Here is a 57,671-nt window from a genome sequence, read left to right on the forward strand (position 1 = left end):
CTGTGCCTGCAAACCCTGACCTTGCTCGGACCCAGCAGCCTGCCCGACTGGCTGCCGACCGAACTGGCCCGCGACTACCAACTGGCGCCTTTGGCCGATGCCATCCGCTACCTTCACAACCCGCCGGCCGATGCCGATGTCGACGAACTCGCCCTTGGTCATCACTGGGCCCAGCATCGCCTGGCCTTCGAGGAGCTGCTGACCCATCAGCTGTCCCAACAACGCCTGCGCGAGAGCATGCGCTCACTGCGCGCGCCCGCCATGCCCAAGGCCACGCAGTTGCCGGCCAAATACCTGGCCAATCTCGGCTTCAGCCCTACCGGCGCCCAGCAACGGGTCGGCAACGAAATCGCCTACGACCTGAGCCAGCGCGAGCCGATGCTGCGGCTGATCCAGGGTGACGTGGGTGCGGGCAAAACCGTGGTCGCAGCCCTCGCGGCGTTGCAGGCACTGGAGGCTGGGTATCAAGTGGCGCTGATGGCGCCCACCGAGATTCTCGCCGAACAGCACTTCATCACCTTCAAACGCTGGCTCGAACCGCTGGGCATCGATGTGGCGTGGCTGGCCGGCAAGCTCAAGGGTAAAAACCGCGTGGCCGCGCTGGAGCAGATCGCCAGCGGCACGCCGATGGTGGTGGGCACCCATGCGCTGTTCCAGGACGAGGTGCAGTTCAAGAACCTGGCGCTGGTGATCATCGACGAGCAGCACCGCTTCGGCGTGCAACAGCGGCTGGCGTTGCGACAGAAAGGCGTCGGCGGACGGATGTGCCCGCACCAGCTGATCATGACCGCCACGCCGATCCCGCGCACCCTGGCCATGAGCGCCTACGCCGACCTCGACACCTCGATCCTCGACGAACTGCCGCCGGGCCGGACCCCGGTCAACACCGTGCTGATCACCGACAGCCGCCGTGTCGAAGTGATTGAGCGGGTGCGCAGCGCCTGTGCCGAAGGGCGTCAGGCCTATTGGGTGTGCACATTGATTGAAGAGTCCGAAGAGCTGACGTGCCAGGCCGCCGAAACCACCTATGAAGACCTGACCGCCGCGCTGGGCGAATTGAAGGTCGGGCTGATCCACGGCCGCATGAAGCCCGCCGAGAAGGCTGCGGTCATGGCCGAGTTCAAGGCCGGCAACTTGCAGCTGCTGGTCGCCACCACCGTCATTGAAGTCGGGGTGGACGTGCCCAACGCCAGCCTGATGATCATTGAAAACCCCGAGCGCCTCGGGCTGGCGCAACTGCATCAGCTACGCGGTCGCGTCGGCCGGGGCAGCGCGGTCAGCCATTGCGTATTGCTCTACCATCCGCCGCTGTCGCAAATTGGCCGTCAACGGCTCGGCATCATGCGCGAAACCAACGACGGGTTCGTCATCGCCGAGAAAGACCTCGAACTGCGTGGCCCCGGCGAAATGCTCGGCACGCGCCAGACCGGCCTGCTGCAATTCAAGGTCGCCGACCTGATGCGCGACGCCGACCTGCTGCCCGCCGTACGCGACGCCGCGCAAGCTTTGCTGGAACGCTGGCCGGATCATGTCAGCCCGTTACTCGACCGCTGGCTACGCCACGGGCAGCAATATGGCCAAGTGTGAGCACCGTCGCAGTTTCTGGAGGATGGGTTTGAGCAAGCTGGTTATACTCCTGCAATTGTTTTAGTCCGGATACAGACCATGACCGAAGTTGCCCTTGCACCCGCCACCCCGCACGCTCCGTCGGTTATTCGGCTGCTGCTGGGCAAATTGGGCATTGCCTATGAAGAAGTCCTCGATCATCACGGCTTGAATCCGGCCCGCAAAGTCCAGGCCGTGCTGCTTGATGACGCCGTCGGCGCGCTGATGGTGCTGTTCCCGCAGAGCCAGTTGCTGGACCTCAACCGCCTCACCGAATTGACTGGCCGCCGCCTGACCGCGGTGCCGACCGATCGCCTGGAAAAGATGCTCGGCAAGCACAGCCTGAGCTTGCTGCCGGGCCTGCCCGCCCTCACCAGTTCGCCCTGCCTGTACGACGAAAGCTTGCTGCGCGAACCCTCGGTGCTGGTTAACTCGGGTGAGCCGGAGCTGCTGCTGGAGATCAGCAGCGAAGCCTTCAAGACCATGCTCAACAAGGCCAGCGCCGCCAGTTTCGGCGAGCCCCTGAGCAGCATCCGCCCGAACCTGGACCGCCCCGATGACGACCGCGAGGAAATCACCCAGGCTGTTCAGGCGTTCACTGCGCGGCGCATCCAGCAACGCCTGGAAGCGACCATTGAAATTCCGCCACTGGCTGAAACGGCGCAAAAGATCATCAAGCTGCGCGTCGACCCCAATGCCACCATCGATGACATCACCGGCGTGGTCGAAACCGATCCGGCGCTGGCCGCGCAAGTGGTGAGCTGGGCGGCATCGCCGTACTACGCCTCACCGGGCAAGATTCGCTCCGTGGAAGACGCCATCGTGCGGGTGCTGGGTTTCGACCTGGTGATCAACCTGGCGCTGGGCCTGGCCCTGGGCAAGACCCTGAGCCTGCCCAAGGACCATCCGCAACACAGCACGCCGTACTGGCAGCAATCGATCTACACCGCCGCCGTCATTGAAGGCCTGACCCGCGCCATGCCGCGCACCCAGCGCCCGGAAGCCGGCCTGACCTACCTGGCGGGCCTGCTGCACAACTTCGGCTACCTGCTGCTGGCCCACGTATTCCCGCCGCATTTCTCGCTGATCTGCCGCCACCTGGAGGTCAACCCGCACCTGTGCCACAGCTATATCGAGCAACACCTGCTGGGTATCAGTCGTGAACAGATCGGTGCGTGGCTGATGCGCTACTGGGACATGCCCGATGAACTGGCCACCGCGCTGCGCTTCCAGCACGATCCGGGTTATGACGGCGCCTACGCCGAGTATCCGAACCTGGTGTGCCTGTCCGTGCGCCTGCTGCGCAGCCGTGGCATCGGCTCAGGCCCCGACGAAGACATTCCCGACGCCCTGCTCGACCGCCTCGGCCTGACCCGCGCCAAGGCCGAAGACGTGGTCAGCAAAGTGCTTGAAGCCGAAGTGCTGCTGCGCGAACTGGCCTCGCAATTCAGCCAGGCCTGAAGGCTTTCGCGAGCGGGCTCGCGCCCACGGAGATCAGTGCTCCTTGTGGGAGCAAGCCTGCTCGCGAAGAATCCAACTCGGTCTGACGAGAAGACTCAGGCCTTGGGCTTGGCCTTCTTCGGCTTCAAATACTTGGTCAAGCCCTGGAACCAGATCACCAGCGCCGGGTTGCCCTTGATCTGAATCGACTTGTCCTGAATCCCCGTCATGAACGCCAACTGCTTGTTCTTCGCCTGCATCGTGGCGAAGCCATAGGCGGCATCTTTGAAGGCAATCGCAAACGCAGGCTCAGCGTGCACACCCGACTGGCTGGTAATGCGCTGATCCTTCACCCGGAAATGCCGCGCCACTTTCCCGTCCAGGGTCTGCAGCTGAAACACCAGTTCCTTGCCCCCCAATTGCTGCTGGAACGCAGGATTGGTCCGACTCGCCTTGCCCATCAACAGCCCAAGCATCCACAGCAGAAAACGAAACTTCATGCGCAAGCCTCAAAAGAAAATGAACGGCGGGCGCAGTGTAGCGACTTAAGGAAAGAACGCCACTATCGAGTTGCGTTAGCAGGAGATGTCGCTATTTTTGACGCTGATGACTACCAAGTCATTGACGAAATGTCCGTCATCTACACAGGCTGCGGCGAGCCCACGTTGTCCAGCACCCGGCTCACCGCCAACTCGCTCAACATGATGACTTGTTGCAGCGCCAGCATCGTGTTGCGATGCGGCCCTTCCAATAACGCGGACAATTCACCCGCCATCGCGCTCGCCGATGCCAGTGACTCACAGGCATGGACCAGCAGGGTTTCGTTATCGATGTCAGGGGCCACCACAAAAATACCCCTTGGCGCGCGCGCAGCGGCCGTCAATGAGGCCGCCGGCTTCAGGTAAAAGTCCAGCGCGCGATGGACTGCGGGGTGCAGCTTTTTCGAAGCACTGGAGACGTACGCCGTGGTGTTTTCGACTTCGGGTCCAACAGGTGAGTCGGTGACATCGAGCATGGTGAATCTCCATGGAATGTTTCGGAACTGTCACGCTAACCGTCGGGCTTCCGACGGCCAACCCTAAAAACACGTCGGAGGGTTCCTCATTTTCGGGCTGGCTTTCATCACGAGCAGGCGTCAACTTTCACATCCAAACACCAGTACGCAGCGCTTGTTTAAGAAAAGCGCGCCTGCGACCTGATCCTGGCGATGGCGAGCCGACTCAAATAACCGGCGCATAAAAAATGGGCACCCAACCTCGGTTGGCGTGCCCATTTTTCATTCCGCTTACCCGCCAGGCGGGCTGTCGGTGTATTACGGATTGACGCTGTCTTTCAACGACTTGCCTGGCTTGAACGCAACCGTGTTGCTGGCCTTGATTTTGACGGGCTCACCGGTTTGCGGGTTCTTGCCGGTGCGGGCGCCGCGGTGGCGTTGCAGGAAGGTGCCGAAACCGACCAGCGTCACGCTGTCTTTGCGGTGCAGGGCGCCGGTGATTTCTTCGAGAACGGCGTTCAGGACGCGGTTGGCCTGCTCTTTGGTGAGGTCTGCTTTTTCAGCAATTGCTGCGGCGAGTTCTGGTTTACGCATGTTAGTGAAGCCCCTTTGACGGTTTTTTGTTGTTATGTCCGTGCTGCTCTCTGTGGAGCAGCGCCCAAAGCGCCGCAGGTGCTCTACTCTGCGGCAGACGGGAGTGAGGATGGCACGCACCGAAGAGCCGCGCCAGTATCGATGCGGCCTTTATAAGGGCAAAACGGGGGTGATTCCGACAGAACGACCGGTATTTACGCCAGCAGTGCCGGAAGCTCTTTGTTCAGGGCCAGTTTCTCCATCACGGCCGTGCCTGTCAGGGCATAACCGAGCAATTTGCCGCTGGCATCACGGCATAACGCCTTGATATCGGCGCCCTGCCCTTCGACCGTCCAGACGCCCTCCAGACCCCGTGGCGGCGGGGACACCACCAATGGGCACACCGGCGTTTTCACAGTGATTGGCATCGGGCCATAAGTGACTGCCGCGGGGTTGCCGGCCAGCGTCTGGGCCAACGCTCTGGCACAGCTCATCAAAGGCATCACATACAACAGGTTTAACCCATCGACCTCGGCGCAGTCGCCCAGGGCGTAGATGTTGGCGTGGGAGGTTTTCAGGTGACGATCGACCATCACCCCGCGATTGACCTGCAAACCGGCGGCGGCGGCCAGATCGATACGCGGGCGCAGGCCCACGGCTGACACCACCACATCGCACGCAATGACCTGGCCGTCGGACAGGTGCGCTTCCAGGCCATCGGCTACATGCTGCAGGCGGTTGAGCACCGGCCCGAGGTGCAAGCGTGCGCCCAGGCTTTCCAGCCCGGCCTGGACCGCAGCGGCGGCTGCCGGGTGCAGCAGGGTCGGCATGACCTGTTCGCAGGGTGCCACCAGTTGCACTTCATAGCCGCCCACGCTCAGGTCGTTGGCGAATTCGCAGCCAATCAGCCCGGCGCCGAGCAGCAGGACCCGACGCTTGCCAGCCATGGCCGCGCGAAAGCGTGCGTAGTCTTCCAGGTCGTTGATGGGGAATACGCAGTCCGCCGCGTCCCCCTCGATGGGTACCCGCACGGTTTCTGCGCCCCAGGCCAGGATCAGGTCGCGGTAGTACACCGCCTCTTCGCCGATCCACAGGCGCTTGTGGCCCGGATCGATACCGCTGATGCGCGTGTGGGTGCGCACTTCGGCCTTCAACTGCTCGGCCATGGCGCCCGGCTCGGCCATGCTCAAGCCGTCGGCGTCTTTGTTTTTGCCGAAGCCGGTGGAAAGCATCGGCTTGGAGTAGGAGCGCCCGTCATCGGCGGTGATCAGCAACAGCGGGGTTTCGCCATCGAGTTTGCGAAACTCCCGGGCCAGGTTGTAGCCCGCCAGGCCGGTGCCGATGATCACGACAGGTGCGTTCATTCCTTACTCCTCTAAAAAATGTCTTAGTTGATTTCGATCATTTCGAAATCCATTTTGCCGACGCCGCAATCCGGGCACAGCCAGTCTTCCGGCACGTCTTGCCACAGGGTGCCCGGCGCAATGCCGTCATCCGGCCAGCCGTCGGCTTCGTTGTAAATCAGGCCGCAGACCACACATTGCCACTTTTTCATTCACGTACTTCCTCAGGGTTCAGGCTTTTGCCGGCGCGAACGGTCGATGATTGCAGCGCTGCCGTCCGGCTCAGGGCGTTTTGTACTGATGGGGCCGGGCAGATGCAAGCCTGTTCGGCGCATCGGGCGGCCAGATCACTCAAATGTATGAGCTGACATGTTAAGCTCGCCGCCTCCTTTGCTGCCAATAATGACTCACTGTGCCGCACTCAAAATCCCTCCGTCCGGCCCCGCCCTGGCTCCCTCGAAGCCTGCTCAAGCCCCTCCCCGACCCGCTTATCCTCGACTGGCTGTTCGACGAAGGATCGCTGACCCGACGCCTGACCCGCCTGTCGAATGACGGCTTCAGCGTCACGCCGTTGTTCGAAGGCTGGCAGACCTTGCGCGCCGACGAGTGCGCCGCGCTGGACCTGGCCGAAGACAGTGAAGGCTGGGTGCGCGAGGTGTATTTGCGCGGGCATGGCCAGGCGTGGGTATTTGCCCGCAGCGTGGCGGCGCGCAGCGCCTTGCAGGGCGATGGGCTGCACATGGACGAGCTGGGCACCCGCTCGCTGGGCGAACTGCTGTTTTGCGACCACGCGTTCCAGCGCCGCGCCATCGAGGTTTGCCACTATCCGCAAGCGTGGCTGCCAACCCAGGTGCAAGCCCCGCAACTGTGGGGCCGCCGCTCGCGCTTCGACCGCGGTGCGTTGAGCGTGCTGGTCGCCGAAATTTTCCTGCCGACCCTGTGGAGCGCCGCCCGCGCCCACCCGGAGAACTGCTGATGTACCAGAGCCTGCTCAAGTCCTTGAACCGCTTGAACCCACGGGCCTGGGATTTCATTCAGCTGACGCGCATGGACAAGCCGATCGGTATTTACCTGCTGCTCTGGCCGACGCTGTGGGCGCTGTGGATCGCCGGCAAGGGCTCGCCATCGCTGGCCAATATCGTGATTTTCGTCCTGGGCGTGGTGCTGACCCGCGCGGGCGGCTGCGTGATCAACGATTGGGCGGACCGCAAGGTTGACGGCCATGTGAAGCGCACCGAACAGCGCCCACTGCCGAGCGGCAAGATCAGTTCCAAAGAGGCGCTGGTGTTTTTTGCGCTGCTGATGGGCGTGAGTTTCCTGCTGGTGCTGTGCACCAATGCGGCAACGATCTGGCTGTCGTTCGGGGGCTTGGCACTGGCGTGTACCTATCCGTTCATGAAGCGCTACACCTATTACCCGCAAGTGGTGCTGGGCGCGGCGTTCTCATGGGGGATGCCGATGGCCTTCACCGCCGAGACCGGCGAACTGCCGGCGGCGGCGTGGTTGCTGTGGATCGCCAACCTGATGTGGACGGTAGGCTACGACACTTACTACGCGATGACCGACCGTGATGACGACTTGAAGATCGGCGTGAAATCCACGGCGATTCTGTTCGGCGAGGCCGACCGGGTGATCATCCTGACCCTGCAAGGCCTGGCGCTGGGTTGCCTGCTGCTGGCGGGGTCAAAGTTCGACCTGGGTGGCTGGTTCCACCTCGGCCTGCTGGTGGCGGCAGGGTGTTTTGCCTGGGAGTTCTGGTACACCCGCGGCAAGGACCGGATGCGCTGCTTCAAGGCGTTCTTGCACAACCACTGGGCCGGGTTGGCGATTTTTGTCGGGATCGTGCTGGATTACGGGTTGCGCTGACTCGATTTCCTGTAGGAGCGAGCTTGCTCGCGAATAAATCACAGGCGCCGCCGGGCATCTGGATTAACGCGTTATCGTTCACGCCCATCGCGAGCAAGCTCGCTCCTACAGAGAAATTACTTCTGCGATTCGTGAACGACGTGCCAGACGTCTTTCATCTTGTCGCCCGTCATGTCGCCAGGCGCTTTGTCTTTGATGAAGGTGTACACAGGCTTGCCGTCGTAAGCGTATTGCATCGTGCCGTCATCGCGCTTGATCGTGCTCCACTTGCCGGAGGCCGCCGCGCCCGCCGGCGCCATCATCGGTGGCCAGTTTTTAGCGCACTCGTCATTACACATCGACTTGCCGCCCGAGTCCTTGTCGAACGTGTAAAGGGTCATACCTTTATGGTCGACCATCATCCCGTCTTTCATCATCGCCGGCTCGGCGGCGAAGGCCAGTGTCGGCAGCGTTAGCGCCGCAGTGACCAGCAGAGCCTTCCAGGATTGAGCAATGTGCTTCATGGAAACCTTCCTTTTGTGGTTGTCAGGATTCGGACTTAGAGCTTAGTCCAGGTTCGTGACAACCGCAGGCGACTAAAATACTGTCACACGACTGCAATAATTCCGTTATCTAATGCGGCGCAAGACAGTTAAATGACAAGAGGATTAAGGCATGGTTGGCAGGAGCATTCTGATCGTCGACGACGAAGCGCCCATTCGCGAAATGATCGCCGTTGCGTTGGAAATGGCCGGCTATGACTGCCTGGAGGCTGAGAACTCCCAGCAGGCCCACGCCATCATCGTCGACCGTAAGCCGGACCTGATCCTGCTCGACTGGATGCTGCCCGGCACATCCGGCATCGAGTTGGCCCGCCGCCTCAAGCGCGATGAGCTGACCGGGGATATCCCGATCATCATGCTCACGGCCAAGGGCGAAGAGGACAACAAGATCCAGGGCCTGGAAGTCGGCGCCGACGATTACATCACCAAACCCTTTTCCCCCCGTGAACTGGTTGCGCGCCTCAAAGCCGTACTGCGCCGTGCCGGGCCAAGCGATGGCGAGGCGCCGATCGAAGTCGGCGGCCTGTTGCTGGACCCGATCGGCCACCGCGTGACCATCGATGGCAAGCCGGCGGAAATGGGGCCGACCGAATACCGCCTGCTGCAATTCTTCATGACCCACCAGGAACGCGCCTACACCCGGGGCCAGTTGCTGGACCAGGTCTGGGGCGGCAACGTGTATGTCGAGGAGCGCACTGTCGACGTGCACATCCGTCGCCTGCGCAAAGCCCTCGGCGATGCCTACGAGAATCTGGTACAAACCGTGCGCGGCACCGGTTACCGCTTTTCCACGAAAGCCTGACCCGGACTTTTCCCGCTTTAGAAGTAGACAAGGACGCGCGCTCAAGTGAACCAAAACTGGCATGGCACCCTGATTCGCCACATGCTGCTGCTGGTCACCGCCTGCCTGGTGATCGGCCTGATCACCGGCTTTTACGGCTGGAGCCTCGCCGCGGGCCTGGGCCTTTACCTGGCCTGGACCCTCAAGCAACTGCTGCGCCTGCACGAATGGCTGCGCCTGCACAAACCCGATGAAGCGCCGCCCGATGGCTACGGCTTGTGGGGCGAAGTGTTCGACAGCATCTATCACTTGCAACGTCGTGACCAACGGGTGCGCGGGCGCCTGCAAGCGGTGATCGACCGGGTCCAGGAATCCACGGCGGCCCTCAAGGACGCGGTGGTCATGCTCGACACCGACGGCAACCTGGAATGGTGGAACCGCGCCGCCGAAACCCTGCTGGGCCTCAAAACCCCACAGGACAGCGGCCAACCGGTGACCAACCTGGTGCGTCATCCGCGCTTCAAGGAATATTTCGAGCAGGACAGCTACGCCGAACCGCTGGAAATCCCCTCGCCGACCAACGACCGGATGCGCATCCAGCTGTACATCACCCGCTACGGCAATAACGAGCACCTGATGCTGGTGCGCGACGTCACGCGCATCCATCAGCTGGAACAGATGCGCAAGGACTTCATCGCCAACGTGTCCCATGAACTGCGCACGCCACTGACCGTGATTTGCGGCTACCTGGAAACCCTGCTCGACAACGTCGAGGAGGTGAACCCGCGCTGGACCCGCGCCCTGCAGCAAATGCAGCAACAGGGCGGGCGCATGCAAACCCTGCTCAATGACCTGCTGCTGCTGGCCAAACTGGAAGCCACCGATTACCCGTCGGACAACCAGCCGGTGGCCATCGACGGCTTGCTGCAATCGATCAAGAGCGATGCCCAACAACTGTCCGGGCAGAAAAACCAGAAAATCAGCCTCGAAGCCGACCCGACGATTCTGCTCAAGGGCAGCGAAGCGGAATTGCGCAGTGCGTTTTCCAATCTGGTGTTCAACGCCGTGAAGTACACCCAGGCCGATGGCAATATCCGCATTCGCTGGTGGGGCGATGAGCAAGGCGCGCACCTGAGCGTGCAAGATTCCGGGATCGGCATCGACAGCAAGCACCTGCCGCGCCTGACCGAACGCTTCTATCGCGTCGACTCCAGCCGCAATTCCAACACCGGTGGCACCGGGTTGGGCCTGGCGATCGTCAAGCACGTATTGCTGCGCCATCGCGCACGCATGGAAATCAGCAGCGTACCGGGCCACGGCAGTACCTTTACCTGCCATTTCGCCCCGGCCCAGGTCAGCAAATCCCGGGTTATCAGCACCACTGACTGATACCGGCCAGCACGCGCCACTAGGCAATCGCCAAGTCAGCCGCTACATTGGCTGACTTGCGCCTGCACTTCAGGCGCACTTTTTTCTATCCCTTCGAATTCACGGAAACCGCAAAACTCCATCATGGACCCTTCCCCTGGCTTGTCCCTCGCAACAATATTCGCCGACTTCGGCATGATTCTTTTTGCTCTGATCCTGGTGTTGCTCAACGGCTTTTTCGTTGCGGCGGAATTTGCCATGGTCAAATTGCGCTCGACCCGGGTCGAAGCCATCGCTGAACAACACGGCTGGCGCGGGCACATCCTGCGCACCGTGCACAGTCAGCTCGATGCGTACCTCTCGGCGTGCCAATTGGGCATCACCCTGGCCTCCCTGGGCCTGGGCTGGGTGGGTGAACCGGCGTTCGCGCACCTGCTGGAACCGCTGCTGGAAACCATCGGCGTGCAGTCGGCCGAAGTGGTCAAGGCCGTGTCGTTCTTTACCGCGTTCTTCATCATTTCCTACCTGCACATCGTGGTCGGCGAACTGGCCCCGAAATCCTGGGCCATCCGCAAGCCGGAACTGCTGTCGCTGTGGACCGCCGTGCCGCTGTACCTGTTCTATTGGGCCATGTACCCGGCCATTTACCTGCTCAACGCCAGCGCCAACCAGATCCTGCGCATCGCAGGACAAGGTGAACCCGGCCCGCACCACGAGCACCATTACAGCCGTGAAGAACTGAAACTGATCCTGCACTCCAGCCGTGGCCAGGACCCGAGCGACCAGGGCATGCGCGTATTGGCCTCGGCGGTGGAAATGGGCGAACTGGAAGTGGTCGACTGGGCCAACTCCCGTGAAGACCTGGTGACCCTGGAGTTCAACGCACCGCTCAAGGAAATCCTGGCGATGTTCCGTCGCCACAAGTTCAGCCGTTATCCGGTGTACGACAGCGAACGCCAGGAGTTCGTCGGCCTGCTGCACATCAAGGACCTGTTGCTGGAACTGGCGGCCCTGGACCACATTCCCGAGTCGTTCAACCTCGCCGAACTGACCCGCCCGCTAGAGCGCGTGTCCCGGCACATGCCGCTGTCGCAACTGCTGGAGCAGTTCCGCAAGGGCGGCTCGCACTTCGCGGTGGTTGAAGAGGCCGACGGCAACATCATCGGCTACCTGACCATGGAAGACGTGCTGGAAGTGCTGGTGGGCGACATTCAGGACGAACACCGCAAGGCCGAGCGCGGCATCCTCGCGTACCAGCCGGGCAAGTTGCTGGTGCGTGGTGATACGCCGCTGTTCAAGGTCGAGCGGCTGCTGGGGATCGATCTGGACCACGTGGAGGCCGAAACCCTCGCCGGGCTGGTCTACGACAGCCTCAAACGGGTGCCGGAAGAGGAAGAAGTGCTGGAAGTCGAGGGCCTGCGGATCATCATCAAGAAGATGAAAGGGCCGAAGATTGTGCTGGCCAAGGTGTTGATGCTCGACTGATCCAATGATCTGAATCGGCGTCGCACCCTTCGCGAGCAAGCCCGCTCCCACATTGGAATGCATTTCAAATGTGGGAGCGGGCTTGCTCGCGAAGGCGTCAGCTCGAACAACACCTCACGGCTTGCCCAACGCAAAGTTGGGCAACGCCCCCACCGGCTGTTTGAACCGGTACGGAATCGACACCAGCCCCATCCCGGTGTTGCGCTGCACCACGAAGTGCAAGTGCGGCCCACTGCTGTTGCCGGTGTTGCCCGACAATGCCAGCGCACTGCCCACCGCCACCCGCTGCCCCTCACGAACGCTGACCGAGCCTTTTTTCAGGTGCAGGTACACGCCCATGGTCCCGTCATCGTGCAGCACCCGCACGAAGTTGCCCGAGGGGTCGGTGCCGCGTCCCGTCTGGCTGTTTTCGGTTTTGACCACGACCCCGCCACGGGCGGCGATGATCGGCGTGCCTTCGGGCATGGCGATGTCCATGGCGTAACGGTTCTTCGGCCCATAGTGGCTGTATTGGCCATTGGCGCCCTGGCTCAGGCGAAACGGTCCACCTCGCCAGGGAAACGGGTATTGATAGGCCATGGCGGACCCTGACGGGTCGCCCAGGGAGTATTTGAGCCTGGGCATGTAGGCCAGCGGCCTCCCAGCCTGCTTCGCCGTCAGCTGCACCAGGCGGATGCTGCTGCGCAGCGGCATGACCCGTCTTATCGGCCGGCTCGGCACGCCGTCGGCATTCTTCACCCCGGCGAAGCTCAGTTCGATCTCCACCGGCGCATACAGGTCATTGCGCACATACACGCTGTCCACGCCGTCCTTCTTCATGATGACGAAGTAAACCTGACGTTCAAGGTGCTCGACCATGCGGTCCTGGAAGGTGAACACTTTGGCGCCTTTGCTCGGGCGGTCGCTGTAGGAGACCACGCCATTGGCGTCGGTGGACTTGTAGATGGTCATGGCCACGGCCGAGGTGGAGGCCATCAGAAGACCACAGAGAAAAAGCAGGCGCGCGAGCATGGGCGGGTGTCTGTCGAGTGAGGCCTGGGATTGAGCCTAGCAGCTGCAATGGACCCGGAGAGTCGGCAGATGTTTCAAGACGGGAGCGTCAAGGGGATGTGTGGTGAAGGTGATGGCCCCTTCGCGAGCAAGCCCGCTCCCACAGGGTTTACGCCAAACCTGTGGGAGCGGGCTTGCTCGCGAAGACGGACTGACAGGCGAAACGGTATCAAGCGCCTGGAATGAAGTGCTTCTGCGCTGTACCCCGGGCAATCAATCGCGAAATGTAATCAAGCTTCTGCGCGTCCTGGTCGACGAAGCGGAAGGTCAGTTGCAGCCATTCGCTGTCAGGCTTTTGCTCATGCGCGACGATGGCGTGCAGGTAACCGTTGAGACGCGCGGTCTCGGCGCTTTCGCCCTGTTCCAGGTCAAGCACGGCGCTGTCGAGTACCTGCGGCAAGGTCTCGGCCCGTTTGACCACCAGCAGCGCTTCCTTGAGGCTCAACGCCTTGATCACGCATTGCTGGATGCCGTTCGGCAAGCGCAACTGGCCCTGGCCACGCCCTCCCCCGGCGGCCGCAGCGGCGACCGGTGCCTTGACGGGCGGGCTGTTGAGCAAACCACCGCGGGCTTGGGCGGCGGCCGCAGCAGGCGCCGGCGCAGTGGGGGCGACCACGGCCGCCTTGCCACCGGTCAACGCATTCAGGGAGTCGTTGCCGAACGCCGAGCTGGTCTTGGTGTTGGCCGTGTTCATCAGGGAGTCGAGCTTGCCGACCTTGTGCAGCGCCTGCTTGACCTTGGTGATCAGTTGCTCGTTGGTGAACGGCTTGCTGACGTAGCCCGATACCCCGGCCTGGATGGCCTGGACGACGTTCTCCTTGTCGCCGCGACTGGTGACCATGACAAAGGGCATGCCCTTGAGGTTGTCCTGCTCACGACACCAGGTCAGCAGTTCCAGGCCGGACATTTCCGGCATTTCCCAATCGCACAGGACCAGGTCGAACGCTTCCCGTGCCAGCATGGCCTGCGCCTTTCTGCCGTTGACCGCGTCTTCGATCCGCATGCCCGGGAAGTAGTTACGCAGGCATTTTTTCACCAGGTCACGAATGAACGAGGCATCGTCCACGACCAACACACTGACCTTACTCATCCCTAACCCCTTTAAAAAATCCCGGCAAGCATACCGCTTTGCTGATGGCACATTGCCAAAAACCTTCAGTCACGCCGGGACTTTTCGTTCGCGGGTGCTGCCTTTCGAATTCGTGTGCCACAAACAAAAACGCCCGGCCAAAGGGCCGGGCGCGTCCTGGGGCAACCTTACTTATCGTCAGCTTTGCCCGGAACATTAGCGGTTTCGCCGCTTGTTCCTTCAACTTCTTCCTTCATGCGCTTGAGGCCCAGGTGACGCACGTCGGTGCCGCGTACCAGATAGATCACCAGCTCCGAAATATTGCGCGCGTGGTCGCCGATGCGCTCCAGCGAACGCAGTACCCAGATGATGCTCAAGACCCGCGAGATAGAGCGTGGGTCTTCCATCATGTAGGTCGCCAGCTCGCGCAGGGCGGTCTTGTATTCACGGTCGATGATCTTGTCGTACTGCGCCACCGACAATGCCAGGTCGGCGTCGAAACGGGCGAAGGCGTCCAGGGCATCGCGCACCATGTTGCGCACCTGGTCGCCGATGTGGCGAACCTCGACGTAACCGCGCGGCGCTTCGCCTTCTTCGCACAACTGGATGGCGCGACGGGCGATCTTGGTCGCTTCGTCACCGATGCGTTCCAGGTCGATCACCGATTTGGAAATGCTGATGATCAGGCGCAAGTCGGATGCCGCTGGCTGACGACGGGCCAGAATGCGCAGGCATTCTTCGTCGATGTTGCGTTCCATCTGGTTGATCTGGTCGTCGATCTCGCGCACCTGCTGGGCCAGGCCCGAGTCGGCCTCGATCAGCGCGGTCACCGCGTCGTTAACCTGTTTCTCGACCAGCCCGCCCATGGCCAGGAGGTGGCTGCGCACCTCCTCAAGCTCGGCGTTGAACTGCTGGGAGATGTGGTGGGTAAGGCCTTCTTTACTAATCATGTTGGCGTCCTTGGAGCGTCCGGTAAGGTGCGGTGGACCGCAGCGTCAGTTCAGTGAGCAACAACAGCTTCCTAGCCGTAGCGACCGGTAATGTAGTCTTCGGTCTGCTTCTTCGCCGGATTGGTGAACAAGGTGTCGGTGTCGCCAAACTCCACCAGTTTGCCCATGTACATGAACGCCGTGTAGTCGGATACCCGCGCGGCCTGTTGCATGTTGTGCGTCACGATGACGATGGTGAACTTGGATTTCAGTTCGTAGATCAGCTCTTCGACTTTCAGCGTCGAGATCGGGTCGAGTGCCGAGCACGGCTCATCGAGCAGCAGCACTTCCGGCTCCACGGCGATGGTGCGCGCAATGACCAGACGTTGCTGCTGGCCACCGGACAGGCCCAGTGCCGACTCGTGCAGACGGTCCTTGACCTCGTCCCACAGCGCCGCGCCTTTCAACGCCCACTCGACGGCTTCGTCGAGCACGCGCTTTTTGTTGATGCCCTGGATACGCAGGCCGTAGACCACGTTCTCGTAGATGGTTTTCGGGAACGGGTTCGGCTTCTGGAACACCATGCCGACGCGACGGCGCAGCTCGGCAACGTCCTCGCCCTTGCGGTAGATGTTGTTGCCGTACAGGTTGATCGCGCCTTCGACGCGGCAGCCATCCACCAAGTCGTTCATGCGGTTGAAGGTACGCAGCAGCGTGGACTTGCCGCAGCCGGACGGGCCGATGAAGGCGGTCACGCGCTGTTTCGGAATGTTCAGGCTGACGTCGTACAGCGCTTGTTTCTCGCCGTAGAACAGGCTCAGGCCAGGCACTTCGATGGCCACGGTTTCCTGCTCAAGGTTCAGGCTCTGTTTGTCGCGACCCAGGGCCGACATGTTGATGCCGTGGGTATGTGCTTCGTGCTGCATGGGAGGCTCCCTGTGCTGACAAATTCGGTTCAGTTTTTGTGGGAGCCAGCCTGCTGGCGATGCTAGCGACGCGGTTTAACTCTGAAACCGCGGTGATGGCATCGCCAGCAGGCTGGCTCCCACATAGAAATCATTGCTGTTGGAAATCAGCTATCCAGCGCTTTGTACTTCTCGCGCAGGTGGTTACGGATATAAACGGCCGACAGGTTCAAGGTCGCGATCACCAGCACCAGCAGCAGCGCCGTGGCGTACACCAGCGGCCGCGCGGCTTCGACGTTCGGGCTCTGGAAGCCGACGTCATAAATGTGGAAGCCCAGGTGCATGATCTTCTGGTCCAGGTGCAGGTACGGGTAGTTGCCGTCCACCGGCAGCGACGGCGCCAGTTTCACCACACCCACCAGCATCAGCGGCGCCACTTCACCGGCGGCGCGGGCCACGGCGAGGATCATGCCGGTCATCATGGCCGGGCTGGCCATTGGCAACACGATCTTCCACAAGGTTTCTGCCTTGGTGGCACCCAGGGCCAGCGAGCCTTCACGCACGGTGCGAGGGATCCGCGCCAGGCCTTCTTCGGTCGCCACGATCACCACCGGCACCGCCAGCAGCGCCAGGGTCAACGACGCCCACAGCAGACCCGGCGTACCGAAGGTCGGTGCCGGCAAGGCTTCCGGGAAGAACAGGCGGTCGAGAGAACCACCCAGTACATACACGAAGAAGCCCAGGCCGAACACGCCGTAAACGATGGCCGGAACACCCGCCAGGTTGTTCACCGCAATGCGGATAATCCGGGTCAACGCGTTCTGCTTGGCGTACTCACGCAGGTAAACCGCCGCCAGCACGCCGAACGGCGTCACGATCATCGCCATGATCAGCGTCATCATCACGGTGCCGAAGATCGCCGGGAAGATCCCGCCTTCGGTGTTCGCTTCACGCGGATCGTCGCTCAGGAATTCCCAGACCTTGCTGAAGTAGAAGCCGATCTTGGTGAAGGTGCCCATGGCGTTCGGCTGGTAGGCGTGAACCACCTTGCCGAGGCTGATTTCGATCTCTTTGCCATTGGCATCACGGGCGGTCAGGCTGTCACGGTTGAACTGCGCGTGCAGGTCGCCCAGACGCGCTTCAATGTCCTGGTAGCGGGCATTGAGTTCGGCGCGCTCGGATTCCATGTCCGCCTGCGCGGCCGGGTTGAGCTTGCCTTCCAGTTCCAGTTTGCGGCCGTGCAGGCGGATGCGTTCGAGACCGGCGTTGATCGCGCCGATGTCGGATTTCTCCAGGCTCTTGAGTTGCGCGGCCAGCTGGTTCACACGGTTGATCCGCGCTTGCAGCTCGGGCCAGGCCGCTTCGCCTTCGGCGATGACTTTGCCGTCCTGTTTGACGTTGACCAGGTAGCCGTAGAAGTTGCCCCACTCACGACGCTCCAGCGCCATCAGTTCAACCGGGGTCGTCTGGTTAGTTAGCCACTCGCCAACGATCCACGTGAAATCGTTGCCGTTCAGGTCACGGTTGCCGACCTTGATCAGCTCGCGGGTCATGAACTCCGGACCTTCGTCCGGCACCGGCAGGCCAGCGCTTTTCAGACGCGCGCGCGGTACTTCTTCCTTCTGTACCACTTCGCCGATGACCAGGTGATTGGCCTGGCCCGGCACGTCGTAGCTGGCATGCACCAGGTCCGCCGGCCAGAAGTGACCCAGACCGCGCACGGCAATCACCGCCAGCAGGCCAATGGTCATGATGACCGCGATGGACACCGCGCCACCGCTGATCCAGACGCCGGGGGCGCCGCTCTTGAACCATCCTTTCAGGGAGTTCTGTTTCACAGACTTCTACCTTTCTTAAAGCGACGAGTATTTCTTGCGCAGACGCTGACGAATCAGCTCCGCGAGGGTGTTCATGACGAAGGTGAACAGCAGCAGCACCAGCGCCGAGAGGAACAGCACGCGGTAGTGGCTGCCGCCGACTTCCGACTCCGGCATTTCCACCGCGACGTTGGCGGCCAGGGTGCGCAGGCCTTCGAACAGGTTCATTTCCATGACCGGGGTGTTACCGGTGGCCATCAGCACGATCATGGTTTCACCGACCGCACGGCCCATGCCGATCATCAGTGCCGAGAAGATGCCCGGGCTGGCGGTGAGGATCACCACGCGGGTCATGGTCTGCCACGGCGTGGCGCCGAGGGCCAGGGAACCGAGGGTCAGGCCACGGGGCACGCTGAACACGGCGTCTTCGGCGATGGAGTAGATGTTCGGGATGACCGCGAAACCCATGGCCAGACCGACCACCAGTGCGTTGCGCTGGTCGTAGGTGATGCCCAGGTCGTGGGAGATCCACATGCGCATGTCGCCGCCGAAGAACCAGTTCTCCATGAACGGGCTCATGTACAGCGACAGCCAGCCCACGAACAGGATCACCGGAATCAACAGCGCACTTTCCCAACCGTCCGGGACTTTCAGGCGAATGGATTCGGGCAGGCGGCTGAAGGTGAAACCGGCGACCAGGATGCCGATCGGCAGCAGCATCAGCAGGCTGAAGATGCCCGGCAGATGCCCTTCCACATACGGTGCGAGGAACAGGCCGGCGAAGAAGCCGAGGATCACCGTTGGCATCGCTTCCATCAGCTCGATCACCGGCTTGACCTTGCGGCGCATGCCCGGGGCCATGAAGTACGCGGTGTAGATCGCGGCGGCGACGGCCAGGGGCGCGGCCAGCAGCATGGCGTAGAACGCGGCTTTCAGGGTGCCGAAAGTCAGCGGCGACAAGCTCAGTTTCGGTTCGAAGTCGGTGTTGGCGGCGGTCGATTGCCAGACGTATTTAGGCTCGTCGTAGTTCTCGTACCAGACCTTGCTCCACAACGCGCTCCAGGACACTTCCGGGTGCGGGTTGTCCAGCAGCAACGGTTGCAGCTTGCCGCTCGCTTCCACGATCACGCGGTTGGCCCGTGGCGACAGGCCGAACACGCCCTGGCCTTCGACCACTTGATCCACCAGCAGGGTGCGGTGGGCGGTGCTGTGGAATACGCCGAGCTTGCCGGAGGCGTCCAGGGCCACGAAGCCCTTGCGACGTTCTTCGGCGGTGATTTCAACGATCGGCGTGGTGCCCATCTGGAAGGTGCGGATCTGTTTCAGGCGTTGCTCGCCATCGTGATCACGCGCCATGAACCACTGGGCCAGGCCACCTTTGGAATCGCCAAGGATCAGCGAGATGCCGCCCACCAGCTGGGTGCTGGCGGTGATTTGGGTTTCGCCGTCTTCAAGCAGTTTGTAGCGACCGTTGAGGCTCTTGTCGCGCAGGCTGAACACGTCGGCCTGGGCACGACCATTGATCACGTACAGCCACTGCTGACGCGGGTCGACGAAGATGTTCTTCACCGGCTCGGTCATTTGCGGCAGATCGATGCGCTTCTGCTCGTTGGTGACTTCACCGGTCATCATGTTTTCTTCGCTGGTCAGCGAGAGCACATTGAGTTGCGAACCGGTGGAGCCAACCAGCATCAGGGTCGAATCGGTGGCATTGAGGCTGACATGCTCCAGCGCGCCACCGGCTTCATTCAGCGTGATCGGGGTTTCGCCGTAAGGGTATTCGATGGCGGGCGAGATGGTTTTCTTGCCGTCCGGATAGCTGACTTTATAGGTGTGACGGAACACCAGGGCCTGGCCGTTGGACAGACCCACCGCCACCAGCGGTTGACCTGGCTGGTCTTCGCCGATGGCCGTTACGGCAGTGCCCGCCGGAATCGGCAGATCGACGCGCTTGAGTTCAGCGCCACTGTCGATGTCGAAGAACAGTGCCTGGCCCTTGTCGGACACCCGCATGGCAACCTGGTTCTGTTCTTCCAGGGAGATCATCAGCGGCTTGCCGGCGTCTTGCATCCAGGCAGGTGTGATGGCGTCCTTGGCCGTCAGGTCCGCGCCTTGAAAAAGAGGCGCGACGACGTAGGCGAGGAAGAAGAAAATCAGGGTGATCGCTGCGAGAACGGCGAGGCCGCCCACGAGAACGTACCAGCGAGTCAGGCGATCCTTGAGCGCGCGGATACGGCGCTTGCGTTGCAGCTCAGGCGTATTGAAATCAATTCGCTTGGGGGGATTAGTAGTCATGTTGGAATTGGCCAGATCATTCATTCGCACACCCTAGCGATCCTGTATGACAGAAAGATGACAGTGCAGTGACGCAACAAATCCGCCGCTGACGTAGCCAGCAGTGGATAGAGAATTTGAGGTGGTTGGGGGCAGCTCCTGCCGCCCCCAGGCGAGTCCGATGGGGTTCACCCCGGACTCAATTTGTTACTTTTTTGCGACTTCAGCGCCGCCTTCCTGCAGACCCAGGTCAGCCAGTGCTTTGGCAGCAACCTTGGCTGGCAGTGGGATGTAGCCGTCTTTCACCACAACTTCCTGGCCCTGTTTGGACAGAACCAGTTTCACGAACTCGGCTTCCAGCGGGGCCAGGGGCTTGTTCGGGGCTTTGTTGACGTAGACGTACAGGAAGCGGGACAGCGGGTACTTGCCGTTCAGGGCGTTTTCTTCGGTGTCTTCGATGAACTCGGTGCCGCCTTTCTTGGCCAGGGCCACGGTCTTCACGCTAGCGGTTTTGTAGCCGATGCCCGAGTAACCGATGCCGTTCAGCGAGGAGCTGATCGACTGCACGACCGAAGCCGAGCCTGGTTGTTCGTTGACGTTTGGCTTGTAGTCGCCTTTGCACAAGGCTTCTTCCTTGAAGTAGCCGTAGGTGCCGGATACCGAGTTACGACCGAACAGCTGAACCGGCTTGTTGGCCAGGTCGCCGGTCACGCCCAGGTCACCCCAGGTTTTCACGTCGGTTTTAGCGCCGCACAGACGAGTGGACGAGAAGATCGCATCGACCTGTTCCATGGTCAGGTGCTGGATCGGGTTGTCCTTGTGTACAAATACCGCCAGGGCGTCCACGGCAACCGGGATAGCGGTTGGCTTGTAGCCGTATTTCTGTTCGAAGGCCGCCAGTTCGGTGTCCTTCATCTTGCGGCTCATCGGGCCCAGGTTGGAGGTGCCTTCAGTCAGCGCAGGTGGCGCGGTGGCGGAGCCAGCGGCCTGAATCTGGATGTTTACGTTCGGGTATTCTTTTTTGTAGTTCTCAGCCCAGAGGGTCATGAGGTTGGCAAGGGTATCGGAGCCGACGCTGGACAGATTGCCCGACACACCAGTGGTCTTGGTGTAGCTCGGGATCGACGGGTCAACAGCGGCAACCGCGTTGGCAGTCGCAACGCCAGCAGCGACAAAAGTCATTGCCGCCATCAAACGCTTCAGTTTCATGCCTTACTCCTAGCAGATAGGGTGTGTTAAGTCGGGGCCAAGTATCAGCAGGCCGTGTGAACACTCTATGGCTGAAATATGACAATTGGATGAAAGGCCAGCATTCGATGTTTGCAGGTAACACCAAGCTATCGTTCTTCGCGAGCAAGCCCGCTCCCACACTCGACCGCATCCCTCTGAGAGAGCGCGGTCAAATGTGGGAGCGGGCTTGCTCGCGAAGGCGTCAACGCAAACGATGCAAGGACCCGCTTAACGCCCCTTCTTCCAGAGATACGCCCCCACCAGAATCCCGACCCCGCACAGCACCGCCACGTAGTACGCCGGCCCCATCGGGCTTTCCTTGAGCAGCAGGCTGACGATCATCGGCGTCAGGCCACCGAAGATGGCGTAGGCGACGTTGTAGGAAAACGACAGCCCACTGAAGCGCACCACCGGCGGGAACGCCTTGACCATCACGTACGGCACCGCACCGATGGTGCCTACCAGCAGGCCGGTCAGGGCATACATCGGGAACAGCCATTCAGGATGGTCGGCCAGGCTGTGGTAGAAGGTCCAGGAGCTGGCCAGTAACGCGGCGCAGCCGAACACGAACACTCGTCCGGCACCGAAACGATCCGCCAGCGCGCCGGAAATGATGCAGCCAAAGCTCAGCATCACGATGGCCACACTGTTGGACTGCAGGGCCGTGGTGGGCGAGAAGTGGTAGACCGTCTGCAACACGGTCGGGGTCATCAGGATCAACACCACGATGCCCGCCGACAGCAACCAGGTCAGCAACATGGAAATGGCAATCGCACCGCGATGGTCACGCAACACCGCACGCAGTGGCACTTCTTCGGCCAACGCCTTGCGCTGTTGCAGTTCGGCAAACACCGGCGTCTCGTGCAACCAGCGACGCAGGTACACCGAGAACAGGCCGAACACACCGCCCAGCAGGAACGGAATCCGCCAGGCGTAATCCGCGACTTCCACCGGGGTGTAGAGGCTATTGATGGCCGTGGCGACCAGGGAACCGAGCAAAATACCCGCCGTCAGCCCGCTGGTCAGGGTGCCACAGGCATAGCCGACATGGCGTTGCGGCACGTGTTCGGAAACGAAGACCCAGGCGCCCGGCACTTCACCGCCAATGGCTGCCCCCTGGATCACCCGCATCAGCAGCAGCAGGATCGGCGCCCACATGCCGATCTGTGCATAGGTCGGCAACAGGCCCATGATCAGGGTCGGCACCGCCATCATGAAAATGCTCAGGGTGAACATCTTCTTGCGCCCCAGCAGGTCGCCGAAGTGCGCCATCACGATGCCGCCCAGCGGCCGCGCCAGGTAGCCGGCGGCGAAAATCCCGAAGGTCTGCATCAACCGCAGCCATTCGGGCATGTCCGCCGGGAAAAACAGTTTGCCCACCACCGTGGCGAAGAACACGAAGATGATGAAGTCGTAGAATTCCAGCGCGCCGCCCAAGGCCGACAGCGACAGTGTCTTGTAGTCGCTACGGGTCAACGGACGTGCGGATTGGGAAGGCTGCGCGATACTCGAGGGCGCTGTGGTCATGGCAAAGGCTTCTCTTATAGTCAGGTCTGCCGCCCCGACAACGCAGGCAAGGGCTCGGGCAGGACCGGCACGATAGCAAATTGTTCGAAAAAGCACATAGAGGCGCGTATTTGACAGTCAAAATGAGAACCGGATGGTCGTATCGGAGTCTATCGACCGATATACTCGCCATTGTGTAATAGCTTGTAAGGGTTGCTGTGCGAAAACGCCTGTCAGGTTCATAGGCGGTTTCGCAGAGTTTCCCTTTAGGCGCCTTACGAAAAACGTGACGAACGTAGTATGTTCGGGGCTGAATCGTTTTTCCGAGACGGCTATTCACCCGCTACACCTATGAAGAGTCACGGGTCAGAGGCACCCCCGGCATGATAGAGCTCGAACAAGAAGATCCAATCCCGCAAGGCGACCTGGCCCTGCAAATCACCGCGCTTCCACGCGAAACCAACGGCTTTGGCGATATTTTCGGCGGCTGGCTGGTGGCGCAGATGGATTTGGCCGGCACCGCGATGGCCAGCAAGGTCGCCGGTGGGCGCGTGGCTACCGTGGCCATCGACCGCATGGCGTTTCTGGTTCCGGTGGCGGTGGGCGCCCAGCTTTCCTTCTATACCCAGGCACTGGAAATCGGCCGCAGCTCGATCCAGATGATGGTCGAGGTCTGGAGCGACGATCCGCTGTCCAGCGAATGGCGCAAAGTCACCGAAGCGGTCTTCGTGTTCGTCGCCATCGATGGCAGCGGCCGCACCCGCTCGGTTCCGCCTCGCGCCCGTTAAAGAGCCTCGTTAAACCCGGCGACCGTTTTACGGTCCACTGCAGTCCTGTTATTGATCGAGAGCTGTCCCATGAGCACGCCCAACGTTGAAGCCGTGAAACTGGATGAACTGAACTGCTGGCGCATCCGCCACGGTCAGGCCGAATTGCTGGTAGCCCAGCAGGGCGCGCACATCCTCAGTTATCAGTTGGCCGGCGAACCCCCGGTGATCTGGCTCAACGAAGAGGCGGCGTTCAAGACCGGCAAGAGCATCCGCGCCGGTGTGCCGGTGTGCTGGCCGTGGTTCGGCAACCTGGCGCGCAACCCGCAGAGCGTGCAGGCGATGCGCGTCAGTACCGAGCCGGCAAGCGCTCATGGGCTGGTGCGGGCCATGGACTGGGAACTGGGCGGCATCGAGGCCGAGGGCGAAAGCGTCAAGGTCGAATTCCTTCTGCCCTACCCCGAGGGTGGCCTGCCAGGCTGGCCGCACCAGGTGGACCTGAAACTGAGCATTCGCCTGGACGAGCGCCTGCAGATCAGCCTGACCAGCCACAACCAGGGCAACGACACCGTCACCCTCAGCCAGGCACTGCACAGCTATTTCGCCGTCAGCGATGTGCGCAACGTGCAGGTCGAAGGCCTGGATGGCTTGAGTTACATCGAGACCCTGGACGACTGGAAAACCGTCACCCAGTCCGGCGACCTGCGCTTTACCGGCGAGACCGACCGCATCTACCTCGATACTCCGGCGAAGCTGAGCATCGTCGATCCCGCGTGGGAGCGGCGTATCGAGCTGACCAGCAGCGGTTCGCGCTCGGCGGTGATCTGGAACCCGTGGATCGACCGCGCCGCGGCCTTCAGTGACATGGCCGACGATGGCTGGCAGCGCATGCTGTGCATCGAAACGGCGAATGTGCTGGGGGATGTGGTGACCTTGGCGCCGGGTGCGAGCCATACCCTGGGCGTGAGCATCGCCAGCAAGTCTCTGTAACACTACAAAACCAATGTGGGAGCGGGCTTGCTCGCGAAGGGGCCGTAACATTCAACATCATCGTTGACTGATACACCGCCTTCGCGAGCAAGCCCGCTCCCACATTTGGTTTGTGCCTGTTCTTTAGAACGCGTTACAAATCCGACTCTTTCACCACCCTTACCTTCGCCGCATCCAGCGCATACGCCGCATCCGCCAGGTCGTTGCTGACCTTCTCGATCTTCAGCGTGCCGGTGACCCACAGCGGCGTGTAGATATCATTGAGCTTCAAACCCTTGGGATAACGCACCAGCACCAATTGATTGGGCGGCGGTGGCGGCACGTGGATACAGGCGCCTGGATACGGCACGAGGAAGAACAGCGTGCTGTGGCCCTTTGCGTCGGTTTCCAGTGGCACCGGATAACCGCCCAGGCGGATGTTCCTGTCGTTCATCGACGGCACGGTTTTGGTCGAGTACATCACCGCCGGCAGGCCTTTGCTCTGCTTCATGCCACCCTTTTCGGTAAAGGTGCCTGTGGCTTCGGGGGAGTCGTGATCGATCTCGGGCATGGCCTCGAGGGCTTTCTGGTCTGACTTGGGCATCAGTTCGAGCCAGTCGGTTTCCGGCAGGTCACCGGCGTGGGCAAGGCCCGCACCCAGGAAAAGAAGCGTTAACAGAAGACGGCGCATTGAGTGGCTCGGTAGAGGAAGGACGATAAGTCGCCGAGCATTCTAGTCCTCCCGGACTGCGCCGCCGAGAGGACTTTGTCGCATGAATCAGTTCTTTTTGATCAGGCCGTAGATCACCAGCAACACCACGGCACCCACCAGCGCACCGATGAAGCCCGCGCCTTGGCCTGCCTGGTAAATGCCCAGGGCCTGGCCGCCATAGGTGGCCGCCAACGAACCGCCGATACCGAGCAGGATGGTCATGATCCAGCCCATGCTGTCATCGCCCGGTTTCAGGAACCGTGCCAGCAGGCCGACGATCAAGCCGATAAAGATGGTTCCGATAATTCCCATGGCATTTCCCTCTGAATGGACAGTTATACGAAGCCTAGACAGACTTTCGCATCCTGCCATGAGAGAACGGCGATCCCTGAATGGTTCCGCCGCCGCCACAGGAAACCGGTTTATTCAGCGATGAGCGCTTCGACCTTGAGGATCTGCGCGGCCAGCGTCTCGCGGTCTGCACAACGCAGGTTGGCGTGACCGACCTTGCGGCCGACCTTGAACGCCTTGCCGTAGTGATGCAGGTGGCAATCGGCGATGGCCAGGACTTTTTCCGTCTCAGGCACTTTGCCGATGAAATTCAGCATTGCGCTTTCGCCGACCTTGGCGGTCGAACCCAGCGGCAGGCCGGCCACTGCCCGCAGGTGGTTTTCGAACTGGCTGCACTCGGCGCCTTCGGTGGTCCAGTGCCCGGAGTTGTGCACGCGCGGGGCAATTTCGTTGGCCTTGAGGCCACCGTCGACTTCAAAGAACTCGAACGCCATCACACCCACGTAGTCCAGCTGCTTGAGCACACGGCTGGAGTAGTCTTCGGCCAGCGCTTGCAGCGGGTGGTCGGTGCTGGCCACGGACAGCTTGAGAATGCCGCTGTCGTGGGTGTTGTGCACCAGCGGATAGAACTTGGTTTCACCATCACGGGCACGTACGGCGATCAGCGAGACTTCGCCGGTGAATGGCACGAAGCCTTCCAGCAGGCAGGCCACGCTGCCCAGTTCGGCGAACGTGCCGACCACGTCGTCAGCGGTGCGCAGCACTTTCTGGCCCTTGCCGTCGTAACCCAGGGTACGGGTCTTGAGCACGGCCGGCAGGCCGATGGACGCCACGGCGGCGTCCAGGTCGGCCTGGGATTGAATGTCGGCGAACGCCGGGGTCGGAATCCCCAGGTCCTTGAACATGCTCTTCTCGAACCAGCGATCGCGGGCGATACGCAAGGCTTCGGCACTCGGATAGACCGGCACGAACTGCGAGAGGAACGCCACGGTTTCCGCCGGAACGCTCTCGAACTCGAAGGTCACCAGATCGACTTCATCAGCCAGCTGACGCAGGTGATCCTGATCGCCGTAATCGGCACGCAGGTGTTCGCCCAATGCCGCCGCGCAAGCGTCCGGCGCCGGGTCCAGGAAAGCGAAATTCATGCCCAGCGGAGTGCCCGCCAGCGCCAACATGCGACCCAACTGGCCGCCACCGATTACACCGATCTTCATCGTCAACAACCTCAGGCGATGCGTGGGTCTGGATTGTCCAGGACGCTGTCTGTCTGCTCAGCACGGAAGGTTTTCAGCACTTCATGGAACTGCGGGTGCTTGGCGCCCAGGATACTCGCCGACAGCAGCGCTGCGTTGATCGCGCCAGCCTTGCCGATGGCCAGGGTGGCGACCGGAATGCCAGCAGGCATCTGCACGATGGAGAGCAGCGAATCGACGCCCGAGAGCATCGCCGACTGCACCGGCACGCCCAGCACCGGCAGGTGGGTCTTGGCCGCACACATGCCAGGCAAGTGGGCTGCGCCGCCGGCACCGGCGATGATCACCTCGATGCCACGCGCTTCCGCTTCTTCAGCGTACTGGAACAGCAGGTCCGGGGTGCGGTGGGCAGAGACCACTTTCACCTCGTAAGGGATGCCGAGCTTTTCCAGCATATCGGCGGTGTGGCTAAGGGTGGACCAATCGGACTTGGAGCCCATGATCACGCCAACCAGTGCACTCATCGTCGTGCCTCTTCTCTCTGGGCGCCCGCAGGCGCGTCAAAAAACAACAAGCCACGCATTGTGCGTGGCTTGATTGTACGAAAAATGGCCGGGCGAACCGGCCGAAGGCCGCGCAGTATACCTCAATACGACAGATAAACAGCCCCCGTTTCGACCATCTGTCATACGGCGCAAAGCCCCGGTTTTATTGACCTGAAGGTCAATCCGATTCCCCACAAAACCCTGTGGGAGCGGGCTTGCTCGCGAAAGCGGTGTATCAGGCAGCATTGATGTCGACTGGCACTCCCTCTTCGCGAGCAAGCCCGCTCCCACATTTGATCTTCTTGGCCTCAGGAGCCGGTTGTGCCTTGGGCTGCACCGCCTTCCAACTTGCGCCACAACAATCGAACGTTGGCTTTGCGCACCAACGCACAGCGATAAAGGCGAATCTCCAACGGCACATGCCATTGCGGACCGCCGCACACCACCAACTCACCGCGTGCCAACTCGGCACGAACGCTGAGCTGAGGCACCCATGCGATACCCAACCCTTCCAGCGCCATGCTTTTAAGGCTGTCGGCCATTGCCGTTTCGTAGATGGTGGTAAAACGCAGCGCCCGCTGGCGCAGCAGCATGTTCACGGAGCGACCCAGAAACGCACCGGCGCTATAAGCCAGCAACGGCACGCTGCCCTCGCCCTCCAGATCGAACAGCGGCTTGCCGTCGGCATCGGCCGCACACACCGGCAGCATTTCGGTATGACCCAGGTGCAACGACGGAAAGATTTCCGGGTCCATCTGCATCGCCGCATCCGGGTCGTAGAAGGCCAGCATCAGGTCGCAGCCACCTTCACGCAGTGCATGTACCGCGTCGCCTACGTTGGTCGCGACCAGTCGCGTGGCGATGTTCAAACCTTCATTGCGCAGTTGCGCGATCCAGCGCGGGAAGAAACCCAGTGCCAGCGAGTGAGCGGCGGCGACTTGCATCACTTCGCCCTGCCCGCCTTCCAGATGATGAAGATGACGCAGCACTTCGCCGAGCTGTTCGACCACGGTGCGCGCGGTGACCAGGAACAACTGCCCCGCCGCCGTCAGCTCGATCGGCGTGCGCGAGCGGTTGACCAGCGTCAGCCCCAGCGCCGCTTCCAGGCTGCGGATCCGCCGGCTGAACGCCGGCTGGGTCACGAAGCGCCGTTCCGCCGCCTGGGAGAAGCTGCGGGTGGCGGCCAGGGCACTGAAGTCCTCCAGCCATTTACTTTCCAGATTCATCACGTCCTCCCGGACACGCACCAATTTAGGTCACACGCTCGCCGCGAACGCGGCGTCACATGGGCATTATGCCGAATATGCATAGCCCAGTGTTTAACAGCATTGGCCCAAAATTCTCCACAAGCCTAGCATTTGCAGTGTTCCGGCACAGACCGGGTCCATATCGAGATGATTTCTATCATGTCCTCCGCTGCATCATTCCGCACAGAAAAAGACCTGCTTGGCGTACTTGAAGTACCGGCTCAAGCGTATTACGGCATCCAGACCCTGCGAGCGGTGAATAACTTCCGTCTCTCCGGCGTTCCGATTTCGCATTACCCGAAGCTGGTAGTCGGCTTGGCGATGGTCAAACAAGCCGCCGCTGACGCCAACCGCGAACTGGGTCACCTGAGCGAAGCCAAGCACGCGGCCATCAGCGAAGCCTGTGCACGACTGATCCGCGGCGATTTCCACGATGAGTTCGTGGTGGACATGATTCAAGGCGGTGCTGGCACTTCGACCAACATGAATGCCAACGAAGTCATCGCCAACATCGCGCTGGAGGCCATGGGTCACCAGAAGGGCGAGTACCAATACCTGCACCCGAACAACGACGTGAACATGGCGCAGTCGACCAACGACGCCTACCCGACGGCCATCCGCCTGGGTCTGCTGTTGGGTCACGACGCGCTGCTGGCCAGCCTCGACAGCCTGATCCAGTCGTTCGCCGCCAAAGGTGAAGAATTCAGCCACGTCCTGAAGATGGGTCGTACCCAACTGCAAGACGCCGTGCCGATGACCCTGGGCCAGGAATTCCGTGCTTTCGCCACTACTCTGGGCGAAGACCTGGCGCGTCTGAAGACGCTGGCGCCAGAACTGCTGACCGAAGTGAACCTGGGCGGCACCGCGATCGGCACCGGCATCAACGCCGACCCGCGCTACCAGCACCTGGCCGTACAGCGCCTGGCCACCATCAGCGGCCATCCGCTGGTCCCGGCGGCCGACCTGATCGAAGCCACCTCCGACATGGGCGCCTTCGTGCTGTTCTCCGGCATGCTCAAGCGCACTGCGGTCAAGCTGTCGAAGATCTGCAACGACCTGCGCCTGCTGTCCAGCGGCCCGCGCACCGGCATCAACGAAATCAACCTGCCGGCGCGTCAGCCAGGCAGTTCGATCATGCCAGGCAAGGTCAACCCGGTGATCCCGGAAGCCGTGAACCAGGTGGCATTCCAGATCATCGGCAACGACCTGGCCCTGACCATCGCGGCCGAAGGCGGCCAGCTGCAACTGAACGTGATGGAGCCGCTGATCGCCTTCAAGATCTTCGACTCGATCCGCCTGCTGCAGCGCGCCATGGACATGCTGCGCGAGCACTGCATCACCGGCATCACCGCCAACGAAGAACGTTGCCGTGAACTGGTCGAGCACTCGATCGGCCTGGTGACCGCGCTGAACCCGTACATCGGCTATGAAAACGCCACCCGCATCGCCCGTATCGCCCTTGAAAGCGGTCGTGGCGTGCTGGAACTGGTGCGCGAAGAAGGCTTGCTCGACGACGCCATGCTCGCCGACATCCTGCGCCCGGAAAACATGATTGCCCCGCGTCTGGTGCCTCTGAAGGCCTGACCAACGCTGTAGCACCGCTCACCAGGTCGAGGGACTAGACACCTCTCACCTTTTGAGGGCTTGGAGATCACTCTCCAGGCCCTTTTTTTTATTCCACGCAAAAGCACCCTGTAGGAGCGAGCCTGCTCGCGATAGCATTAGGTCAGACACTAGTATGTTGACTGCCAGTGCGCCTTCGCGAGCAGGCTCGCTCCCACAGGCCATCTCTTGCGGAGACCTCCAATTGAATTCCAGCAACTACCCTGCCGCGCAAAATGTCATGGTGCTCTACACCGGTGGCACCATCGGCATGCAGGCCAGTGCCAACGGCCTGGCCCCGGCGTCCGGCTTCGAAGCGCGGATGCGCGAATACCTGCACAGCCAGCCTGATCTGGTGGTGCCGCAGTGGCGTTTCCGTGAAATGACACCGCTGATCGACAGCGCCAACATGACGCCCACCTACTGGCAACAGCTGCGTGAAGCGGTGGTCGACGCCGTCGATGTGCAAGGCTGCGACAGCGTGCTGATCCTGCACGGCACCGATACCCTGGCCTACAGCGCCGCCGCCATGAGTTTCCAGTTGCTCGGCCTGCACGCCCGCGTGTGTTTCACCGGCTCGATGCTGCCGGCCGGTGTCACCGACAGCGATGCCTGGGAAAACCTCAGTGGAGCGCTGGTTGCCCTGGGCCAGGGTGTGGCGCCGGGCGTGCATTTGTACTTCCATGGTGAATTGCTGGACCCGACCCGTTGCGCGAAGGTGCGCAGTTTCGGCCGTCATCCGTTCAAGCGCCTGGAGCGCCAGGGCGGCGGCGTGAAAGCGTCCTCGATCCCTGCACAGCTGAATTACCACCAGAGCAAACAACTGGCGAACGTTGCAGTGCTGCCTTTATTCCCCGGCATCCGCGCCGGGATCCTGGATGGCCTGCTCGATAGCGGCATTCAGGGCCTGGTGCTGGAATGCTACGGCAGCGGCACCGGCCCCAGCGACAATCCCGAGTTTCTCGCCAGCCTGGAGCGGGCGCGGGACAAGGGCGTGGTGGTGGTTGCGGTGACCCAATGCCATGAAGGTGGCGTGGAGCTGGACGTGTATGAGGCCGGGAGCCGGTTGCGGGGCGTTGGCGTGTTGTCGGGTGGCGGCATGACGCGTGAGGCCGCGTTCGGGAAGTTGCATGCGCTGATCGGTGTCGGGCTCGATACCGCTGAAGTTCGCCGTCTTGTTGAACTCGACCTCTGCGGCGAACTGAGCTGACACCTCGCCCGTCCCTGTGGGAGCGGGCTTGCTCGCGAATGCAATCAGTCAATTGACCGCTATATCGACTGACCTGCCGCATTCGCGAGCAAGCCCGCTCCCACAGGTCCATCGCTCGGCATGTAACTTGCTGTGTTCCAGCCATCCCAAGGCTGGAAGTCCCCATGCTCCACTCCCACCTCACTACCCTCAACGCCGTCTCCCTGATCCTCAACGCCTTCAAGGCCGATGGCCTGTCCAGCGATGCCTTGTTGGCCGGCAGTGGCATCTGCGCGGCCGACCTGAACCGTGCCGACACACGCATCACCACCAACCAGGAGATGCAGGTGTGCGCCAATGCCGTTGCGCTCAAGCGCGATATCGGCCTGGAACTGGGCCGGCGCATGCACGTTTCCTGCTACGGCATGCTCGGTTACGCATTGCTCACCTGTGCCACCTTCGGTGACGCGTTACGCCTGGCGATGCGTTATCCGGCGCTGCTGGGAACACTTTTTGAACTGAGCCTTGAAGAGGACGGCGAGCGTGTGTGGTTCGTTGCCGCCGATTACCGGGAGAGTCCCGCGATGGCCGTGTTCAATGCCGAGTTCTGCCTGGTCTCGCTAAAAGTCATCTGCGACGACCTGTTCGGACACCCGCTGCCACTCATCGCCGCGCGTTTCGAGCATGCCGCGCCCGACTATGAAGCCACCTATGCCGAGCACTTTGATTGCCCGCTGCACTTCGGTGCACGGGATAACGCCTTCGCCTTCGACAAACAGTGGCTCGACCAACCCTTGCCACTGGCGGACGTCATTACCCATCAAGCCATGGCCGAACGCTGCCGCAAGCAGAACACTGAATTCACCGGTCGCCAGGCGTGGCTGGGGCGGATTCGCCAACTGCTCAGTGCGCAATTGAACGCGGCGCCGGGGCTCGAAGGCCTGGCCGAGCAGATGAACTGTTCGGCGCGAACCTTGCGTCGTCACCTCAAGGACCTGGGGTGCAGCTATCAGGAACTGCTCGACGAACTGCGCTTCGAACAAGCCAAGCAAATGCTCTGCGAGGATCAATTGCCGATCTACCGGATTGCCGAAGCCCTGGGTTTCAGTGAAACCGCGAGTTTTCGCCATGCGTTCGTGCGCTGGAGTGGTGTTGCGCCCAGCCAGTTCCGCCCATAAAAAATCAAAAGATCGCAGCCTTCGGCAGCTCCTGCATTGCAATGCGCCCACCTGTAGGAGCTGCCGAAGGCTGCGATCTTTTAATTGCAAGGGGCGAATTTCGGTCAAATGTTTTGGCCGTATCGATCCCCTTTTGGCCTTTCCTGCCGTTCTCCAAAACCCTCCGCGCCGCAAGACTGTGTGCAACCGAATCAGCCTGCGGAGAACAAGAAATGCTGACGATCTACTCGGATGATCACCACCTGCACCACGGCCGCTGCGAATTGATCGACGGGCAACTCAAGCCCTGCTTCGAAATGCCGTCCCGTGCCGACCACGTACTGGCACGGGTACAACACCAGAACCTCGGTCCGGTAGAGGGTCCGAAGGACTTCGGCCTCGACCCGATCGCACGCATCCATAGCCGCGACTACCTCGACTTCTTCAAAGGTGCCTGGGCGCGCTGGACCGAATTCAACACCGACGGTGACTTGCTGCCCTACACCTGGCCAGCCCGCACCCTGCGTCGCATCAAGCCGACCAGCCTGCATGGCGAGCTTGGTTACTACAGCTTCGACGGCGGCGCTCCGATCACCGCCGGCACCTGGCAAGCGGCCTACAGCGCGGCGCAAGTGGCGTTGACCGCGCAGGCGCAAATCCAGCGTGGCGCACACAGCGCCTTCGCCCTGTGCCGCCCACCGGGACACCACGCCGCCAGCGACTTGATGGGCGGTTACTGCTACCTCAACAACGCGGCCATTGCTGCTCAGGCGTTCCTTGATCAGGGCCACAAGAAGGTGGCGATACTCGACGTCGACTACCACCACGGCAACGGCACCCAATCGATTTTCTACGAGCGCAGTGACGTGCTGTTCACGTCGATCCACGGCCACCCGGAAGCCGAATTCCCGTTCTTCCTCGGCTATGAAGACGAGCTGGGCGAAGGCGCCGGCGAAGGCTTCAACTTCAACTACCCGCTGGCCGCAGGTTCCGGCTGGGACACCTGGAGCGCGGCGCTGGAACAGGCTTGCAAAGAGATCGAACAATACGGTGCCGACATCATCGTCGTGTCCCTGGGCGTCGATACCTTCAAGGACGACCCGATCTCGCAATTCAAGCTCGACAGCCCGGACTACCTGGCCATGGGCAAACGCATCGCCGCTCTCGGCAAGCCCACGCTGTTCGTGATGGAAGGCGGCTACGCAGTCGAAGAAATCGGCATCAACGCCGTGAACGTTCTCGAAGGCTTTGAAAGCGCCCAGGAGCAATAACAACAATGAACAGACTCAAGCGTTTTATCGCGCCAGCGCTTTGCGCGACCGTGCTCAGTGGCGCCGTCCATGCCGAAGAACGAACGTTGCGCGTCTACAACTGGTTCGACTACATCACCCCCAAGGCCCTGGAAGATTTCAAGGCGCAGAACACCCAGACCAAACTGGTCTACGACATTTTCGACACCAACGAAGCCCTCGAAGCCAAGCTGCTGACCGGCAACTCCGGCTATGACGTCGTGGTGCCGTCCAATGTGTTTCTCGCCAAGCAAATTGAAGCGGGCGTGTTCCAGCCAATGGACCGCAGCAAGTTGCCGAACTGGAACCACCTCGATCCCAAACTGATGAAGCTGATCGAGGCCAACGACCCCGGCAACAAGTTCGCCGTGCCGTACATGTACGGCACCATCCTGATCGGCTTCAACCCGGACAAGGTCAAAGCCGCACTGGGCGACAACGCGCCGGTGGACAGCTGGGACCTGATCTTCAAGGAAGAGAACATCAGCAAGCTCAAGCAGTGTGGCGTTGCCCTGCTGGATTCGCCGTCGGAGATCCTGCCGCTGGCCCTGCAACACCTTGGCCTGGACCCCAACAGCAAGAAGCCGGCGGACTACGAGAAGGCTGAAGCGCTTCTGATGAAGATCCGCCCGTACGTCACCTACTTCCACTCCTCCAAGTACATGGCCGACATCGCCAACGGCGATATCTGCGTCGCGATCGGTTACTCCGGCAGCTTCTCCCAGGCCGCCAACCGCGCCAGGGAAGCCAAGAATGGTGTGACCGTCGACATGCGCCTGCCCAAGGAAGGCGCGCCGATCTGGTTCGACATGCTGTCGATTCCAAAGGGCGCGAAGAACCCGGAGGACGCGTACACCTTCATCAACTACTTGCTGCAACCGCAGGTGATCGCGCCAGTCAGCGATTTCGTCGGCTACCCGAACCCGAACAAGGACGCCACGGCATTGGTCGACCCGGCAATCCGCAACAACCCGAACCTGTACCCGACTGAAGCGGCGATGGCCACGCTGTACACCCTGCAACCTCTGCCGCGCGATGCAGAACGCGCGCGCACCCGGGCCTGGACCAAGATCAAGTCCGGGACCTGACGCAACGGCTGTGACCCAAGGCCCGCAATCGCGGGTCTTTTTTGCCCACCATATCTATGTACCACCGGCCTCACAGACCAGCCCTCTACCTTGCCCAACCCGGCGCCCCCCCTGCGCCTCAACGGTTAGACAAGGAAATGGTCCATGCCCGAAAACTCCACGCTCAGCGCTGTTGATGTACTGACCCAACTGGTAACCGGTCCCTCGCTCACCGATGTTGCCTCGAAAGCATTACGCACCGCGCTCAAGAAACTGTATCCCGACCTGGAGATCGATCCACAACTGGCGATGGTCGTCACGCCTCACTGGTTGATCGAAGGTAATGACGTCATCCCCGGCCGCCATCGGATCGAATCACTCACCGACATCCTGATGCGTCTCGGTTTGTCTGGCACCACCGTGACCTTTATCGACGGCGAACACTTTCTCACCTTGCAACCGGCTGTCGAACCGGCGACCCAGCTGCCCGTGAAGATCGACGCCATCGGACTGCTGATCAATGAACTCGCCCGCCTGTTGTTCGTGGCCTATCAGGAACAACAGGTCGATTACTGGAGCGAGCCCACCCGCCCCGGGGAACCACGCTGGTATCAGCTGTCGGACTCATTGCGCGGCCTGTGGAATGTCAGCGCGACCCTCGGCTGGGACGCGGATCAGCAGGCGATGGCCAAGGCGGTCTACGCCACGCCCGACAAACAACAGCGCCTCCCTACGGACAAGTACAAGACCCGGGCCTGCCTGATTGATATCGATCAGGACGATGGAGCCGCACGCACCCACCTCAACGTACTCGACACCGCCGTGCTGGTCGGCTCCCTTGCCGACCGAACGCTGATACTGACGCATTCGGTCACGCAAGGATTTCAGCAGTTCGATTCGTTCGATGCATTGGGCCAGGCATTGGCGCAGATGTATCTGACAAGCGCCTCCAACGGCAGCCTGAACTGGCGACTGTTCGAGCCCGATGGAAACTTTTTCGACCACCAGGCCTGCACATTGATTGCCTTGGAAGCGGATGCCATCGGGGCAATCAATTTTTTCCAGGCGTCGGACAAACCCGGCCGGTATCCGCACCTCGGCACCATCGGTCAAAGTGATGAGCCGCCGACGCGACTCAAGCCCCACTTCGATCAGATGCAACCTCTGCTGCCGCCATGGCTGGACAAAGCGTCCCCTACGGATCAGGCGAGTTACAGCCGACACCTGATGGATCTGACGGTCCTGCAACACCGCAACGTCGGCAAGACCTTCCAGGGCGAAGTCCCCGACATCCATGCCTTCACGCTGGACGCGCTGGTCAGACAGATGCGCAAGGACCACCCGCAAGCGAGCACCGCGAAGCTCGACAATGTCGAGATCAGCATCACCAGCCTGGTGGTCTGGGGCACTTTCGTTCTACCGGGTCAAACCGACACCCTGACGTTATCGCTCACCGAACTGGCGCTGCAAAATCTCGCCGGATTACCCTGGGGCAGCACCACCGTGAGCATCACCGACGGAACGCCGGTGCCGGGCTGGATGACCGCGGACTACCTGAAAAAACTGGTGACCACGGTCGACATTGGCGCGACCTACCCCGCGATGCTCAAAAGCCGGCTGATCGAAAACCTGACCCAGGCAAGCGCACTCAAGCGGCTCTACACCGAGCAGTTGCCAGTGGAACTTCCGTTGCTGGCGTTGCAGCAAAAAATTCGCGGCAACGCGGGGCTGGACGAACAGGGGTATCGATACGTGATTGCCGCGTTCGCCTCCACCACCATGGATAGAATGGTGGACGAGCAAGAAATCGTGGTACGCCCGCTGGCATTCATCCCACCGCATCGAGCGGATACCACGCCTGACACGGTGACCAACATGTTCGTCATCGGCCCGCGCCAGATGGACAAGGGGCCTTGCGTGCTCTTTCGCCCCCTGCTCAACCCGCCGCTGCTTCAGTACCCGTCGCGAAGCAATCTGCTGTACGCGATCCAGCACTCCAGATCACTCAGGGAATCGGTGCTGGCCTGGTTGCCAGACAACGCTCGTTTCAACTACAGCCAGTATGTGTTTCCCGCAAAGTTTCCCTCGATCTGGATCGTGCCGCAGTTGTTGGTCGATCCCACGGTCGCGCTCGACTTGCGAGGGCCCGTCTCGCTGTCCGCAAGCGTTATCGAAAAGGATCTGCTGGACACGCTGTTCAACGCGACCGTTCAAGCCATGATCACCCAGGCAGACCGGCAGTCGGTATCTAACGCCGAAGCGCGCTGGGCGACGCTCAAGCAAGGCGGCTGGCTGGTGCTCAACGCGGCGCTGCCGTTCCTGGGGCGCACTGTCGGGGCTGCCGCATGGATCTGGCAGATCGTGGATGATTTGCAGGCCATCAGCGATGCGGGGAACGAGGAACAGGCCACACTCGACTGGTCAGCCCTGACCGATATTTTGATGGCGTTGGGCATGGTGCTCGCCCATCGTGCGGCCACCCGTAAACAGGCTCGACGCACGTTGGTCGAGCCGCTGGAGACAACCGTTTCACTGCCGGAAAAGATCGCTCCAGGCATACCCAAAAGCGTGCGTTTGCCGGACATTGCCGGCACTGATCTTCCCGCCACCCATGCAACATCGCTCAATGCGATCAACGCGCTGAATCGATCGCGGCCGGGCATGGCATCTGTACTGGATAACCTGAAAATCCCCCAGCCCGAAGGGCTGGCCAAACCGGCGAGTGACGGTGCCCATCAACATCTCTATGCGCATGAGCAAACGTGGTACGCGCCGGTGGGTGAGCGATGGTTCGAGGTGCAACTCAACGACGACGAGCAGGTGCAAATCATCGATTCACGTCAGCAGCCTGCGCGCATTGGCCCCTTGTTGACCTACACCGCCGGCGGCCAGTGGGTCATCGATCTTCGCTTACGCTTGCGCGGTGGCGGATTGCCCAGTCGCCTCAAGAAAATGCAGCTGGAGAACCGGGCAAAGCTATTGGAAAAGCGAACCGTGCTCACGGCGTTCGATGAGAAGCAGGAAACCATGCGACTACAGCGCACAGAAGCTCGCAAGCTCATGCTCGAGGCCAAGCCAGAGGTCGCCGCCACTGCACGACAACAGTACCTCGACGAGCTGGATACGCAGTACAAGGCCTATGACGATCACATTCAGGCCCTCAAGGCACAGAACACCCTGGAGACTATTCCCAATTACCGCACGGCGATGATCGATCGCCTTTCGCTGCAGTTGTTTCTGACGCAGTCGTGGCTGGATGAATCCTCTGCCGGGTTTCGCGAAAGCTTGCGGGCCACTCTGGTGTTGCTCGACGACACAACCGCGCCACCCTCGGCAGAGCGCCTGGCAGCCTTCGAAAAAATGACCGATCTGACCCAAGGTTTCATCGAGAAGATCGAGGCCGCGCACTCACGCTTTCAGGAACTGAGCCTTTTAGGCAGGGAGGCCGCCGAGGTAAGCAAGGCCTACCGCAGTAAGCTCCCGCGCTACTCGATCAATGACCTCAAGCTGCTGCAGGTATCGCTGGGGCGGGAGCTGTGCCTCAAGGCTGGCCCACCGGAAACACTGGCGGACGCGACGCACACCCTGGAAAACCTGATCAATGACGCGGCCATGAATATCCAGAGCGCCCTGGACCTGAGCACTGATGAAAGCCTGAACAACCTGGCTGAGCGGATTGAGACGATGAGCACGCTGGCGGAACAGTTTTCGGTGATCGACCAGCGTTGTCTCGACATCGTCGAGGAGTACCCGGAGCACATCGTGACAGAGCGACTTGAACGGGTCCGCGCGCGTATCGCCGGGTTCAACAAGGACACGGTGGACCGGTTGGCGAATCTGTTGCGTGAGCAACGGCTCGTCGAACCGGTAGCCGGCCCTTCCAGATCGCCGTCGACTCCGTCCAGAAGGATCATCAAGACCCGATATAAAGGCACGCTAATCGGGGAACCACGAAGAGACGCGGCAGGACAGGAAACCGATCTGGTCGATGTGAAAGCGCCGCTGACGGGTAAAGTCATCGCAACATTCCACGAAAAAACCCCGGGAGTGTGGCTTGTCAGGGAGACGCATGAAGCGTCACCGGTCAACGCGAAACCCGACCTGGCCAAAAGCACCGGGACGGGAAAGGCATTGCTCGATCAATTACCAGCGTTCCACCGGCGCATCGACGCCCACGTCAGCAGTGCTCAACGCATTCCGGTAGAGATCGAGGACATGTACCACCAGCATGGCGCACGCCTGCGCGAGGCCGGGGAAGCGATCGTCAGCGCGTTGACGGCGCTCAATCTCACCGATGATCCCACGACGTCGGCCGCCACTCTGAGCAAGAGCCTGGACGCCGCAGCTACCGCCCTTTACGAAAAAGGCCACATCACGCGCGTACAGATGATCAAGCAACAACCTCCGACGGCAGCGAGGATCGGATGGCTCAAGGAAAAAAAAGAGGTGGAAATATCGAAAAACGCCACACGTCGCCGGCTTAAAGGGCCGCGCAAGGATTATCTGGATGAGTACGAGGTGCTCGATCTCAAGACACACAAGGTGCTGTGGTACGCGCATTTTCACTATGCCGATCCAACCGCCCCTGTCGGATCATTCACCGCGGCACACGTGAAAACCGCGGGGCAACGCCTGTTAGGTGGGGCCTTCGATGTGCGCGGCTACAGCGACCAGGATCTCATTGCCATCTATCGCAGCGAGATCAGTCGAACCCTGGCCACCAGCGTGTTTTTTTCCTGAATCAGCGATTCATTCAAACCCGCCACACCTGCCGCAAGCGTGCCAGGGCCGATTCGATCGCCGGCTCTGGCACTGCGGCAAAATCCTCCCCTGTCGATCAAGGGCCGCCAAGAGTGCCCGTGGGGCTCCGCTGCACCGCTATCCTCCCATGCAGTCATCCTCGACGATCCAGCCCTGGGTGCGCTCGGCCCAGTCCAATAATTTCAGACGTTGCACCAGACGTATAACCTCACCGGTCAGATACCAAGTGCAAATTTGGTGACGATTCGAAGAACTCCGCCTCCGGTGCAAAGAGGCCGCCATAATCAGCCTTTATTATAAATAGCTTTTGTTACGTAATTCTTTTCCCGCCTGCCTGAAAGTTATTCAAACGCGAAATTACGGTGTTTGTGTTGAGTCGAAGCGATAGTTACTGTCTTCCCGTTGCATTCAGAAATGATGTTCGTCATTCGTCGCAATTTTTTTTTGGTAGCCTCAGTGTGATCTCGAAAGAGGCAGCTTACAACTTATTCGAATGAGGCTTTATCGCCGTGAATTTCCACGGCGTTAGCCCGCCAATTGCGTTTTTTAGTGAGCCCGGCATGGGCGCAATCTCCTGACCGGAGGATAAACGCTATCAACATAGGCACTAAATCAATGTTGAACTTAAAACAAGATATTCATGATGCGAGTCAGTGGAATGACTGGCGTTGGCAACAGAAAAATGCCATGCGTGACGAGCCAGCACTTCGCAAGGCATGCGGTGGCTGGAACGAAGAGATCAAAACCAATATTGAACGTAACTTGCAAGTCCGCAAGATGCAAATAACACCTTACTATATTGATTTGATCATGCGCTCGCTCAATAGCGGCCAGGTGACGGAACATCCACTGTGGCGGCAGGTAGTTCCCTACTGGAATGAACATGTGCCGGGTGACTACGACGGCACTTCGGAAAACTGGGAGCTGCATCATGAAATGAAAACGCCCATCTGCCAGCACAAGTATGATAACCGCGTCATCTTGCGGATGACTAATACCTGCAATGCATATTGCCAGTTCTGCTTCGAAGCCTTGCGTACCTTGCAAATCGATACCAGGAAGGTCAATGCCAACACCAATTCGTTTCTGGACTCGGTAGAGTACGTGCGCAACAACCCCGCCATCGAAGAGGTGATCCTCAGCGGCGGGGACCCGCTTATGCTGGCTGACCGCCGATTGGAAGAGAACCTGGCGGCGTTGCGCTCGATCAGTGAAGACTTGTTGATCCGTATTCATTCACGTGCCTTGAGCTTCAACCCGTTTCGCGTCACTGACGAGTTGATCACCATGTTGGAGAAGTACAAGGTGAACGCCTTTGGCGTGCATGTATGTCACCCACTTGAACTCAGTGAAGATTTCTCAAAGGCAGTTAAACGTATTCAGGGTGCCGTTCCGATTGTCTTCTCCAACATGCCATTGTTACGTGGCGTGAATGACGATGAAGCCACATTACATAAACTGTTTATTGACCTCTATCGCCTGGGTGTGAAGCCGTATTATCTGTATCATTTCATGCCGTTTTCACCAGGCGCATCGGAATACCAGGCTTCGATCAGTCAGGTCATCGCCATTATGAATCGCCTGAAGCGGCGAGTGTCGAACATTGCCCTACCCGAATATGTTCTGCCGCACGCACAAGGCAAGTTCACCGTGCCACTGCTGGATTTCGAAAAGCCTGAGGAATTGCCGTATTTTGAAACTGGAAATGGGCAACGCAATTACCACTTCCGCAACTGGGAAGGTCAATGGTGCAGTTGGCAGGATGCCTGAATCAACTTACGGAATGAGGCACTATCGAACATGAAAAAAGACGCCATCCTTTATATCGATATCGATGACAACTTTTTCGCTCGCTATAGGTATCGTGAGCCGCACTTTGCTGCAGCCCGCGCCCAGGGCTTAGTCTGTTTAACGGCAGGCGTGGCCGGGCGTAAGCACCTGCAACGGCTTTTAGATGACAGTGATGACGTATTCCTGCTCGATACACTCAGCGAGCTTGCCATTATGAACCTGGTTGGCCAGCTTGATGGGCAATATCAAATACGTGCGATTTTCTGCTATGCCGGGCATCCGTCTACGCAAGGTGAAGTGGGTTGTATTGTTGCGCAGGCCTCTAAGCGGCTTGGTCTGGTTTATAGCTCTCCTGACGCCATTGCCATGTGTAATAACAAGTTCCTGATGCGCAGAGCGATGAAAAAGCATGATCTCCACTCCGTGCCGTTCGCTTTGTGCAGCAATGAACAGGAACTCCAGGCAGGCGCTGATCAGGTGGGTTATCCGCTCATCGCCAAACCGGCCTATGGCGGCGCTTCGGCGTTTATCAAGAAGTGCTCCAACTGGGCAGAGCTGAGCAATCATTACGCGCACTTCCTCAAGGATCACGCCAGATCCGCTTTCGCGGACTTCTACGGCTGTGTGCATCGCCTGCCTGATGACGGTGGGCGGCAATATGACTACGTTCCAGGGCGCAGCATCCTGTTGGAAGGCTACATACCCGGCGTCGAAGGCAGTGTGGAATGTGTAATCGTCGGCGAGCGGATCCATCCGCTGCTGATCAACGAAAAACTGCTACTGACCGAGCGCAGTGGCACGGTCCTCGAGAACGTATTGATCTCCCCGCCGACGTCGTTTACCGAGGCCCAGTGCCGGCAGATCCGCCAGTACGCCGTAGATTGCCTGCGTGCGGTTGGTCTGACGAATGCCGTGGTGCATCTTGAGTTTCGGATGACTGACGAAGGGCCTGTGGTCATTGAGATCAACCCGCGTTTGGGGGGGCTCTATGTCAACGCGGCGTTCCGTGACCTGACCGCTATCAATCCTCATCAGCTATATGTGTCATTACTGCTGGGCGAGCAGGGCATAAATGCCCGACTGGAAGCTGGCGCACGCAAGTTCGCCGATGCCGCGCAACGCTACGCGATGCTGGCGATCTATCCGCAGCACAATGGCTACTTCAAGGGTATTGAGGGGCTGCAGTTCCTGGATCAAAACGCGTCGGTGCTGGAGTATGCCCAGCAGGATCCTGGCAACTATATTGACGCGGATATCGAGGAACACTACTTGCTCAAGTGCTGGGCCATGGTCGACGATGCCGCCCACGCGCATGCTTTGCATGATGCGATCAGGCAAAACCTGCGCGTCATCATCGATGACAAGGTTGCAGGCTAGCCTTATGGACATCCCACAAATTTCAGCGCATTTGCGCGAGCATCACTTTTGCCATCGCCGCGACTTTCGCGAATTGATTTCGATTGAACCCGGTGAAGAGGAGAGTTTCCGGGCGTACTGGTCAAACCTGGTGCGCGACGAGGCATTCAAGGAGTACACCCACCGCGAACGCCGCATCTTGCGCTATCGTTTGCTGCCTTCGCAGCAGTTGCAAATCGACAGGAATGCCGCCTACAAATCATCCGTCACCTATGCCATCAAGTATCGCCAAGGGGTGAATCACTTGAGCTATTGCGAGGATGGCTTCATCGAGCATCCGCTCCTGCAGAAACTGCTGGCCACGGACCTCGCTGTGATCGGACCGCACTTGGGCGAACAGACTTATACAATTGATATCCACCAGTTTCGGGTCAGGGCGGATGCGCAATCCAGCAGCCCGACCACCTCGGGGATCCACCAGGATGGCCTGGATTGGGTGTTCATGCACTTCATTGACCAGCGCAATACGGTGTCGGTGGTCTCGGAGGTCTTTGCCACTGAAACGGAGCAGGTCCGGTTGTTGAGCCAGACAATGGAGCAATTTCTCGAAACCATCGTGATCAACGACCGCAGGCTCTACCATCGGGCCGGCGATGTGCAGCCTCAGGCCGATTCGGTGACAGCCTGGCGCGATGTGCTACTGGTGGGTTTTAGCACTTTGCCCACTGACGACGAGGCGCTGCCTTCATGAGCCATGATCAGCCGTTGGCCCGGTCGATCCGAAACGAGCGCTTGATCATCTTTGCCCGAGGCGTCTCGGATTTCGGCGCATTCCTCAACATGGTGGCGTTGTCCACCTATGTTTATTGGCTCAGCCAAAGCGTCGTGTTTGTCAGCATCTTCCTGGCATGCCGCGTAACCGGCGGTATTGTCGCCAGCCTGATCGGTATCCCGTTTTTCCGGCGTTTTTCCGGACGCGGCACGCTGGCGGTGCTGGACTTAGTCAGGGCGCTGGTATTGATGCCGCTGCTGGTTTTGATACCGGCGCATCAGCTGAGCATATTGCCCTTTATCGCCTTTGGGATCGGTATGTGCAACTCGCTGTTCGCCATTGGCCTTAACAGCCAGTTACCCATCTGGGTAGCGCCTGAGCGGCGCGTGAGCACCAATGCATGGATCACCTCTGCTGCTGCCACCGGCGCGGTCTTTGGCAGTTTGCTCTCCGGGCTTTTGATCGCCGCGGGGGGATTTGAAGCGGTGTTTGCAGTCAACATCGGCACCTATATCGTGGCCGCTATCCTGATCCTGCCATTGCGCGCGTTGTATTCAGTCGCCGTTGTCGCACATCGGGGGCTCTGCGCCGAGTGGCGCGAACTGACGAAAGGGCTACGCGGTGCGCCTGTGCTGGCCGCCATGTTGATAATCAGCATGCTCGATACTCTCGGCAGTGCAGCGCACAACGTAGGCTGGCCGGTGCTGTCGCAGTACATTTCCCCTGACACGGCAAAAACGGTTATGGGGTACCTGCTGGCGGTCTGGGCCTGTGGCAAGTTCGCAGGGGCGCGTCTGGCCAGTGCGGTTTTGAAAAATCGTGGCACTCAAGTCTTGGAACGCCTGTTCATGGTAGGCGTGGCGTTGATGTCCAGTGGTTTTATCCTGACCTTTCAGCAAACCGAGCTGTGGCTGGCGTTGATGTTGGTGGGAGGGGCCGGCCTGGGGGATGGTTTGTCCGAGGTGGCCTTGATCTCCCGCGCACAAGGTGAACCCGATAGCCTGCGCCTGCCGCTGTTCAGTTTATTGACGTTGATTCAGATGGCCGGTTTCGGAGTGGGCATGTTGGTAGTCGGGCCATTTTATTTGGCGTGGACCCCGGCCCAAGTGATTGTTTTGTTCCATGGATTACCTTTAACCGCACTGATCGTCATGGGGATATGGATGAACAGGCTGAAGATCGACGTTGGTGAACGGAAGAAATGTTGAGTGCGCCAGATGTAACCCGCATCACGCTTGTCTTTGCGTGATACGCAGGGTGTTCATACCCGCCAGACTTCCCGCAAGCGTTCCAGCGCCAACTTGATCTCCGTCTCTGGCACCGCGGCAAATCCCAGCACCAGCCCGGCACGCTGATCGATGGGTACTTGGGTATCCGGCAGCCAGTAATTGCTCAGGCCATTGATTTCCACGCCCACCCCTTCTGCTTGCTCGATCAACTGTTGCTCTCTGGCTACGCTGTTGACCGAAACCGTCAGGTGTAGCCCGGCGGAGACGGCGGGCAGGCTGCCCACACCCGCGATGCCTTTCGGCCAACCGTCCAGCAGGCAATTTCGGCGGCTCAAGGCAGCCCGCCTCATGCGACGAATGTGTCGCTGAAAGTGCCCGGCCGCCATGAATTCGGCCATCACCGCTTGAGTGCTGACTTCCGAGTGCCGGACGTCCACTGCCCGGCGTTGCGAAAACGCCTGCACCAGCGCCGGCGGCAATACCAGATATCCCAGGCGTAGCGCCGGGAAGGCGACCTTGCCAAAAGTCCCGACGTACAAAACCCTCCCTTGCCGATCAAGCGCCGCCAACGGTGACAGTGGCGCGCCGCTGTATCGGTATTCGCCGTCGTAGTCGTCCTCGACGATCCAGCCCTGGGTACGCTCGGCCCAGGCAAGCAATTCAAGGCGTCGCGCCAGGCTCATGACCACGCCTGTCGGGTACTGATGCGAAGGGGTGACATAGGCGAGGCGACAATCGTCGAGCGCGTCCAATTGCGCACAGTCGATACCCTCACTGTCCACTGTCACCCCATGCAAGCGCGCCCCAGCCACGGCGAAGGCATGACCGGCGGCCCGATACCCCGGGTTTTCAATCGCCACTCCATCGCCCGGCTCCACCAGCAACTGTGCACAAAGGCTGATCCCCTGCTGCGCGCCACTGGTGATCACAATTTGCTCAGCAGTGCATTGCATGCCCCGCGAGCTGCGCAAATACGCGGCGATCATCCCGCGTAACCGCGCATCGCCTGCCGGATCGCCATAACACAGCTGCTGCAAATCCGGTTTACGCCAGAAAGCCGCATTCAGCTTGGCCCAAACCTCAAAAGGGAACAGATCGAAGGCCGGAACACCCACCCGAAAAGCACGCGGCGGGCCGCTCGGTGGCGCCGGCAAATGATTCTTTTCAACCCGTCCCAAAGCGCCCTTGTGGATAACTTTACTGGATGGAACCACAGGCATATCGAGCCAATTTGTGGATAAGGCTGTGGGTAAGCCTGTAGATAACCCTGTGGATACTTTTGTGGATATTTTTTTTGCCGGAAGCACGGCCGACGATAATTGCGCGACATAAGTCCCGTCACCGACGCGCCCTTCGATAAACCCCTCGGCATACAACTGGTCGTAGGCCCTTACGACGCTGTTGCGTGAAATCGCCAATGCCGCCGCAAGATCGCGGCTGGCCGGCAATCGCGTGCCGCTGGCCAGTCGCCCATCGAGCACGCGCACCCGTAATGCCTGATAAAGCTGAAGACTCAGGCCCTGGCGACGGTCAAGTTCAATACCGGCCGGGTTGAACGACAAGGACAACGTTTCGCTATTCATCTTAATGGACCTATGAAATTGGTCATTAATGGCTCTTACAACAGACCAATAGCCTGCCTAGGATGCAGGCATTCGCCAAGGAAATTCTTGCCATGTACACGCCCCGTGCCTTTGCCATCGATGAATTGTCCCAGTTGCACGAACTGATTCTCGCCACCCGCCTCGCCATTTTGGTGACCCACGGCGAACACGGTTTGCAAGCCAGCCATGTGCCCGTACTGCTCCATCGCGAACAAGGTCCGAACGGCACGCTGTACGGGCATTTGGCCAAGGCCAATCCGCAGTGGAAAGAGCTGCGCGATGGTGCCGAAGCCCTGCTGATTTTTCCCGGCGCCGATGCGTACGTCAGCCCGGGCTTTTATCCAGGCAAGGCCGAGCACGGCAAAGTCGTCCCGACCTGGAACTACGTCGCCGTACACGCCTACGGCCGTGCCGAAACCTTCAGTGATGGCGGCCGGCTGCTCGACATCGTGAGTACCCTCACCGATCGCCATGAGGCCGGCCGCGCCCAACCGTGGAAGGTCGCCGACGCCCCCGCCGACTACATTGACGGCATGCTCAAGGCCATTGTCGGTTTCGCCGTGCCCATCGAACGCCTGGAGGGCAAGCGCAAGCTCAGCCAAAACCGTAATCCTGCCGATATCGCCGGCGTGCGCGAGGGGCTCGCCGCCAGCCCCGACGCGCAGGACCAGGCCCTCGCCCACTTGATGCGTTAAGGAATGAACATGAGTCAGATCGACATCCGCCAGGTCAGCGCCGACGACCACGCCGCCTGGCTGCCGCTGTGGCAGGCCTACCTGTGCTTCTACAAAACCGAATTGCCCCAGGCTGTGACTGACAGCACCTGGCAGCGCATGCTTGACCCGAACGAACCCACCCACGCCGCATTGGCCTGGGCCGATGGCAAAGCGGTGGGCATGGTGCATTTCATCTACCATCGTTCGAACTGGGCCATCGAAAATTCCTGCTACCTGCAAGACTTGCTGGTGGCGCCCGGAACCCGCGGCACTGGCATCGGTCGCCAGCTGATCGAATTCGTCTACAGCACCGCCAAGGCTGACGGCTGCAACAAGGTGCACTGGCTGACTCACGAAACCAACGCCACCGCGATCCAGCTCTACGAGCGCATCGCCGAACGTCCGGGTTTCATCCAGTTTCGTAAAGCCATTTAAGGCTCAAGGAGAACAGCATGTCGACTTCACTCGCCGAATGGAAAGGCGCCCCGGCGCCAACGGTTCAAACCATCGAAGGGCGCTTCATCCGCCTGGAAAAACTCGACCCGGCGCGCCACGGCGACGCCTTGTTCCAAGCCCTGCAAGGCCCGGGTGCCGATCCGAAACTCTGGGATTACTTGCCCTACGGTCCCTTTCCCGAGCGCAGCGCCTTCAACGACTGGCTGAACAATCACGCCGCCCACAGCGACCCGTATTTCTTCAGCGTGATCGATCGTGCCAGCGGCGAGGTACAAGGCATCCTCAGCCTGATGTCCATCGTCCCGGCCCAGGGTCGTATCGAAATCGGCCACGTCACCTTCGGCGCTCCGATGCAGCGCTCGCCGAAAAGCACAGAAGCGGTTTACCTGCTGGCCAAAGAGTCCTTCGCCCTCGGTTACCGGCGCCTGGAATGGAAATGCAACAACGGCAACGCGCGCTCCAAATACGCAGCCGAGCGTTTGGGCTTCAGTTTTGAGGGAGTGTTTCGTCAACACATGGTGGTCAAGGGACAGAACCGTGATACGGCGTGGTACTCGATCCTGGATTCGGAATGGCCGGCGATCGGGGCGGGGTTCGAGCGGTGGTTGAGTGATGAAAACCAGACGGGGTCGGGGCAGGTGAAGACGCTTGCCGAGTGCCGGAGCTAAAGATCGCAGCCTTCGGCAGCTCCTACAGGGTCCGGCGTTTCTTCAGTATAAAAAAAGGGGAGCACATGCTCCCCCGAGGTTTAAAGCGTTGTACCGAGGCTGTTAACTCAGCCTTCGATCTCGATCAGGATCTCGCCCGGGTTCACCCGGTCGCCCTTGGCCACGTGAATGGCGGTGACTTTGCCGGCGATGGCGGCCTGGACTTCGGTTTCCATCTTCATCGCTTCGGTGATCAGCACGGCCTGGCCCGCCTTGACGGTGTCGCCCTCCTTGACCAGCACATCAACGATGTTGCCCGGCATGGTGGTGCTGACGTGACCCGGTGCAGAGGCTTGCTTGCGCTTGCTGCTGCCACCGCTGACGAATTCGTTGAGCGGCTCGAACACCACTTCTTCCGGCATGCCGTCGATGGACAGGTAGAAGTGACGCTTGCCTTCGGACTTGACGCCGACACCGGTGATGTCGACGCGGTAGGTTTCGCCGTGGACGTCGATGACGAATTCGGTCGGAACGCCTTCACCGCCAGCCGAAGCCACGCCGCCCGCTTCGGGAATCGGCAGCAGCACTTCCGGAGTCAGGGTGCCGGCAGCGCGCTCTTCGAGGAACTTGCGGCCGATGTCCGGGAACATGGCGAAGGTCAGCACGTCTTCTTCAGACTTGGCCAAGGCACCGATGTCAGCACGCAGCTTGGCCATTTCCGGCTTGAGCAGGTCGGCCGGGCGAACATCGATCACTTCTTCGCTGCCGATGGCCTGGCGACGCAGTTTCTCGCTCACGGTGCCCGGAGCCTTGCCGTAGCCGCCTTGCAGATACAGCTTCACTTCGTTGGTGATGGTCTTGTAGCGCTCGCCGGCCAGCACGTTGAAGAACGCCTGGGTGCCGACGATTTGCGAGGTCGGGGTTACCAGCGGCGGGAAGCCCAGGTCTTCGCGAACACGCGGGATCTCTGCCAGCACTTCGCTCATGCGATTGAGTGCGCCCTGCTCTTTGAGCTGGTTGGCCAGGTTGGAGATCATGCCGCCCGGAACCTGATTGACCTGCACACGAGTATCGACCGCGGTGAATTCGCTTTCGAACTGGTGGTACTTCTTGCGCACGGCATAGAAGTACAGGCCGATCTCTTGCAGCAATTCCAGATTCAGGCCGGTGTCGAATTCGGTGCCTTTAAGGGCCGCGACCATCGACTCGGTGCCTGGGTGGCTGGTGCCGGAAGCGAAGCTTGAGATGGCGGTGTCGATGTGGTCGGCACCGTTTTCGATGGCCTTGAGCTGGCACATCGCGGCCAGGCCAGCGGTATCATGGGAGTGGATGAACACGGGCAGCGATTGCTCGGCTTTCAACGCCCGAACCAATTCGCCGGTGGCGTATGGCGTCAGCAGGCCGGCCATGTCCTTGATCGCCACCGAGTCGCAACCCATGGCTTCCATTTGTTTGGCCTGGGCCACGAACGCATCGATGGTGTGCACCGGGCTGGTGGTGTAGGCGATGGTGCCCTGGGCATGCTTGCCCGCCGCTTTCACCGCTTCGATGGCCACGCGCAGGTTACGCACGTCGTTCATGGCGTCGAAGATACGGAACACGTCGATGCCGTTGACCGCTGCCTTGGCGACGAAGGCCTTGACCACGTCGTCGCTGTAGTGGCGGTAGCCCAGCAGGTTCTGGCCGCGCAGGAGCATTTGCAGACGGGTGTTAGGCAAGGCCGCGCGCAGTTGGCGCAGGCGCTCCCACGGGTCTTCTTTCAGGAAGCGTACGCAGGCGTCGAATGTCGCGCCGCCCCAGCATTCCAGCGACCAGTAGCCGACCTTGTCGAGCTTGTCGCAGATGGGCAGCATGTCTTCGGTGCGCATGCGCGTCGCGAGCAGCGATTGGTGGGCGTCGCGCAGGATGGTGTCGGTTACATGAATCTTCTTGCTCATTGTTCTATTCCTCACAGGCCTGCGTGGGCGGCGATGGCGGCGGCGATGGCCAGGGCCAGCTCTTCGGGTTTGCGCTTGATCGAGTAGTTGGTCAGTTCAGGGTGGCTTTCAACGAAGCTGGTGTTGAACTGGCCGCTACGGAATTCCGGGTTACGCAGGATTTCCTGGTAGTACGCGGCGGTGGTCTTGACCCCTTGCAAACGCATGTCGTCCAGGGCACGCAAGCCACGGTCCATCGCCTCTTCCCAGGTCAGCGCCCACACCACCAGTTTCAGGCACATGGAGTCGTAAAACGGTGGAATGGTGTAGCCGGTGTAGATCGCTGTGTCGGTACGCACGCCAGGGCCGCCGGGGGCGTAGTAGCGCGTGATCTTGCCGAAGCTCGGCAGGAAATTGTTTTTCGGGTCTTCGGCGTTGATCCGGAATTGCAAGGCGAAACCACGGTGGTGGATGTCTTCCTGTTTCACCGAAAGTGGCAGGCCGGACGCGATGCGGATCTGCTCACGAACAATATCGATGCCGGTGATTTCTTCGGTGATGGTGTGTTCCACCTGCACCCGGGTGTTCATCTCCATGAAGTACACCTCGCCCTCGGCGAGCAGGAACTCCACGGTACCGGCGTTCTCGTAACCCACGGCTTTGGCCGCACGCACCGACAGGTCGCCGATGTAGGCACGCTGTTCCGGCGTCAGCTGCGGGCTTGGTGCGATCTCGATCAGCTTCTGGTTGCGGCGCTGGATCGAGCAATCACGCTCGAACAGGTGCACCACGTTGCCAAAGCTGTCGCCAAGAATCTGCGCTTCGATGTGTTTGGGATTGACGATGCATTTTTCCAGGAACACTTCGGCCGAACCGAAAGCTTTGGTGGCCTCGGAAATCACTCGCGGGAACGCCTGTTCGAGTTCTTCGCGGCTGTTGCAGCGACGGATACCGCGGCCGCCACCACCGGAGGTGGCCTTGAGCATCACCGGATAGCCGATGCGATCGCCTTCGGTCAGGGCTTCTTCGATGCCCGAGACATTGCCTTCGGTACCCGGCGTGACCGGCACGCCCGCCTTGATCATGCTGCGGCGGGCTTCAGTCTTGTCGCCCATGCGACGAATGACTTCAGCCGATGGACCGATGAATTTGATACCGCGTTCGGCGCAGATGTCTGCCAGTTCCGCATTTTCCGAGAGGAAACCGTAGCCGGGGTGCAAAGCATCGCAACCGGTTTCCACCGCCAGGTTCACCAGCTTGCGCGGGTTCAGGTAACCGGCCAGCGGCTCGGCGCCAATGCTGTGGGCCTCATCCGCACGTTTCACGTGCAAGGCATGGCGGTCGGCGTCGGAATAGATCGCGACCGAGCGAATGCCCATTTCGGCGCAGGCACGTACGATTCGTACGGCAATCTCACCACGGTTGGCGATCAGGATCTTTTTTATCACTTGGAGTTTCCCTTGAGCCGGTAGTACCCACGACCCGCTAGACCCAGGTCGACGCGTGACCAAATGTTTCAATTTGGTCGCAGGCCCACACTAGCGCCCACAAGGGATTAACAAAAATGAATAATTATTGGGTCATGCATAAGTAAAGACTTATAGTTGCGGCATCAGCCTGCGGCGAGAGTGCCTGTAAAATGCGTAAGTCCTTGATGCGTATGACATTGCGTCAATTGCAAATCTTCAACGAGGTCTGTGATTTGCGCTCCTACAGCCGCGCAGCCGACGAAATGTCGCTCACACAACCCGCCGTCAGCCTACAGATTCGTCAACTTGAGGAGCTGATTGGTCAGCCTTTGTTCGACTACGTCGGCAAAAAACTCTACATGACGGAAGCCGCTGAAGCACTGCAACGCGCCAGCCGGGACATTTTCGGGCGCCTGGAAAACCTCGACATGCAATTGTCCGACATGCAGGGCTCACTGCAGGGCCAGCTGAAACTGGCGGTGGAATCCAGCGCCAAGTACTTCGTCCCGCACCTATTCGCCGCGTTCAAGCGCCAGCATCCGGAGGTCAATCTGCAACTGACGGTGGTCAACCGCGGCCAGGTGATTCGGCGTCTGTCCGATAACCGCGATGACCTGGTGATCATGTCGATGGTGCCGCAGGACATGGGCCTGGAATTCCTGCCATTCCTCAACAACCCGATTGTCGCGGTCGCACCGCCCGATCACCCGCTGTGCCATATGGGGCCGCTGCGCCTGCAGGATCTTGAGCCCTACACGCTGCTGCTGCGCGAAACGGGCTCCGGTACGCGCCTGGCGTGTGAAGAGTATTTCAAAGAGAAACGCGTGCACTTCAACCAGACCCAGGAAGTCTCGTCGGCCGAAGCCCAGCGTGAATGCGTGTTGGCGGGTCTGGGCGTGGCGCTGTTGACGCGCCACGCCCTGAACCTGGAACTGGCAACCGGCGGGCTGATCGAGCTGCCGGTCGAAGAGCTGCCGCTGTTCCGCAGCTGGTGCCTGGTGCAAGCCAAGGCTAAACGGCTGTCACCGGTGGCTCATGCCTTCCTGGCATTCGTTCGCAGCGAGCGGGTGCAGATCAGCGGGCTGGTTGAGCGTTTCGACGGGAAGCTGTCGATGCGGCCTGCCAGTAGTTGAGTTCGGACTCTTCCGGAAAATCGCCGATTTCGGCGAGAAGCTGACGCTGCTCGCAGCGATCTTCAATAGCGCGGCGAAACTCCATGCGGCGCTGGTCTTCCTGCTGACGACGGGTTCTGACGGCGCTGTTGCGTTCTTCGTAGGGCTGGGCCATTTCGAGTCTCCCAAGGCGAGTACGGGAGCTTCAAGATAGGCGCGAGGCATGACGGTTTGGCGGCTTGGGCGTTACAGGCTGATGAATGTTGAAAAGCAAAGATCGCAGCCTTCGGCAGCTCCTACAATGGAATGCATTCCCCCTGTAGGAGCTGCCGAAGGCTGCGATCATTTGCTTTTAATCGTCCAGCGCTTTCACCGACTTGGGCGACAGCCGCAAGCTGCGCAGGCTGCGTTTGACGCTCTTGAGGTGGTTGACCAGGCTTGGCCCACGCGCCATGGCCACGCCCATTGCCAATACGTCGATCACCACCAGGTGAGCGATGCGCGAGGTCAGCGGCGTATAGATTTCGGTGTCCTCATGCACGTCGATTGCCAGGTTGACGGTCGACAGCTCGGCCAGCGGCGTCTGGCTTGGACACAGGGTGATCAACGAAGCTCCGCTCTCGCGCACCAGGTTGGCGGTGATCAGCAGATCCTTGGAACGTCCGGACTGGGAAATGCAGATCGCTACATCGCTCGGCTTCAAGGTCACCGCCGACATCGCTTGCATGTGCGGGTCTGAATACGCCGCCGCGGTCAGCAGCAAACGGAAAAACTTGTGTTGCGCATCTGCCGCTACCGCGCCCGAGGCACCGAAGCCATAGAACTCCACGCGCTGGGCCTGGGACATCAGCGTCACCGCTCGCTGCAACTCCACCGGATCGAGCTTCTCGCGAACCTCCATCAGGGTGTGCAGGGTGGTGTCGAAGATTTTCAAACTGTAGTCGGCGACCGAATCATCTTCGTGGATCGCGAACTGTCCGAAACTCGCGCCTGCGGCCAGGCTCTGGGCCAGCTTCAACTTCAGATCCTGGAATCCCGAGCAACCAATGGCGCGGCAGAAACGCACGATGGTCGGTTCGCTGATGCCGACACTATGGGCCAGGTCGGCCATGGAGCTGTGCATCACGGCCGCGGGGTCAAGCAGCACGTGATCGGCGACCTTGAGCTCCGACTTGCGTAACAGGTGACGAGACTGGGCGATGTGTTGCAGCAGATTCAAAGGGATGGACTCTTTGTTATTGGCAGGTGCCGGGGATGTAGCACGCTTGTAGTTATACTACATGAATCGGCTTTTTGCCTGCTCAATGCGTAACCACATCCCTCGATTTCAGGTGCTTGCGCCTCATGTAGCACCTGCGCTCGATGGTCAAGCACGCCTTCACTGCATGTCTTGTGGGAGCGAGACAACCCAGCAGTTCCCATCGGAACTATCCATTAGTTAGTTCATTTAAAACTACCAGAACATACAGACTTACAAATCAAACTAACAAATAACTCACAAGAAAAATATCAGATGGATATATTGAGTTCTCAGGAAGCAACAATCCTTAATTACAGGAGTTATATTATGACTATCGAAACAAAAGACTGGACCGCTCAAATTGACCGCATGCCAGGTGCCGCTTCTTTTCGCACCTTCGGCACTGTGACCGTCGCCCACGAAGGCATTACGCCAACGCTGACACTGAGTGCCATACAAGACAAATCCTTTAATTTGCGCCTCGAACTAAAGCTTGAAACTTCCGACAAAGTTGCCTTGCAAGTCGTTACCGATAAATTTGTCGAATACAAAACACTGGGCGACTCCAATGTCACCAGTGTCAGTATCTTTTTTGAAGGAAAGTTACTGCACCATATCGACGACGTTTTAATCACTCACTGAAAACATATCTGCTTCCTGGCTTCCCGTCGGCACTCAAGTGCCGGCGAGAAGTTAATTCATTCGATCAGTGCATTGCTCTCGCAGCAGGGCGCCCAACCCCTCCGCCTCTATCGGGCGACTGATCAGATACCCTTGCACCTCATCGCAGCGCTCACTCCTGAGAAAATCCAGTTGCTCGCGCCGCTCCACCCCTTCCGCCACGACTTTCAACGACAAACCATGCGCCATGGCAATGATTGCCCGGGTAATCGCCGCATCCTCCGTGCCCTCCCCCAGGCCACGAATGAACGCCTGATCGATCTTCACGTAGTCCACCGGGATACGTTTGAGGTAGCTCAAGGATGAATAGCCGGTACCGAAATCGTCGATGGCCAGCTTAACCCCCAGATCCCGCAGCTGCTGGAAGGTCGCGATGATGTGCTCGACGCTGTCCAGCAACTGGCTTTCAGTGAGTTCGAGCTCCAGGTAGTGTGGCGCCAGCCCCGTTTCCTCGAGCACTTGTCGCACCAGGCTGACCAGTTTGCCCTGTCGCAGCTGATGCACCGACAAATTGACCGAGACTCGAATCGGCTCAAGTCCCTGCCGCTGCCACTCGCAGGCCTGCCAGCAGGCCTGACGCAACACAAACTCGCCGATCGGACCGATCAGCCCGGTTTCTTCAGCCAGACCAATGAAATCACCTGGCGGCACCCGACCCATGGTCGGGTGATCCCAACGCACCAGTGCCTCGGCGGCATTCAACTTGCCCGTACCGAGGCACAGCTTGGGTTGGTAGAAGACCTTCAACTGCTTCTCTTCAACAGCTTTACGCAGTTGGTTTTCAAGCTGCAAACGCTCCAGCGTGCTGGCTTGGAGGCTGTCGGTGTAGAACTGGAAGTTATTGCCGCCCAGGTGCTTGGCGTGTTGCATGGCCATGTTCGACTGACTGACCAATGCGGAAATATCCCTTGCGCTGTCCGGCAAAAGGCTGATGCCCATCGATGCGCTGACCACCAGTTCATGGCCCTCGATCGTCACCGGTATTCGCAATTTGTTCGACAAGCGCGTCGCCACCCGCGCCAGACTCGAAAGGTTGCCGTAGGAGTTAAACAGCACGGCAAATTCGTCGCCGGACAAGCGGGCGATGGTGTCCGCTTCCGGCAACGCATTGACCAGTCGCCGGGCCATTTTCTGCAACAACTGGTCGGCAATTTCATGGCCAAGGCTGTCATTCAGCTGCTTGAAACGATCAAGATTGATGTGCAGCAGCGCCAGGCTGCGATAGCCACCCTGACGCACGCGCTGATGCGCCTCGCTGAGACGCTCGCGGAACATTGAACGGTTTGCCAGACCGGTGAGTTCGTCGTAATGGGTCAAGTAGCGCATGCGCTCTTCGGATTCACGCCGCGCTGAAAGATCCGCGAAGAAGCCGACAATGTGGCTCACCTTTCCCCGAGTATCCCGAACGGTATTCAAATGCAGCCATTGCGGATACATCTCACCGTTCTTGCGGGTTTCCACCAGTTCGCCCTGCCAGCTGCCGTGCTGCTCCAGCGCCTGATGAATCGTGCCGTAATGACGACGCGCATCGCGACTGCACGGCAATTCGACGACGTTGCGCCCGAGCATGTCCGCGATCTCATAACCGGTGACGCGACTGAAGGCCTGGTTGACCGCGATCAGGGCGTAATCCGGGTCGAGAATCACGATGCCTTCGCTGGCGGCCTCGAACACCATTGCCGCCAATTGCTGCTGCTCCTCCAGCGCCTTGCTGACGCTAATATCGCGGCGCGTGCCGACCATGCGGATCACCCGGCCACTTTCAGCACGCTCGACCGCTCGCCCGCGGTCCTCGATCCACACCCAGTGGCCGTCGGCGTGCCTCACGCGATACTCGATCTGGTAATCCTCGGTGCGGCCCTTCAAGTGCTCGACCAGCGCCCTTCGAAGAGCTGGCAGATCCTCGGGATGCAGACGTGGCTTGAGGTGGCGCAGCATCGCCGTCACATACTCAGGCTCCAGGCCGAAGAGCTCCTGGATATGCGTGTGATGAACTTCGTCGGTTTGCAGGTTCCAGTCCCACAGCCCCAACTCACTGGCCTTCAACGCCAGCGCCAGGCGCGCCTCACTTTTGCTCAGCGCCTGGCTGGCGACGTCCAGCTCAAGGCTGCGTTGGGCGACGCGGTTTTCCAGATCGACCTGGATCTCGCGCAACTCCTCTTCGGCGCGCCGGCGCTGGTCGATTTCCCGGGCGAGTTTCTGATTGAGCTGGTCACCGCAGTTTTGCGCCTGCTGCAGATGCTCGATCAACGCCTGGTTCTGGAAGCGTTGCAACAAGCCACGATCAATCAGCCGATTAACCTGCCAGGCCACAACGCTCAACGCCCCCAGCAGAATCAGGCCGAACCAGCCCCATCCCTGCCCTTGCTCGTCACCGCCCCAGAACAGATAGGCGATGGCCGGCAATAAACAGGGCAAGGTGAATGAGAGGAACGCCGGCAGGCTCACGGCATACGCCACGCTGGCCGAAAGGGCCGCCGCGCCGATCAGGCCGAACACCCAGGCTTGCTGGATGAAATTGTCGGCAGGGACCAGGGCAATACCGGCGCCGGCCAGTGTCAGGCCAGTGAGGCCCGAACCCAGCAGAAACATGCGCCGCCAGATCGGGTGAGCCTGACGGTTGGGAATCGCCGAGTCGAAGGCCGCGACTTGAATCACCCGCAACGCCACCAGTGATAGCAGCCACACCAGCCAGACCGTGACCAGGTAATAGCGCTGCGGACTCCACAGCAAGCCGGCGCAAACCAGACCATTGGTCAACATGAACAGAGTGGGCAGCAATGACCCCTGATACAGCAGGCGCGTGCGTTCGACCGCCATTTCCATGGCGTATTGTTTGCGGATAACCCGCGGCTCCACAGAAGGGCCCGACAGGTCAGAGCTGAGGGTCATAGGCGATGTTCTTGTTCTTATAATGATGAGCATGAGCCCGAAACGTCGACGGAGCATACACAAGCCAGTGCCCGTACCAAACTGCTCCCGATCAAAAAACAGACAAAATATCGAGGGCCCGACCCGGCCTCGACGCCGTCAGGCGAGACCAGCCAACGCTTGCAGCCGATGACTGACCGGTCGTCCCTCGCGCCTCTTTCATCGGCTAATGCAAAGCGGGGTTT

Annotated in this window: 49 protein-coding genes and 1 pseudogene (1 of these 50 only partly in view); 24 read left to right on the forward strand and 26 right to left on the reverse strand. The window is 60.2% G+C overall.

Going from position 1 to position 57,671, the window contains the following annotated elements; all coding sequences use genetic code 11:
* Positions 1-1,587 carry the 3' portion of an ATP-dependent DNA helicase RecG gene (gene recG, locus F8N66_RS26885; protein ID WP_150773022.1) on the forward strand. Its footprint begins 489 nt before the window's first position, so only the last 1,587 of its 2,076 coding nucleotides appear in the window; its start codon lies beyond the left edge, outside the window; the stop codon is at positions 1,585-1,587.
* Positions 1,588-1,665: 78 nt separating this feature from the next.
* Positions 1,666-3,066: an aminoacyl-tRNA deacylase and HDOD domain-containing protein gene (locus tag F8N66_RS26890; protein WP_150773023.1), complete on the forward strand. Its 1,401-nt coding sequence runs from the start codon at positions 1,666-1,668 to the stop codon at positions 3,064-3,066.
* A gap of 95 nt (positions 3,067-3,161) precedes the next feature.
* Here the strand turns inward: F8N66_RS26890 and F8N66_RS26895 are convergent, their stop codons facing one another.
* The 5 genes from F8N66_RS26895 to F8N66_RS26915 all read right to left on the reverse strand — a co-directional run bounded on the left by F8N66_RS26895 (position 3,162) and on the right by F8N66_RS26915 (position 6,167).
* Positions 3,162-3,545, reverse strand: coding sequence for an SCP2 sterol-binding domain-containing protein (locus F8N66_RS26895; RefSeq protein WP_150638894.1), 384 nt, complete (start codon positions 3,543-3,545; stop codon positions 3,162-3,164).
* 140 nt (positions 3,546-3,685) lie between these two features.
* A complete protein-coding gene (locus tag F8N66_RS26900) occupies positions 3,686-4,060 on the reverse strand; it encodes a DUF6124 family protein (RefSeq protein WP_150773024.1) in 375 nt (124 codons plus the stop codon).
* Between the two features lie 297 nt (positions 4,061-4,357).
* On the reverse strand, positions 4,358-4,633 hold the full coding sequence (locus F8N66_RS26905) for an HU family DNA-binding protein (protein ID WP_003213368.1): 276 nt from the start codon (positions 4,631-4,633) through the stop codon (positions 4,358-4,360).
* 194 nt (positions 4,634-4,827) lie between these two features.
* The gene (locus F8N66_RS26910; protein ID WP_150773025.1) at positions 4,828-5,976 is read right to left on the reverse strand and encodes an NAD(P)/FAD-dependent oxidoreductase; all 1,149 of its coding nucleotides are present in this window, start codon (positions 5,974-5,976) and stop codon (positions 4,828-4,830) included.
* 23 nt (positions 5,977-5,999) lie between these two features.
* On the reverse strand, positions 6,000-6,167 hold the full coding sequence (locus tag F8N66_RS26915; protein ID WP_007954349.1) for a rubredoxin: 168 nt from the start codon (positions 6,165-6,167) through the stop codon (positions 6,000-6,002).
* 200 nt (positions 6,168-6,367) lie between these two features.
* Here F8N66_RS26915 and F8N66_RS26920 point away from each other — a divergent pair, with 200 nt between their 5' ends.
* Positions 6,368-6,931 carry a chorismate--pyruvate lyase family protein gene (locus F8N66_RS26920; RefSeq protein WP_150773026.1) on the forward strand — a complete coding sequence of 188 codons (564 nt, stop codon included), beginning with the start codon at positions 6,368-6,370 and terminating at the stop codon, positions 6,929-6,931.
* Positions 6,931-7,821 (forward strand): 4-hydroxybenzoate octaprenyltransferase, encoded by an 891-nt coding sequence (gene ubiA / locus F8N66_RS26925; protein ID WP_150773027.1) that lies wholly within the window; start codon positions 6,931-6,933, stop codon positions 7,819-7,821. The genes F8N66_RS26920 and ubiA overlap by 1 nt, the downstream gene beginning before the upstream one ends.
* A gap of 116 nt (positions 7,822-7,937) precedes the next feature.
* Here the strand turns inward: ubiA and F8N66_RS26930 are convergent, their stop codons facing one another.
* Positions 7,938-8,324: a hypothetical protein gene (locus F8N66_RS26930; RefSeq protein WP_150773028.1), complete on the reverse strand. Its 387-nt coding sequence runs from the start codon at positions 8,322-8,324 to the stop codon at positions 7,938-7,940.
* A gap of 151 nt (positions 8,325-8,475) precedes the next feature.
* Between F8N66_RS26930 and phoB the strand changes: the two genes are divergently transcribed.
* The 3 genes from phoB (at position 8,476) to F8N66_RS26945 (ending at position 11,997) form a co-directional block, all read left to right on the forward strand.
* Positions 8,476-9,165, forward strand: coding sequence for a phosphate regulon transcriptional regulator PhoB (phoB, locus tag F8N66_RS26935; RefSeq protein WP_008064504.1), 690 nt, complete (start codon positions 8,476-8,478; stop codon positions 9,163-9,165).
* Positions 9,166-9,246: 81 nt separating this feature from the next.
* Positions 9,247-10,533, forward strand: a complete 1,287-nt coding sequence (gene phoR, locus F8N66_RS26940) for a phosphate regulon sensor histidine kinase PhoR (RefSeq protein ID WP_263597745.1) — start codon at positions 9,247-9,249, stop codon at positions 10,531-10,533.
* Positions 10,534-10,656: 123 nt separating this feature from the next.
* On the forward strand, positions 10,657-11,997 hold the full coding sequence (locus F8N66_RS26945) for a hemolysin family protein (RefSeq protein ID WP_150773030.1): 1,341 nt from the start codon (positions 10,657-10,659) through the stop codon (positions 11,995-11,997).
* Between the two features lie 114 nt (positions 11,998-12,111).
* Here F8N66_RS26945 and F8N66_RS26950 read toward each other — a convergent pair whose 3' ends face one another.
* From F8N66_RS26950 to F8N66_RS26990, 8 genes are all read right to left on the reverse strand, one after another.
* Complete coding sequence (locus F8N66_RS26950) at positions 12,112-13,008, reverse strand: peptidoglycan DD-metalloendopeptidase family protein (RefSeq protein WP_150773031.1); 897 nt, start codon at positions 13,006-13,008, stop codon at positions 12,112-12,114.
* Positions 13,009-13,216: 208 nt separating this feature from the next.
* The gene (locus F8N66_RS26960) at positions 13,217-14,137 is read right to left on the reverse strand and encodes a response regulator (protein ID WP_150773033.1); all 921 of its coding nucleotides are present in this window, start codon (positions 14,135-14,137) and stop codon (positions 13,217-13,219) included.
* Between the two features lie 167 nt (positions 14,138-14,304).
* On the reverse strand, positions 14,305-15,066 hold the full coding sequence (phoU, locus tag F8N66_RS26965; RefSeq protein ID WP_095194608.1) for a phosphate signaling complex protein PhoU: 762 nt from the start codon (positions 15,064-15,066) through the stop codon (positions 14,305-14,307).
* A gap of 71 nt (positions 15,067-15,137) precedes the next feature.
* Positions 15,138-15,971: a phosphate ABC transporter ATP-binding protein PstB gene (gene pstB, locus F8N66_RS26970; protein WP_077046279.1), complete on the reverse strand. Its 834-nt coding sequence runs from the start codon at positions 15,969-15,971 to the stop codon at positions 15,138-15,140.
* Between the two features lie 146 nt (positions 15,972-16,117).
* On the reverse strand, positions 16,118-17,788 hold the full coding sequence (gene pstA, locus F8N66_RS26975; RefSeq protein WP_150773034.1) for a phosphate ABC transporter permease PstA: 1,671 nt from the start codon (positions 17,786-17,788) through the stop codon (positions 16,118-16,120).
* Positions 17,789-17,803: 15 nt separating this feature from the next.
* Positions 17,804-20,086, reverse strand: coding sequence for an ABC transporter permease subunit (locus tag F8N66_RS26980; RefSeq protein WP_150773035.1), 2,283 nt, complete (start codon positions 20,084-20,086; stop codon positions 17,804-17,806).
* 162 nt (positions 20,087-20,248) lie between these two features.
* Entirely contained in the window at positions 20,249-21,250 is a 1,002-nt protein-coding gene (locus F8N66_RS26985; RefSeq protein WP_150773036.1) for a phosphate ABC transporter substrate-binding protein PstS family protein, read from the reverse strand.
* Positions 21,251-21,499: 249 nt separating this feature from the next.
* Positions 21,500-22,798 (reverse strand): MFS transporter, encoded by a 1,299-nt coding sequence (locus F8N66_RS26990; RefSeq protein ID WP_150773037.1) that lies wholly within the window; start codon positions 22,796-22,798, stop codon positions 21,500-21,502.
* A gap of 362 nt (positions 22,799-23,160) precedes the next feature.
* On the opposite strand from F8N66_RS26990, the gene F8N66_RS26995 reads away from it, so the two are divergent.
* Positions 23,161-23,565 (forward strand): acyl-CoA thioesterase, encoded by a 405-nt coding sequence (locus F8N66_RS26995; RefSeq protein WP_007896491.1) that lies wholly within the window; start codon positions 23,161-23,163, stop codon positions 23,563-23,565.
* 69 nt (positions 23,566-23,634) lie between these two features.
* On the forward strand, positions 23,635-24,534 hold the full coding sequence (locus F8N66_RS27000) for a D-hexose-6-phosphate mutarotase (protein WP_150773038.1): 900 nt from the start codon (positions 23,635-23,637) through the stop codon (positions 24,532-24,534).
* Between the two features lie 133 nt (positions 24,535-24,667).
* Here the strand turns inward: F8N66_RS27000 and F8N66_RS27005 are convergent, their stop codons facing one another.
* The 5 genes from F8N66_RS27005 to F8N66_RS27030 all read right to left on the reverse strand — a co-directional run bounded on the left by F8N66_RS27005 (position 24,668) and on the right by F8N66_RS27030 (position 28,480).
* Entirely contained in the window at positions 24,668-25,204 is a 537-nt protein-coding gene (locus tag F8N66_RS27005; RefSeq protein ID WP_150773039.1) for a DUF3299 domain-containing protein, read from the reverse strand.
* Between the two features lie 87 nt (positions 25,205-25,291).
* Positions 25,292-25,537: a GlsB/YeaQ/YmgE family stress response membrane protein gene (locus F8N66_RS27010; RefSeq protein ID WP_008030708.1), complete on the reverse strand. Its 246-nt coding sequence runs from the start codon at positions 25,535-25,537 to the stop codon at positions 25,292-25,294.
* A 110-nt stretch (positions 25,538-25,647) separates the two neighbouring features.
* Complete coding sequence (locus F8N66_RS27015) at positions 25,648-26,730, reverse strand: 5-(carboxyamino)imidazole ribonucleotide synthase (protein WP_150773040.1); 1,083 nt, start codon at positions 26,728-26,730, stop codon at positions 25,648-25,650.
* A gap of 11 nt (positions 26,731-26,741) precedes the next feature.
* Complete coding sequence (gene purE, locus F8N66_RS27020) at positions 26,742-27,233, reverse strand: 5-(carboxyamino)imidazole ribonucleotide mutase (protein ID WP_008030713.1); 492 nt, start codon at positions 27,231-27,233, stop codon at positions 26,742-26,744.
* Between the two features lie 329 nt (positions 27,234-27,562).
* On the reverse strand, positions 27,563-28,480 hold the full coding sequence (locus F8N66_RS27030; RefSeq protein ID WP_150773041.1) for a LysR substrate-binding domain-containing protein: 918 nt from the start codon (positions 28,478-28,480) through the stop codon (positions 27,563-27,565).
* Positions 28,481-28,660: 180 nt separating this feature from the next.
* Between F8N66_RS27030 and aspA the strand changes: the two genes are divergently transcribed.
* The 6 genes from aspA to F8N66_RS27065 all read left to right on the forward strand — a co-directional run bounded on the left by aspA (position 28,661) and on the right by F8N66_RS27065 (position 39,545).
* On the forward strand, positions 28,661-30,085 hold the full coding sequence (gene aspA / locus F8N66_RS27035) for an aspartate ammonia-lyase (protein ID WP_096514181.1): 1,425 nt from the start codon (positions 28,661-28,663) through the stop codon (positions 30,083-30,085).
* Between the two features lie 223 nt (positions 30,086-30,308).
* Entirely contained in the window at positions 30,309-31,313 is a 1,005-nt protein-coding gene (locus F8N66_RS27040; RefSeq protein WP_150773042.1) for an asparaginase, read from the forward strand.
* A gap of 164 nt (positions 31,314-31,477) precedes the next feature.
* On the forward strand, positions 31,478-32,470 hold the full coding sequence (locus tag F8N66_RS27050; RefSeq protein ID WP_150773043.1) for an AraC family transcriptional regulator: 993 nt from the start codon (positions 31,478-31,480) through the stop codon (positions 32,468-32,470).
* A gap of 212 nt (positions 32,471-32,682) precedes the next feature.
* Entirely contained in the window at positions 32,683-33,720 is a 1,038-nt protein-coding gene (locus F8N66_RS27055) for a histone deacetylase family protein (RefSeq protein WP_150773044.1), read from the forward strand.
* A gap of 5 nt (positions 33,721-33,725) precedes the next feature.
* Positions 33,726-34,826: a polyamine ABC transporter substrate-binding protein gene (locus F8N66_RS27060; RefSeq protein ID WP_150773045.1), complete on the forward strand. Its 1,101-nt coding sequence runs from the start codon at positions 33,726-33,728 to the stop codon at positions 34,824-34,826.
* A 144-nt stretch (positions 34,827-34,970) separates the two neighbouring features.
* A complete protein-coding gene (locus tag F8N66_RS27065; protein ID WP_150773046.1) occupies positions 34,971-39,545 on the forward strand; it encodes a dermonecrotic toxin domain-containing protein in 4,575 nt (1,524 codons plus the stop codon).
* 78 nt (positions 39,546-39,623) lie between these two features.
* On the opposite strand, the pseudogene F8N66_RS31905 reads toward F8N66_RS27065, so the two are convergent.
* A pseudogene (locus F8N66_RS31905) lies at positions 39,624-39,788 on the reverse strand (PLP-dependent aminotransferase family protein); the annotation flags it as partial.
* Positions 39,789-40,181: 393 nt separating this feature from the next.
* Here F8N66_RS31905 and F8N66_RS27075 point away from each other — a divergent pair.
* Genes F8N66_RS27075 through F8N66_RS27090 form a run of 4 tightly spaced genes read left to right on the forward strand, consistent with a single transcriptional unit; the run spans position 40,182 to position 44,693 of the window.
* Positions 40,182-41,336, forward strand: coding sequence for a KamA family radical SAM protein (locus F8N66_RS27075; protein WP_150773047.1), 1,155 nt, complete (start codon positions 40,182-40,184; stop codon positions 41,334-41,336).
* 30 nt (positions 41,337-41,366) lie between these two features.
* On the forward strand, positions 41,367-42,734 hold the full coding sequence (locus F8N66_RS27080) for an ATP-grasp domain-containing protein (RefSeq protein ID WP_150773048.1): 1,368 nt from the start codon (positions 41,367-41,369) through the stop codon (positions 42,732-42,734).
* A gap of 4 nt (positions 42,735-42,738) precedes the next feature.
* Positions 42,739-43,464, forward strand: coding sequence for a 2OG-Fe dioxygenase family protein (locus F8N66_RS27085; RefSeq protein ID WP_150773049.1), 726 nt, complete (start codon positions 42,739-42,741; stop codon positions 43,462-43,464).
* Positions 43,461-44,693: an MFS transporter gene (locus F8N66_RS27090; RefSeq protein ID WP_150773050.1), complete on the forward strand. Its 1,233-nt coding sequence runs from the start codon at positions 43,461-43,463 to the stop codon at positions 44,691-44,693. The genes F8N66_RS27085 and F8N66_RS27090 overlap by 4 nt, the downstream gene beginning before the upstream one ends.
* A gap of 53 nt (positions 44,694-44,746) precedes the next feature.
* Here the strand turns inward: F8N66_RS27090 and F8N66_RS27095 are convergent, their stop codons facing one another.
* Complete coding sequence (locus F8N66_RS27095) at positions 44,747-46,297, reverse strand: PLP-dependent aminotransferase family protein (protein WP_150773051.1); 1,551 nt, start codon at positions 46,295-46,297, stop codon at positions 44,747-44,749.
* Between the two features lie 92 nt (positions 46,298-46,389).
* Between F8N66_RS27095 and F8N66_RS27100 the strand changes: the two genes are divergently transcribed.
* Genes F8N66_RS27100 through F8N66_RS27110 form a run of 3 tightly spaced genes read left to right on the forward strand, consistent with a single transcriptional unit; the run spans position 46,390 to position 48,158 of the window.
* Complete coding sequence (locus tag F8N66_RS27100; protein ID WP_150773052.1) at positions 46,390-47,013, forward strand: FMN-binding negative transcriptional regulator; 624 nt, start codon at positions 46,390-46,392, stop codon at positions 47,011-47,013.
* A 9-nt stretch (positions 47,014-47,022) separates the two neighbouring features.
* Positions 47,023-47,469 (forward strand): GNAT family N-acetyltransferase, encoded by a 447-nt coding sequence (locus F8N66_RS27105; RefSeq protein ID WP_150773053.1) that lies wholly within the window; start codon positions 47,023-47,025, stop codon positions 47,467-47,469.
* A 17-nt stretch (positions 47,470-47,486) separates the two neighbouring features.
* Positions 47,487-48,158 carry a GNAT family N-acetyltransferase gene (locus F8N66_RS27110; RefSeq protein WP_150773054.1) on the forward strand — a complete coding sequence of 224 codons (672 nt, stop codon included), beginning with the start codon at positions 47,487-47,489 and terminating at the stop codon, positions 48,156-48,158.
* 107 nt (positions 48,159-48,265) lie between these two features.
* Here the strand turns inward: F8N66_RS27110 and oadA are convergent, their stop codons facing one another.
* Positions 48,266-50,074, reverse strand: a complete 1,809-nt coding sequence (oadA, locus tag F8N66_RS27115) for a sodium-extruding oxaloacetate decarboxylase subunit alpha (protein ID WP_150773055.1) — start codon at positions 50,072-50,074, stop codon at positions 48,266-48,268.
* Positions 50,075-50,085: 11 nt separating this feature from the next.
* Positions 50,086-51,501: an acetyl-CoA carboxylase biotin carboxylase subunit gene (locus F8N66_RS27120; protein WP_056854322.1), complete on the reverse strand. Its 1,416-nt coding sequence runs from the start codon at positions 51,499-51,501 to the stop codon at positions 50,086-50,088.
* A gap of 191 nt (positions 51,502-51,692) precedes the next feature.
* On the opposite strand from F8N66_RS27120, the gene F8N66_RS27125 reads away from it, so the two are divergent.
* Entirely contained in the window at positions 51,693-52,655 is a 963-nt protein-coding gene (locus tag F8N66_RS27125; RefSeq protein ID WP_150773056.1) for a LysR family transcriptional regulator, read from the forward strand.
* On the opposite strand, the gene F8N66_RS27130 is transcribed toward F8N66_RS27125, so the two are convergent.
* Positions 52,597-52,809, reverse strand: coding sequence for a PA3496 family putative envelope integrity protein (locus tag F8N66_RS27130; protein WP_150773057.1), 213 nt, complete (start codon positions 52,807-52,809; stop codon positions 52,597-52,599). The two genes, F8N66_RS27125 and F8N66_RS27130, sit on opposite strands and share 59 nt — an antisense overlap.
* Positions 52,810-52,986: 177 nt before the next feature.
* Positions 52,987-53,853 (reverse strand): transcriptional regulator HexR, encoded by an 867-nt coding sequence (hexR, locus tag F8N66_RS27135; protein WP_025131545.1) that lies wholly within the window; start codon positions 53,851-53,853, stop codon positions 52,987-52,989.
* A 348-nt stretch (positions 53,854-54,201) separates the two neighbouring features.
* Between hexR and F8N66_RS27140 the strand changes: the two genes are divergently transcribed.
* Positions 54,202-54,516 carry a hypothetical protein gene (locus tag F8N66_RS27140; protein WP_150773058.1) on the forward strand — a complete coding sequence of 105 codons (315 nt, stop codon included), beginning with the start codon at positions 54,202-54,204 and terminating at the stop codon, positions 54,514-54,516.
* 51 nt (positions 54,517-54,567) lie between these two features.
* Here the strand turns inward: F8N66_RS27140 and F8N66_RS27145 are convergent, their stop codons facing one another.
* The gene (locus F8N66_RS27145) at positions 54,568-57,447 is read right to left on the reverse strand and encodes an EAL domain-containing protein (RefSeq protein WP_150773059.1); all 2,880 of its coding nucleotides are present in this window, start codon (positions 57,445-57,447) and stop codon (positions 54,568-54,570) included.
* Between the last annotated feature and the right edge of the window lie 224 nt (positions 57,448-57,671).

Source organism: Pseudomonas fluorescens (assembly GCF_902498195.1).
Taxonomy (GTDB): Bacteria; Pseudomonadota; Gammaproteobacteria; order Pseudomonadales; family Pseudomonadaceae; genus Aquipseudomonas; species Aquipseudomonas fluorescens_BU.

Bases quoted from the DNA above. Each gene is read 5' to 3' on its own strand.
- phoU (WP_095194608.1), bottom strand. From the start codon at position 15,066: ATGATTAGTAAAGAAGGCCTTACCCACCACATCTCCCAGCAGTTCAAC.
- F8N66_RS26950 (WP_150773031.1), bottom strand. From the start codon at position 13,008: ATGCTCGCGCGCCTGCTTTTTCTCTGTGGTCTTCTGATGGCCTCCACC.
- F8N66_RS26930 (WP_150773028.1), bottom strand. From the start codon at position 8,324: ATGAAGCACATTGCTCAATCCTGGAAGGCTCTGCTGGTCACTGCGGCG.
- F8N66_RS26995 (WP_007896491.1), top strand. From the start codon at position 23,161: ATGATAGAGCTCGAACAAGAAGATCCAATCCCGCAAGGCGACCTGGCC.
- F8N66_RS26960 (WP_150773033.1), bottom strand. From the start codon at position 14,137: ATGAGTAAGGTCAGTGTGTTGGTCGTGGACGATGCCTCGTTCATTCGT.
- ubiA (WP_150773027.1), top strand. From the start codon at position 6,931: ATGTACCAGAGCCTGCTCAAGTCCTTGAACCGCTTGAACCCACGGGCC.
- F8N66_RS27055 (WP_150773044.1), top strand. From the start codon at position 32,683: ATGCTGACGATCTACTCGGATGATCACCACCTGCACCACGGCCGCTGC.
- F8N66_RS27080 (WP_150773048.1), top strand. From the start codon at position 41,367: ATGAAAAAAGACGCCATCCTTTATATCGATATCGATGACAACTTTTTC.
- F8N66_RS26905 (WP_003213368.1), bottom strand. From the start codon at position 4,633: ATGCGTAAACCAGAACTCGCCGCAGCAATTGCTGAAAAAGCAGACCTC.
- F8N66_RS26910 (WP_150773025.1), bottom strand. From the start codon at position 5,976: ATGAACGCACCTGTCGTGATCATCGGCACCGGCCTGGCGGGCTACAAC.
- F8N66_RS27130 (WP_150773057.1), bottom strand. From the start codon at position 52,809: ATGGCCCAGCCCTACGAAGAACGCAACAGCGCCGTCAGAACCCGTCGT.
- F8N66_RS27090 (WP_150773050.1), top strand. From the start codon at position 43,461: ATGAGCCATGATCAGCCGTTGGCCCGGTCGATCCGAAACGAGCGCTTG.
- F8N66_RS27030 (WP_150773041.1), bottom strand. From the start codon at position 28,480: ATGAATCTGGAAAGTAAATGGCTGGAGGACTTCAGTGCCCTGGCCGCC.
- F8N66_RS27065 (WP_150773046.1), top strand. From the start codon at position 34,971: ATGCCCGAAAACTCCACGCTCAGCGCTGTTGATGTACTGACCCAACTG.
- F8N66_RS27095 (WP_150773051.1), bottom strand. From the start codon at position 46,297: ATGAATAGCGAAACGTTGTCCTTGTCGTTCAACCCGGCCGGTATTGAA.
- F8N66_RS26990 (WP_150773037.1), bottom strand. From the start codon at position 22,798: ATGACCACAGCGCCCTCGAGTATCGCGCAGCCTTCCCAATCCGCACGT.
- F8N66_RS27140 (WP_150773058.1), top strand. From the start codon at position 54,202: ATGACTATCGAAACAAAAGACTGGACCGCTCAAATTGACCGCATGCCA.
- F8N66_RS26895 (WP_150638894.1), bottom strand. From the start codon at position 3,545: ATGAAGTTTCGTTTTCTGCTGTGGATGCTTGGGCTGTTGATGGGCAAG.
- F8N66_RS26980 (WP_150773035.1), bottom strand. From the start codon at position 20,086: ATGAATGATCTGGCCAATTCCAACATGACTACTAATCCCCCCAAGCGA.
- phoB (WP_008064504.1), top strand. From the start codon at position 8,476: ATGGTTGGCAGGAGCATTCTGATCGTCGACGACGAAGCGCCCATTCGC.
- phoR (WP_263597745.1), top strand. From the start codon at position 9,247: ATGCTGCTGCTGGTCACCGCCTGCCTGGTGATCGGCCTGATCACCGGC.
- F8N66_RS27105 (WP_150773053.1), top strand. From the start codon at position 47,023: ATGAGTCAGATCGACATCCGCCAGGTCAGCGCCGACGACCACGCCGCC.
- purE (WP_008030713.1), bottom strand. From the start codon at position 27,233: ATGAGTGCACTGGTTGGCGTGATCATGGGCTCCAAGTCCGATTGGTCC.
- pstB (WP_077046279.1), bottom strand. From the start codon at position 15,971: ATGCAGCACGAAGCACATACCCACGGCATCAACATGTCGGCCCTGGGT.
- F8N66_RS27145 (WP_150773059.1), bottom strand. From the start codon at position 57,447: ATGACCCTCAGCTCTGACCTGTCGGGCCCTTCTGTGGAGCCGCGGGTT.
- F8N66_RS27100 (WP_150773052.1), top strand. From the start codon at position 46,390: ATGTACACGCCCCGTGCCTTTGCCATCGATGAATTGTCCCAGTTGCAC.
- F8N66_RS27005 (WP_150773039.1), bottom strand. From the start codon at position 25,204: ATGCGCCGTCTTCTGTTAACGCTTCTTTTCCTGGGTGCGGGCCTTGCC.
- F8N66_RS27060 (WP_150773045.1), top strand. From the start codon at position 33,726: ATGAACAGACTCAAGCGTTTTATCGCGCCAGCGCTTTGCGCGACCGTG.
- aspA (WP_096514181.1), top strand. From the start codon at position 28,661: ATGTCCTCCGCTGCATCATTCCGCACAGAAAAAGACCTGCTTGGCGTA.
- oadA (WP_150773055.1), bottom strand. From the start codon at position 50,074: ATGAGCAAGAAGATTCATGTAACCGACACCATCCTGCGCGACGCCCAC.
- F8N66_RS26915 (WP_007954349.1), bottom strand. From the start codon at position 6,167: ATGAAAAAGTGGCAATGTGTGGTCTGCGGCCTGATTTACAACGAAGCC.
- F8N66_RS27050 (WP_150773043.1), top strand. From the start codon at position 31,478: ATGCTCCACTCCCACCTCACTACCCTCAACGCCGTCTCCCTGATCCTC.
- F8N66_RS26890 (WP_150773023.1), top strand. From the start codon at position 1,666: ATGACCGAAGTTGCCCTTGCACCCGCCACCCCGCACGCTCCGTCGGTT.
- F8N66_RS27000 (WP_150773038.1), top strand. From the start codon at position 23,635: ATGAGCACGCCCAACGTTGAAGCCGTGAAACTGGATGAACTGAACTGC.
- F8N66_RS27085 (WP_150773049.1), top strand. From the start codon at position 42,739: ATGGACATCCCACAAATTTCAGCGCATTTGCGCGAGCATCACTTTTGC.
- F8N66_RS26985 (WP_150773036.1), bottom strand. From the start codon at position 21,250: ATGAAACTGAAGCGTTTGATGGCGGCAATGACTTTTGTCGCTGCTGGC.
- F8N66_RS27125 (WP_150773056.1), top strand. From the start codon at position 51,693: ATGCGTAAGTCCTTGATGCGTATGACATTGCGTCAATTGCAAATCTTC.
- F8N66_RS27015 (WP_150773040.1), bottom strand. From the start codon at position 26,730: ATGAAGATCGGTGTAATCGGTGGCGGCCAGTTGGGTCGCATGTTGGCG.
- F8N66_RS27010 (WP_008030708.1), bottom strand. From the start codon at position 25,537: ATGGGAATTATCGGAACCATCTTTATCGGCTTGATCGTCGGCCTGCTG.
- F8N66_RS27075 (WP_150773047.1), top strand. From the start codon at position 40,182: ATGTTGAACTTAAAACAAGATATTCATGATGCGAGTCAGTGGAATGAC.
- F8N66_RS26945 (WP_150773030.1), top strand. From the start codon at position 10,657: ATGGACCCTTCCCCTGGCTTGTCCCTCGCAACAATATTCGCCGACTTC.
- F8N66_RS27110 (WP_150773054.1), top strand. From the start codon at position 47,487: ATGTCGACTTCACTCGCCGAATGGAAAGGCGCCCCGGCGCCAACGGTT.
- F8N66_RS26900 (WP_150773024.1), bottom strand. From the start codon at position 4,060: ATGCTCGATGTCACCGACTCACCTGTTGGACCCGAAGTCGAAAACACC.